The sequence below is a fragment of the Pseudomonas sp. GM18 genome (assembly GCF_000282195.1).
Classification (GTDB): domain Bacteria; phylum Pseudomonadota; class Gammaproteobacteria; order Pseudomonadales; family Pseudomonadaceae; genus Aquipseudomonas.
In genome coordinates this window covers 1-57,671 of record NZ_AKJT01000039.1, presented here as the reverse complement: position 1 = coordinate 57,671, position 57,671 = coordinate 1, and the positions used below count along the sequence as shown (strand labels likewise).

At 60.3% G+C, this 57,671-nt stretch carries 52 protein-coding genes and 2 pseudogenes; 24 read left to right on the top strand and 30 right to left on the bottom strand.

The window, feature by feature from the left end; genetic code table 11:
* Positions 1-11: 11 nt before the first annotated feature.
* From PMI21_RS16325 to PMI21_RS16350, 6 genes are all read left to right on the top strand, one after another.
* Positions 12-2,129 (top strand): TonB-dependent receptor plug domain-containing protein, encoded by a 2,118-nt coding sequence (locus tag PMI21_RS16325; protein ID WP_007937590.1) that lies wholly within the window; start codon positions 12-14, stop codon positions 2,127-2,129.
* 1 nt (position 2,130) lies between these two features.
* The gene (locus tag PMI21_RS16330; protein WP_007937581.1) at positions 2,131-3,063 is read left to right on the top strand and encodes an ABC transporter substrate-binding protein; all 933 of its coding nucleotides are present in this window, start codon (positions 2,131-2,133) and stop codon (positions 3,061-3,063) included.
* A complete protein-coding gene (locus PMI21_RS16335) occupies positions 3,060-4,961 on the top strand; it encodes an ATP-binding protein (RefSeq protein WP_007937572.1) in 1,902 nt (633 codons plus the stop codon). Before PMI21_RS16330 ends, PMI21_RS16335 begins: the two co-directional genes overlap by 4 nt.
* A 244-nt stretch (positions 4,962-5,205) precedes the next feature.
* Positions 5,206-5,721 (top strand): 3-hydroxyacyl-[acyl-carrier-protein] dehydratase FabA, encoded by a 516-nt coding sequence (gene fabA, locus PMI21_RS16340; protein WP_007937570.1) that lies wholly within the window; start codon positions 5,206-5,208, stop codon positions 5,719-5,721.
* Between the two features lie 11 nt (positions 5,722-5,732).
* A complete protein-coding gene (fabB, locus tag PMI21_RS16345) occupies positions 5,733-6,953 on the top strand; it encodes a beta-ketoacyl-ACP synthase I (RefSeq protein ID WP_007937568.1) in 1,221 nt (406 codons plus the stop codon).
* A 278-nt stretch (positions 6,954-7,231) separates the two neighbouring features.
* On the top strand, positions 7,232-7,420 hold the full coding sequence (locus tag PMI21_RS16350) for a hypothetical protein (protein WP_007937567.1): 189 nt from the start codon (positions 7,232-7,234) through the stop codon (positions 7,418-7,420).
* 66 nt (positions 7,421-7,486) lie between these two features.
* Here PMI21_RS16350 and PMI21_RS16355 read toward each other — a convergent pair whose 3' ends face one another.
* The 8 genes and pseudogenes from PMI21_RS16355 to PMI21_RS16385 form a co-directional block, all read right to left on the bottom strand.
* A complete protein-coding gene (locus tag PMI21_RS16355) occupies positions 7,487-8,029 on the bottom strand; it encodes a DUF2058 domain-containing protein (protein ID WP_007937566.1) in 543 nt (180 codons plus the stop codon).
* 25 nt (positions 8,030-8,054) lie between these two features.
* Positions 8,055-8,888, bottom strand: a complete 834-nt coding sequence (gene mazG / locus PMI21_RS16360; protein ID WP_007937565.1) for a nucleoside triphosphate pyrophosphohydrolase — start codon at positions 8,886-8,888, stop codon at positions 8,055-8,057.
* 82 nt (positions 8,889-8,970) lie between these two features.
* Entirely contained in the window at positions 8,971-11,214 is a 2,244-nt protein-coding gene (relA, locus tag PMI21_RS16365; protein WP_007937564.1) for a GTP diphosphokinase, read from the bottom strand.
* Between the two features lie 121 nt (positions 11,215-11,335).
* Positions 11,336-12,688 carry a 23S rRNA (uracil(1939)-C(5))-methyltransferase RlmD gene (gene rlmD / locus PMI21_RS16370; protein ID WP_007937563.1) on the bottom strand — a complete coding sequence of 451 codons (1,353 nt, stop codon included), beginning with the start codon at positions 12,686-12,688 and terminating at the stop codon, positions 11,336-11,338.
* A complete protein-coding gene (gene cysM / locus PMI21_RS16375; protein ID WP_007937561.1) occupies positions 12,688-13,590 on the bottom strand; it encodes a cysteine synthase CysM in 903 nt (300 codons plus the stop codon). Before cysM ends, rlmD begins: the two co-directional genes overlap by 1 nt.
* Before the next feature lie 133 nt (positions 13,591-13,723).
* Positions 13,724-13,858, bottom strand: a pseudogene (locus tag PMI21_RS28855) (DUF1016 N-terminal domain-containing protein); the annotation flags it as partial.
* 2 nt (positions 13,859-13,860) lie between these two features.
* Positions 13,861-14,577: pseudogene (locus PMI21_RS16380) on the bottom strand (sensor histidine kinase); the annotation flags it as partial.
* 13 nt (positions 14,578-14,590) lie between these two features.
* Positions 14,591-15,313 carry a response regulator transcription factor gene (locus PMI21_RS16385; RefSeq protein ID WP_007937557.1) on the bottom strand — a complete coding sequence of 241 codons (723 nt, stop codon included), beginning with the start codon at positions 15,311-15,313 and terminating at the stop codon, positions 14,591-14,593.
* A gap of 215 nt (positions 15,314-15,528) precedes the next feature.
* On the opposite strand from PMI21_RS16385, the gene PMI21_RS16390 reads away from it, so the two are divergent.
* Both PMI21_RS16390 and PMI21_RS16395 read left to right on the top strand, forming a co-directional pair.
* On the top strand, positions 15,529-18,279 hold the full coding sequence (locus tag PMI21_RS16390; RefSeq protein ID WP_007937555.1) for a response regulator: 2,751 nt from the start codon (positions 15,529-15,531) through the stop codon (positions 18,277-18,279).
* A 204-nt stretch (positions 18,280-18,483) separates the two neighbouring features.
* Positions 18,484-19,473, top strand: a complete 990-nt coding sequence (locus PMI21_RS16395) for a 2-hydroxyacid dehydrogenase (protein WP_007937552.1) — start codon at positions 18,484-18,486, stop codon at positions 19,471-19,473.
* A 5-nt stretch (positions 19,474-19,478) separates the two neighbouring features.
* Here the strand turns inward: PMI21_RS16395 and PMI21_RS16400 are convergent, their stop codons facing one another.
* Entirely contained in the window at positions 19,479-19,874 is a 396-nt protein-coding gene (locus PMI21_RS16400; RefSeq protein WP_007937549.1) for a hypothetical protein, read from the bottom strand.
* Between the two features lie 135 nt (positions 19,875-20,009).
* Here PMI21_RS16400 and PMI21_RS16405 point away from each other — a divergent pair, with 135 nt between their 5' ends.
* Positions 20,010-20,444: a hypothetical protein gene (locus PMI21_RS16405; RefSeq protein WP_007937548.1), complete on the top strand. Its 435-nt coding sequence runs from the start codon at positions 20,010-20,012 to the stop codon at positions 20,442-20,444.
* The gene (locus PMI21_RS16410; protein WP_007937547.1) at positions 20,444-20,848 is read left to right on the top strand and encodes an META domain-containing protein; all 405 of its coding nucleotides are present in this window, start codon (positions 20,444-20,446) and stop codon (positions 20,846-20,848) included. The genes PMI21_RS16405 and PMI21_RS16410 overlap by 1 nt, the downstream gene beginning before the upstream one ends.
* Before the next feature lie 126 nt (positions 20,849-20,974).
* Here PMI21_RS16410 and PMI21_RS16415 read toward each other — a convergent pair whose 3' ends face one another.
* A complete protein-coding gene (locus PMI21_RS16415; protein WP_007937546.1) occupies positions 20,975-21,442 on the bottom strand; it encodes a TlpA family protein disulfide reductase in 468 nt (155 codons plus the stop codon).
* 114 nt (positions 21,443-21,556) lie between these two features.
* On the opposite strand from PMI21_RS16415, the gene arsC reads away from it, so the two are divergent.
* From arsC to PMI21_RS16430, 3 genes are read left to right on the top strand one after another with little or no spacing between them, the layout of a single operon-like run.
* Positions 21,557-21,910 (top strand): arsenate reductase (glutaredoxin), encoded by a 354-nt coding sequence (arsC, locus tag PMI21_RS16420; protein ID WP_007937545.1) that lies wholly within the window; start codon positions 21,557-21,559, stop codon positions 21,908-21,910.
* Positions 21,907-22,503: an NAD(P)H:quinone oxidoreductase gene (gene wrbA, locus PMI21_RS16425; RefSeq protein WP_007937544.1), complete on the top strand. Its 597-nt coding sequence runs from the start codon at positions 21,907-21,909 to the stop codon at positions 22,501-22,503. Before arsC ends, wrbA begins: the two co-directional genes overlap by 4 nt.
* Positions 22,504-22,505: 2 nt before the next feature.
* Positions 22,506-22,931, top strand: a complete 426-nt coding sequence (locus PMI21_RS16430) for a DUF2069 domain-containing protein (RefSeq protein WP_007937542.1) — start codon at positions 22,506-22,508, stop codon at positions 22,929-22,931.
* A 44-nt stretch (positions 22,932-22,975) separates the two neighbouring features.
* Here PMI21_RS16430 and PMI21_RS16435 read toward each other — a convergent pair whose 3' ends face one another.
* Together PMI21_RS16435 and ttcA are read right to left on the bottom strand one after the other, a co-directional pair.
* Positions 22,976-23,650 (bottom strand): DNA-3-methyladenine glycosylase I, encoded by a 675-nt coding sequence (locus PMI21_RS16435; RefSeq protein ID WP_007937540.1) that lies wholly within the window; start codon positions 23,648-23,650, stop codon positions 22,976-22,978.
* Positions 23,651-23,717: 67 nt separating this feature from the next.
* Positions 23,718-24,542, bottom strand: a complete 825-nt coding sequence (gene ttcA, locus PMI21_RS16440; RefSeq protein WP_007937538.1) for a tRNA 2-thiocytidine(32) synthetase TtcA — start codon at positions 24,540-24,542, stop codon at positions 23,718-23,720.
* Between the two features lie 447 nt (positions 24,543-24,989).
* Here ttcA and PMI21_RS16445 point away from each other — a divergent pair, with 447 nt between their 5' ends.
* The gene (locus PMI21_RS16445) at positions 24,990-25,592 is read left to right on the top strand and encodes a Yip1 family protein (RefSeq protein ID WP_007937536.1); all 603 of its coding nucleotides are present in this window, start codon (positions 24,990-24,992) and stop codon (positions 25,590-25,592) included.
* Between the two features lie 148 nt (positions 25,593-25,740).
* The gene (locus PMI21_RS16450; protein ID WP_007937535.1) at positions 25,741-26,235 is read left to right on the top strand and encodes a SprT family zinc-dependent metalloprotease; all 495 of its coding nucleotides are present in this window, start codon (positions 25,741-25,743) and stop codon (positions 26,233-26,235) included.
* A gap of 32 nt (positions 26,236-26,267) precedes the next feature.
* Here PMI21_RS16450 and PMI21_RS16455 read toward each other — a convergent pair whose 3' ends face one another.
* On the bottom strand, positions 26,268-27,449 hold the full coding sequence (locus PMI21_RS16455; protein ID WP_007937533.1) for a CaiB/BaiF CoA transferase family protein: 1,182 nt from the start codon (positions 27,447-27,449) through the stop codon (positions 26,268-26,270).
* 143 nt (positions 27,450-27,592) lie between these two features.
* A complete protein-coding gene (locus tag PMI21_RS16460; protein ID WP_007937531.1) occupies positions 27,593-28,927 on the bottom strand; it encodes a dicarboxylate/amino acid:cation symporter in 1,335 nt (444 codons plus the stop codon).
* A 337-nt stretch (positions 28,928-29,264) separates the two neighbouring features.
* On the opposite strand from PMI21_RS16460, the gene PMI21_RS16465 reads away from it, so the two are divergent.
* On the top strand, positions 29,265-30,263 hold the full coding sequence (locus tag PMI21_RS16465; protein ID WP_007937529.1) for an AraC family transcriptional regulator: 999 nt from the start codon (positions 29,265-29,267) through the stop codon (positions 30,261-30,263).
* Positions 30,264-30,386: 123 nt separating this feature from the next.
* Here the strand turns inward: PMI21_RS16465 and PMI21_RS16470 are convergent, their stop codons facing one another.
* The 4 genes from PMI21_RS16470 to PMI21_RS16485 form a co-directional block, all read right to left on the bottom strand.
* On the bottom strand, positions 30,387-30,746 hold the full coding sequence (locus tag PMI21_RS16470) for a DUF6124 family protein (RefSeq protein WP_007937528.1): 360 nt from the start codon (positions 30,744-30,746) through the stop codon (positions 30,387-30,389).
* Between the two features lie 460 nt (positions 30,747-31,206).
* A complete protein-coding gene (locus tag PMI21_RS16475; RefSeq protein ID WP_007937526.1) occupies positions 31,207-32,553 on the bottom strand; it encodes an ATP-binding protein in 1,347 nt (448 codons plus the stop codon).
* Positions 32,550-33,227 (bottom strand): response regulator, encoded by a 678-nt coding sequence (locus PMI21_RS16480; protein ID WP_007937523.1) that lies wholly within the window; start codon positions 33,225-33,227, stop codon positions 32,550-32,552. The genes PMI21_RS16475 and PMI21_RS16480 overlap by 4 nt, the downstream gene beginning before the upstream one ends.
* A gap of 90 nt (positions 33,228-33,317) precedes the next feature.
* Entirely contained in the window at positions 33,318-33,920 is a 603-nt protein-coding gene (locus PMI21_RS16485) for a membrane protein (RefSeq protein ID WP_007937521.1), read from the bottom strand.
* Positions 33,921-34,067: 147 nt separating this feature from the next.
* Between PMI21_RS16485 and PMI21_RS16490 the strand changes: the two genes are divergently transcribed.
* Both PMI21_RS16490 and PMI21_RS16495 read left to right on the top strand, forming a co-directional pair.
* Positions 34,068-34,859, top strand: coding sequence for a dienelactone hydrolase family protein (locus PMI21_RS16490; RefSeq protein ID WP_007937519.1), 792 nt, complete (start codon positions 34,068-34,070; stop codon positions 34,857-34,859).
* An 82-nt stretch (positions 34,860-34,941) separates the two neighbouring features.
* Positions 34,942-35,667, top strand: coding sequence for a 4'-phosphopantetheinyl transferase family protein (locus PMI21_RS16495; protein ID WP_202948786.1), 726 nt, complete (start codon positions 34,942-34,944; stop codon positions 35,665-35,667).
* Positions 35,668-35,823: 156 nt separating this feature from the next.
* Here the strand turns inward: PMI21_RS16495 and PMI21_RS16500 are convergent, their stop codons facing one another.
* The gene (locus PMI21_RS16500; RefSeq protein WP_007937514.1) at positions 35,824-37,434 is read right to left on the bottom strand and encodes an ATP-binding protein; all 1,611 of its coding nucleotides are present in this window, start codon (positions 37,432-37,434) and stop codon (positions 35,824-35,826) included.
* Entirely contained in the window at positions 37,431-38,144 is a 714-nt protein-coding gene (locus PMI21_RS16505; RefSeq protein ID WP_007937512.1) for a response regulator, read from the bottom strand. The genes PMI21_RS16500 and PMI21_RS16505 overlap by 4 nt, the downstream gene beginning before the upstream one ends.
* 740 nt (positions 38,145-38,884) lie before the next feature.
* Here PMI21_RS16505 and PMI21_RS16510 point away from each other — a divergent pair.
* Positions 38,885-41,779: a ribonucleoside-diphosphate reductase subunit alpha gene (locus PMI21_RS16510; RefSeq protein ID WP_007937510.1), complete on the top strand. Its 2,895-nt coding sequence runs from the start codon at positions 38,885-38,887 to the stop codon at positions 41,777-41,779.
* Between the two features lie 160 nt (positions 41,780-41,939).
* Here PMI21_RS16510 and flgE read toward each other — a convergent pair whose 3' ends face one another.
* The 6 genes from flgE to PMI21_RS16540 form a co-directional block, all read right to left on the bottom strand.
* The gene (gene flgE / locus PMI21_RS16515; RefSeq protein ID WP_007937509.1) at positions 41,940-43,253 is read right to left on the bottom strand and encodes a flagellar hook protein FlgE; all 1,314 of its coding nucleotides are present in this window, start codon (positions 43,251-43,253) and stop codon (positions 41,940-41,942) included.
* A gap of 31 nt (positions 43,254-43,284) precedes the next feature.
* Positions 43,285-44,007, bottom strand: a complete 723-nt coding sequence (gene flgD / locus PMI21_RS16520; RefSeq protein WP_007937508.1) for a flagellar hook assembly protein FlgD — start codon at positions 44,005-44,007, stop codon at positions 43,285-43,287.
* A gap of 16 nt (positions 44,008-44,023) precedes the next feature.
* Positions 44,024-44,467: a flagellar basal body rod protein FlgC gene (gene flgC, locus PMI21_RS16525; protein WP_007937507.1), complete on the bottom strand. Its 444-nt coding sequence runs from the start codon at positions 44,465-44,467 to the stop codon at positions 44,024-44,026.
* A gap of 3 nt (positions 44,468-44,470) precedes the next feature.
* On the bottom strand, positions 44,471-44,878 hold the full coding sequence (flgB, locus tag PMI21_RS16530; RefSeq protein WP_007937506.1) for a flagellar basal body rod protein FlgB: 408 nt from the start codon (positions 44,876-44,878) through the stop codon (positions 44,471-44,473).
* Positions 44,879-45,148: 270 nt separating this feature from the next.
* Complete coding sequence (gene cheR / locus PMI21_RS16535; protein ID WP_007937505.1) at positions 45,149-45,976, bottom strand: protein-glutamate O-methyltransferase CheR; 828 nt, start codon at positions 45,974-45,976, stop codon at positions 45,149-45,151.
* A gap of 46 nt (positions 45,977-46,022) precedes the next feature.
* Complete coding sequence (locus PMI21_RS16540) at positions 46,023-46,955, bottom strand: chemotaxis protein CheV (protein ID WP_007937503.1); 933 nt, start codon at positions 46,953-46,955, stop codon at positions 46,023-46,025.
* 82 nt (positions 46,956-47,037) lie between these two features.
* On the opposite strand from PMI21_RS16540, the gene flgA reads away from it, so the two are divergent.
* The 4 genes from flgA (at position 47,038) to PMI21_RS16560 (ending at position 49,644) form a co-directional block, all read left to right on the top strand.
* Complete coding sequence (gene flgA / locus PMI21_RS16545; RefSeq protein WP_033063966.1) at positions 47,038-47,799, top strand: flagellar basal body P-ring formation chaperone FlgA; 762 nt, start codon at positions 47,038-47,040, stop codon at positions 47,797-47,799.
* Between the two features lie 167 nt (positions 47,800-47,966).
* Positions 47,967-48,293 (top strand): flagellar biosynthesis anti-sigma factor FlgM, encoded by a 327-nt coding sequence (gene flgM, locus PMI21_RS16550; protein ID WP_007937499.1) that lies wholly within the window; start codon positions 47,967-47,969, stop codon positions 48,291-48,293.
* 48 nt (positions 48,294-48,341) lie between these two features.
* Entirely contained in the window at positions 48,342-48,809 is a 468-nt protein-coding gene (locus PMI21_RS16555; RefSeq protein WP_007937492.1) for a flagella synthesis protein FlgN, read from the top strand.
* 88 nt (positions 48,810-48,897) lie between these two features.
* A complete protein-coding gene (locus tag PMI21_RS16560) occupies positions 48,898-49,644 on the top strand; it encodes a flagellar brake protein (RefSeq protein WP_007937491.1) in 747 nt (248 codons plus the stop codon).
* 63 nt (positions 49,645-49,707) lie between these two features.
* Here the strand turns inward: PMI21_RS16560 and PMI21_RS16565 are convergent, their stop codons facing one another.
* The 4 genes from PMI21_RS16565 to PMI21_RS16580 all read right to left on the bottom strand — a co-directional run bounded on the left by PMI21_RS16565 (position 49,708) and on the right by PMI21_RS16580 (position 54,906).
* Entirely contained in the window at positions 49,708-51,078 is a 1,371-nt protein-coding gene (locus PMI21_RS16565) for an MFS transporter (protein WP_007937489.1), read from the bottom strand.
* A 70-nt stretch (positions 51,079-51,148) separates the two neighbouring features.
* Positions 51,149-52,390, bottom strand: coding sequence for a glutamine synthetase family protein (locus PMI21_RS16570; RefSeq protein WP_177318285.1), 1,242 nt, complete (start codon positions 52,388-52,390; stop codon positions 51,149-51,151).
* A 222-nt stretch (positions 52,391-52,612) separates the two neighbouring features.
* Entirely contained in the window at positions 52,613-53,305 is a 693-nt protein-coding gene (locus PMI21_RS16575; protein WP_007937485.1) for a sensor histidine kinase, read from the bottom strand.
* On the bottom strand, positions 53,302-54,906 hold the full coding sequence (locus PMI21_RS16580; protein ID WP_007937482.1) for a tetratricopeptide repeat-containing response regulator: 1,605 nt from the start codon (positions 54,904-54,906) through the stop codon (positions 53,302-53,304). Before PMI21_RS16580 ends, PMI21_RS16575 begins: the two co-directional genes overlap by 4 nt.
* 939 nt (positions 54,907-55,845) lie before the next feature.
* On the opposite strand from PMI21_RS16580, the gene PMI21_RS16585 reads away from it, so the two are divergent.
* On the top strand, positions 55,846-57,671 hold a 1,826-nt coding region (locus PMI21_RS16585; RefSeq protein ID WP_007937479.1), incomplete at its 3' end, for a VCBS domain-containing protein.

Below are 57,671 nucleotides of genomic sequence, written 5' to 3'. Positions count from 1 at the left end.
AAGGCCGTGCCGTGTCTTTTGGCTCTCCCTATCCTCGCTCGCCACTGGTGCTGGCGCTGATTTTCAGCTCGCCATTGCTGGCCGACGACTTGTTCCTGGACAACGATCCGTTGCCGCAAGTGCTCACCGCGACGCGCCTGAAGCAGTCGCCCGCGGCCGTGCCGGGCAGCATGACGGTGATCGACAGCGAACTGATCAACGCCAGCGGCGCGCGGGACATCAGTGAGTTGCTGCGCCTGGTGCCGGGGATGATGGTCGGCAATATCAGCGGCAATCAGGCAGCGGTGAATTACCACGGCACCAACGCCAGCGAAGCGCGGCGCATGCAAGTGCTGATCGACGGCCGCTCGGTGTACCGCGCAGGCCTGGCCACGGTGGACTGGAGTGATATTCCGGTAGCCATGGAAGACATCGAGCGCATCGAGGTTTTCCGTGGCCCGAACACCGTCAGCTACGGCGCCAACGCGCTGATGGCGGTGGTCAATATCATCACCCGCAAACCGGCCGACAGCCACGGCACACGGCTGAAAATCACCCGTGGCCAACGCGGCATCAACGATTTCTACGCCAGCCAGGGCATGGGTTGGGACAGCGGCGACTTGCGTCTGTCGCTGTCCGGCCAACAAGACGATGGGTTCGACTCGGACCGCACCGGCGCCGATTACCGCGACAACCGTCGCTTGAATCGCTTCAGCCTCGCCGTCAGCCAGACGCTCAATGAAAACCAGAGCATCGATTGGCAACTGAACGCCAAGGACGGGACCAACCAGCGGCCCTATACCTACCGCCCGGTGTTCTCAGGGATTACCGCCGCAGGGAACAATTCCGACGTCATCGCCAAGGACTACGCCGGCTCGCTGCGCTGGAACCTGGACGTCAACCCCGATCACAGCCTTTATATTCAAGGCTCGGCGCAACACTGGGATCGTCAGCAGACCTGGCGTGCCTGCGATGCCGAGATCTCGTTCAGCCCGGAGCTGACCCAACTTTGGCAGCTCAATCCCAATTACACCGAACGTCTGGCGCGCAACATCGCACGTTTCACCGGCGCGCCCCCCGGCACGGCGGCAGAACAAGACCTGGCCAATCAGGTTCTGGCGCAATGGCGAAACGGCGCGAACAAAACGCTGTGCGGTGACATCGACCAGAGTGCCCGGGAATCGCGGTACGATCTCGAACTGCAAGACACCCTCAGCCTGTCCGACACGCTGCGACTGGTCAGCGGCATGAACTATCGTTACGACCGGGCAGATTCCGAGACCTACTTCAATGGCACGCTCGACGACACCACCTGGCGGGCGTTCGGCCAACTCGAGTGGCGCGCCACCGAGCACTGGTTGCTGCAGGGCGGGGCGATGTTCGAAGACACGCAATTGACTGGCAGTTCGCTGACCCCACGGGTGGCGGTCAACTACCTGATCAACCCGCGCCACGGTTTGCGCGCGGTGTATTCGGAAGCCGTCCGCTCGCCGGACATGTTCGAGAACAGCGTTAACTGGAGCTACCAGGTGACCAACCTGCAACCCAGTGCCTACGGCCAGACCAGCGCCCGCTATTTCGTCAGGACCCGTGGCCCGGGAGACCTCGAACAGGAACGCATGCGCTCCCGGGAATTGGGCTACAACGGCTACTTCACAGAGTGGGGGCTGACAGTCGATGTAAAGCTGTTCTATGACGAAATCAACGGCATGATCAGTGAACCGCTGCGCAACAATCAGTACATTGCCAGCAACTCGAACAGCTCACGATTCTCAGGGACTGAAACCCAGCTGGACTGGCGCGTCAGCAGCGCCGATCGTCTGCGCCTGACCTATGCCTATGTCGATGCCGAGGCGAGCAACCCGCTGGATGCACAACAAACGGCGCGCAACAGCGGCTCCGCCGGTTGGCTGCGCAACTGGGGCCAGGGCTGGAACAGCGCGCTCTTCTACTATGGCGCCGACGCCCTCAACGGTTACCGCTTCGAACGGGTCGACACCCGCATCGCCAAACGCATCGGCCTGGGCAAGGCCAATCTGGAGCTGGCCGGGATCCTCCAGCAACGCCTCGACAATCAGCCCACCACTTTCGTCGACAACAACTACGACGAGCGCCGGGTGCTCTACTTCAGTGCGGAGCTGGAGTTTTAAGATGCAATATTGCCTGTCACGGAAGACGCCAACCCTTGGCCGCCTGCTGGCCGGGTTGTGCCTGGTGTTTGCCGGGCTGCTGTGTAATCTGCCGGCCCGGGCCGCCGACATTCTGCTGACCGGCGCCGAAGACAGCCCAGGCGTGCAGTCTTTCGTCCAGGCCCTGAGCGAGTTGCACCCCACCGACAGCGTGCGTTTCCAGCCGGTCGCCAGCTTGCCGGCGCCCGGCCAACTGCCCGCGGGCACCCGCCTGATTCTGCTCGACCTGCAAAGCCTCGACTGGCGCCTGCAAGACGCCCAGGGCCCGGCAACGCTGGTGCTGCGCATCAGCCGTCTGCAAGCCCACCAACGCTTTGGCGATGTTTCGCCACCGCACCTGAGCCTGCTCTGGAGCGATCCGCCGCTGGATCGACAATTGCGCCTGACCCGACTCGTCCTGCCCGAGGCCCGACGGGTCGGCGTGCTTTTCGACAGCCACAGCGAATTCCTGTTGAAGGAACTGCATCAGGCCGCCCTGCCCCTGGGCCTTGAAGTGGTCACCGAGCGTTGGGACAACACCAATGACAGCCGCCCGTTGCAGGCCCTGCTGAAAAACAGTGATGTGCTGCTGGGCCTGGATGATCCTGATCTGTACAACCCCAAAACCGTGAAAAACCTGCTGCTCAGCAGCTACGCACGGCAACTGCCGCTGATCGGTCCCAATGCCGCCTTCGTCAGGGCAGGCAGCCTCGCGAGCACCTACAGCGACCAGAGCGATTGGCTGAAGATTCTCGACGAACTGCTCGACCGCCCCTCCAGCACCTGGCCGCGCACTCTTTATCCGCAGCACTTCAAGGCCTTGAGCAACCCGCAAGTAGCTCGTTCATTAAGCATTGAGCCAATGGATGAAGCCTCTGTCGCAACACAGCTGGCCGAAGGAGAACACCGCCCATGACCTTCCGTAGCGGTTGGGACATCAATACCCGTACCCAGATCATCAGCCTCGGCCCGGCGCTGCTGCTGACGTTGCTGCTGATCAGTTTCTTCACCTTCGTGCGAATCCAGGACCTGCGCCAGGAACTCAATCACACCGGTCAACTGATCGCCAACCAACTGGCGCCGGCCACCGAATACGGGGTGATCTCGGGTAATAACGAGGTGCTCGAAAGTTTGCTCAAAGCCACCCTGGCCACGCCCAATGTGCGTTTTCTGGAAGTTCAGGACAGCACCAACCGGATTCTGGTGTACGTCGAACAACCGTCGGAAACCCACCACCGCTCGCACCAGGTCGAAGTGTTCCAGGCACCGGTGCGGCTGCAACGTATCGCGCTCAACAATGACTTCTTCCAGAACAGCCGCACCGCCCCCACGAAGCCGGGCGAGGATTACCTGGGCCGGGTGATCGTCGGTCTGTCCAATGACGCCTTCAACCAGCGCCAGCAGGAAATCCTGTTCAAGGCCGGGATCCTGGCCCTGTTCGCCCTGCTGTTTACCTTTCTGCTGGCTCGGCGCCTGGCCAGCAGCCTGTCGCAACCGATCCACGACATCGGCAATGCGGTCAAGGCAATCCAGAAAGGCGACTACAAAACGCCCCTGCCGATTGTCGACGACACCGAACTGGGCGCCCTGTCGCAACACATCAACAACCTTGCCCTGGGCCTTGAACAAGCCAGCCGCGAACAGCATCAGGCCATGGCGCAATTGATCCAGACCCGCGAGGAAGCGGAAAAGGCCAACAACGCCAAATCCGATTTCCTGGCCATGATGAGCCATGAACTGCGCACGCCGATGAATGGCGTGCTGGGCATGTTGCAACTGCTGGAAACCACCGCGATGACCGAGGAACAGATCGAGTACGCCGCGCTGGCTTCTGAATCGACTGAACACCTGCTCAAAGTGATCAACGACATTCTCGATTTCTCGCGCATCGAGCGTTCGGAACTGGAGCTGGAGCACATTGCGTTCAACCTCGCGGACCTGATCACCAGTTGCGCCCAGTCGTTCCAGCACAGCGCAGTGCAACGCGGGCTTGACCTGCAACTGCAGATCCCCGAGGACATGCGCGCCCTGCAGGTTCAGGGCGACCCGACGCGGATCAGGCAGATACTGGTCAACCTGGTCGGCAATGCGCTGAAGTTCACCGAACGGGGTCGCGTCACGATCGAACCGCAGTGGCAGTCGCTGGATCACGAATTGCTGTGGTTCACCTGCACCGTGCGCGACAGCGGGATTGGCATCCCGGCTGAAAGCCTGGAATTGATGTTCAACGCGTTCCAGCAGGCCGACAGTTCTATTTCAAGACGTTACGGCGGCACCGGGCTGGGGCTGCCGATTGCCCGCACCCTGGCAGAACGAATGGGCGGCACCTTGCGTGCTCAGAGCGAAGAAGGCGTTGGCTCGGTGTTCACCCTGGAAATTCCTTTGGCGCTGTATAAGCAGTCGTTACCGGTGCTGACGCCGCGAGTACATACCGGCAATGGCCACGGCGAAGGTCGCAATGTGTTGCTGGTGGAAGACAACCCGGTCAACCGCACCGTCGTCGAAGCAATGTTGCGCAGCCTGGGCTTTACTGTCAGCGTCGTCACCGATGGTGCACAAGCGGTGCGCAGCGCCGAGAGCCTGATTTTCGAAGCGATTCTGATGGATTGCCGACTGCCGGTCATTGACGGCTACGAGGCCACCCGACAGATTCGCCAACTGCCCGGCTGCGCTGACGTGCCGATCATTGCCCTGACGGCCAATGCCTTGCAGGGCGACCGCGAAGCCTGTTTGTCCGCGGGGATGAACGATTACCTGGCCAAGCCCTTTAAACGCACTGATCTGCAGCAAATTCTGCAGCGTTGGGTGCAGTAGTGCAGGCCTTTCGGCTATCTGCGACTGGCGTGAAAGACGAAAGTGCGGCAGTCTTAGGCACCCGAACAGGCCCTAAAAGGGGCTTGAATAATAATTTCAGTGCACAAGTGTACATTCATGTCCTTGGTGCTGTGACTTTCACTACAACGCAATAGTCTATGAGTAGGCTGCTGACTCGAGGCATGAACGCTTCGATCGGCCGGGAAGTTCGCCCCCCTGCCGCATGGACTATTGAGGAGCTCGCATGACCAAACAAAACGCCTTTACCCGGGAAGACCTGCTGCGCTGCAGTCGTGGTGAGCTGTTCGGCCCAGGTAACGCGCAACTGCCCGCCCCGAACATGCTGATGGTCGATCGCATCACCCTGATCACCGAAGAGGGTGGCAAGTACGGCAAAGGTGAATTGGTCGCCGAGCTGGATATCACTCCTGACCTGTGGTTCTTCGGTTGCCACTTCGAAGGGGATCCGGTGATGCCGGGCTGCCTGGGCCTTGACGCCATGTGGCAACTGGTCGGTTTCTTCCTCGGCTGGCAAGGTCTGCCGGGCCGCGGTCGCGCCCTGGGTTCGGGCGAAGTGAAATTCTTCGGTCAGGTACTGCCGACCGCCAAGAAAGTCACCTATAACATTCATATCAAGCGCGTCCTCAAAGGCAAGCTGAACCTGGCCATCGCCGACGGTTCCGTGACCGTCGACGGCCGCGAAATTTATACCGCCGAAGGCCTTCGGGTCGGCGTTTTCACCTCCACTGACAACTTCTAAGGGTTATCCGCATGCGCCGCGTCGTTATCACTGGTCTGGGCATCGTTTCGTGCCTGGGCAATGACAAAGAGACCGTCTCCGCTAACCTGCGTGCAAGCCGCCCTGGCATCCGGTTCAATCCGGAATATGCCGAAATGGGTCTGCGTAGCCAGGTTTCCGGCTCCATCGACCTTCCCCTCGAAGAGCTGATCGATCGCAAGATCTATCGCTTCGTCGGCCACGCGGCGGCTTACGCCTACCTGGCCATGAAAGATGCCATCGCAGACTCCGGTCTGACCGAAGAGCAAGTCTCCAACCCGCGTACTGGCCTGATCGCCGGTTCCGGTGGTGCCTCCACACTGAACCAGATGGAAGCGCTGGACATCCTGCGCGAGAAAGGCGTCAAGCGCGTCGGCCCATACCGCGTAACGCGGACCATGAGCAGCACTGTTTCCGCTTGCCTGGCCACCCCGTTCAAGATCAAGGGCCTGAACTACTCCATCGCTTCTGCCTGCGCCACCAGTGCTCACTGCATCGGTACCGCCATGGAACAGATCCAGATGGGCAAGCAGGACATCGTGTTCGCCGGCGGCGGTGAAGAAGAGCACTGGAGCCAGTCGTTCCTGTTCGACGCCATGGGCGCGCTGTCCAGCCAATACAACGAAACCCCGGAAAAAGCTTCCCGTGCCTACGACGCCAAGCGTGACGGTTTCGTCATCGCCGGCGGTGGCGGCATGGTCGTGGTCGAAGAGCTGGAACACGCTCTGGCCCGCGGCGCGAAGATCTACGCGGAAATCGTTGGCTATGGCGCGACCTCCGATGGCTACGACATGGTCGCCCCAAGCGGCGAAGGCGCCATCCGCTGCATGCAGATGGCCATGTCCACCGTTGACGCACCGATCGACTACCTGAACACCCACGGCACCTCGACTCCGGTCGGCGACGTGATGGAAATGAAAGGTGTGCGTGAAGTGTTCGGCGACAACGCTCCGGCCATCAGCTCCACCAAGAGCCTGTCGGGTCACTCCCTGGGCGCCGCCGGCGTTCACGAAGCGATCTACTGCATGCTGATGATGGAAGGCAACTTCATGGCGGGTTCCGCCAACATCGACGAGCTGGACCCGGAAGTGGCAGACATGCCAATCCTGACCAAGACTCGCGAAGACGCCACCATCAACACCGTGATGAGCAACAGCTTCGGTTTCGGTGGCACCAACGCCACGCTGGTACTGAAGCGCTGGCAGGGTAAGTAATACCCCGCCTACGCCACACATGAAAACGCCCCGACTGGTTCGGGGCGTTTTTTTTTGGCCAGGTTTTATGTGCGGCCGGACGGCCCTGAAACATGAAACATCTGTCATGAAACTCAACAGCCTGCGACTGAATGTCGCGTATTTCGCGGGCTGCAGCACTTTCTTCGATTTTGCAAAAGTCCGTTGCCGATTTCAGTCATTTACTTAGCCAGCTAACAAAACTTATAACAAAGGCCTGCACACGCCTTGCTGCAGATAACAGAGATTGGAGCTAGCAGATGACTGTAAAAGTAACTGAACGCGACGATTCACATATGTCCCATGAAGGCATCGCCGCCGGTATCCGCATCTGGGACGTACATCAACAAAACCTGCTGGTCGGGATGTTCCACTCCGAGACCGAAGCCCACCAATACAAGGCCGAACTGGAAACACTGGAGCAGCAACGCGAAGCGCGTTCTGCATAACCGCCGCATTGAAAACGACAAACCCCGCCATGAGCGGGGTTTGTCGTTGTTGCAGCTGCTAACGGCTTACCACATCAGATCGTCAGGAATCTGATAGGCCGCGTATGGATCGTCCTCGGCGCTGACTTCTTCTGTCTTCACACTCAGCTGCACGATGCGCTGTGGATCGCGCTCCTGGATCTTCAGGGCCGCTTCACGAGGGATCACTTCGTAACCGCCAGCGTGATGCACGATCGCCAGGGAACCGCTGCTGAGCTTGTTGCGCATCAGGGTGTTGACGGAGATGCGCTTGACCTTCTTGTCGTCGACGAAGTTGTAGTAGTCCTCGGTGTTCAGCTTGGGCAGGCGCGAGACTTCGATCAATTGCTTGACCTGGGCGGCGCGGGCCTTCTGCTCGGCCTTCTCCTGCTGCTGACGGTTGAGCTCCTGGTCGCGCTTGACCTTCTCGGCCATGGCTTCCTGAGCCGCACGTTGCTGGGAGTCATCGAGTTCGATCTGGCCTTTGTGGGCCAGACGCTGTTGTTTCTGTTTTTCTTTGCCGACCTGTTTGGCCTGCTTTTGGTTGACCAGCCCTGCTTTGAGCAACTGGTCGCGAAGGGAAAGGCTCATGGTGCTTACTCACTTAGGCAACAGCTCAGCCGCAGCTGGGCAAATTCTTTTCCTGACGTTTGGCTTCGCCCCACAAGGCGTCCAACTCTTCGAGGGTGCAATCTTCTATGGGACGGTGGGTGTCGCGCAATGCCTGTTCGATAAATCGGAAGCGTCTTTCAAACTTTGTGTTCGCGCCACGCAGTGCGGTTTCCGGATCGACCTTGAGGTGTCGCGCCAGATTGACCACGGAAAACAGCAGGTCGCCGACTTCATCGGCAATCGCCGCCGAGTCATTGTCGGCCATGGCTTCGAGCACTTCATCGAGCTCTTCGCGAACCTTGTCGAGCACCGGCAAGGCGTCCGGCCAGTCGAAACCGACCTGCCCCGCGCGCTTCTGCAGTTTTGCCGAACGGGACAACGCCGGAAGTGCCGCAGGTACGTCATCGAGCAAGGACAACTGCTCCGGCGCCGAAGACTTCTCGGCACGTTCTTCAGCCTTGATCTCTTCCCAGCGCTGTTTGACCTGCTCTTCATTCAAACGAGGGACGTCCAGCGGCGCGTACAGATCACCGGTGGGGAATACGTGAGGATGACGGCGGATCAACTTGCGCGTGATGCTGTCGACCACGCCAACGAATTCAAAGCGCCCTTCTTCCCGAGCCAGTTGGCTGTAATAAACCACCTGGAACAACAAGTCGCCCAACTCACCCTGCAAGTGATCGAAATCGCCGCGTTCGATGGCGTCGGCGACTTCGTAGGCTTCTTCCAGAGTGTGCGGGACGATGGTGGCGTAGGTTTGCTTGATGTCCCACGGGCAGCCGTACTGCGGGTCGCGCAGACGGTTCATCAGGTGCAGCAGGTCTTCAAGGCTGTACATCAATCACTCTCATTCAATCGCCGACCACTGTAGGAGCGGCCCGAGCCTTCGGCAGCTCCTACACAGGGAGACCGTTCACCGCTTATGGTGTGCGGTTACGGCGGGTTTCGATGATGTTCGGCAACTGGGAAATCCGCCCCAGCAACCGCCCCAGTGCATCCAGCCCCGGAATCTCGATGGTCAGGGACATCAGCGCGGTGTTGTCCTCTTTGTTCGAGCGGGTGTTGACCGCCAGCACGTTGATCCGCTCGTTGAGCAGCACCTGCGATACGTCACGCAGCAGACCGGAACGGTCGTAGGCGCGAATGATGATGTCCACCGGATAGGTGAGCACCGGCACCGGCCCCCAGCTGACCTGGATGATCCGCTCCGGCTCGCGCCCGGCCAGTTGCAGCACCGAGGCGCAGTCCTGACGGTGGATGCTCACGCCCCGGCCCTGGGTGATGTAACCGACGATGGCGTCCCCCGGCAACGGCTGGCAGCAGCCGGCCATCTGGGTCATCAGGTTGCCGACGCCCTGGATCTGGATATCACCGCGCTTGCCCGGTTTGTAGCCGGTGGCTTTGCGCGGGATCAGTTCCAGCTGTTCGTTGCCGCGTTCCGGCTCGACCAGTTGCTGCGCCAGGTTCACCAGTTGCGCCAGGCGCAAATCGCCTGCGCCCAACGCGGCGAACATGTCCTCGGCGGTCTTCATGTTGGCCTTATCGGCCAGCTTGTCGAAATCCACCTGCGGCAGGCCGAGGCGATTGAGTTCGCGCTCGATCAAGGTTTTACCGGCAGCGACGTTCTGATCGCGGGCCTGCAACTTGAACCAGTGAACGATCTTCGCCCGGGCCCGCGACGTGGTGATGTAACCCAGGTTCGGGTTCAGCCAGTCGCGGCTCGGGGTGCCGTGCTTGCTGGTGATGATCTCGACCTGTTCACCGGTTTGCAGGCTGTAGTTGAGCGGCACGATGCGCCCGTTGATCTTGGCGCCGCGGCAGTTGTGACCGATTTCGGTGTGCACGCGGTAAGCGAAGTCCAGCGGTGTCGCGCCCTTCGGCAAGTCGATGGCATGACCGTCGGGAGTGAAGATATAAACCCGGTCCGGCTCGATATCGACCCGCAGCTGTTCGGCAAGGCCGCCGATATCGCCCAACTCTTCGTGCCACTCGAGGACCTGACGCAGCCAGGAGATTTTCTCTTCGTAGTGGTTCGAGCCGGACTTGACGTCGGTGCCCTTGTAACGCCAGTGCGCGCAAACACCCAGCTCGGCTTCTTCGTGCATGGCGTGGGTGCGGATCTGCACTTCCAGCACCTTGCCTTCAGGGCCGATCACCGCGGTGTGCAGCGAGCGGTAGCCGTTCTCTTTCGGGTTGGCGATGTAGTCGTCGAACTCTTTCGGGATGTGCCGCCACAGGGTGTGGACGATGCCGAGCGCGGTGTAGCAGTCGCGCATTTCCGGCACCAGCACGCGAACGGCGCGCACGTCGTAGATCTGGCTGAACTCCAGACCCTTGCGCTGCATTTTGCGCCAGATCGAATAGATGTGTTTGGCCCGGCCGCTGATGTCGGCATCGACGCCGGTGGCGTGCAATTCGTTTTTGAGCTGGGTCATCACATCGCTGATGAAACGCTCGCGATCCAGCCGTCGCTCGTGGAGCAACTTGGCGATCTGCTTGTACTGGTCGGGCTCGAGGTAACGGAAGGACAAGTCCTCCAGCTCCCACTTGATATGACCGATACCGAGGCGGTGAGCCAACGGCGCATAGATGTCGAAGACTTCACGGGCGACGCGGTTACGCTTCTCGTCGTCGGCGGTTTTCACCGCGCGGATCGCGCAGGTGCGTTCGGCCAGTTTGATCAGCGCGACGCGCACGTCGTCGACCATGGCCACGAGCATCTTGCGCAGGTTTTCCACCTGGCCCTGGGTGCCCATCACCATGGATTTACGCGGACTCAGGCTGTCGCTGATTGCCGCCATGCGTTGCACGCCGTCAATCAGTTTGGCGACCAGCGGGCCGAAGCGCTGGCTGACCGCCGGCAACTGGATCTGGCCTTCGCGCACGCCGCGGTACAAGACTGCCGCGACCAGCGAATCCTGATCGAGTTTGAGGTCGGCGAGAATCTCGGCGATCTCAAGGCCGGTGCGGAAACTCGAGGTCCCTTCGGACCACAGGTTTTTCGCCGCATTGGCTTGTTGTTCGGCCTCGCGAGCGAACTCGCAGGCTTCTTTCAAGGCTTCGCGATCCAGTGCCGTATCGATACTGACCGCGTGATCGAGCCAAGCCTCGAGATTGATACTGCCGTCAGTGTTGATCGGCTGGTGTGCTCTCACCTGTACCATCTTGCTTTACCTTCCCTACGACGCAGATTCAATGCGTCAAATCGCTGACCTTCATTGTCCGGGCGCCCCGCCGGGCTGATGCGTGGCGGCACGGACGGTCAGTCGGACCAGACGAGCCATCCTAGCTCGCTTCAAATAACGCCATGGCCTCGACATGCGCCGTTTGAGGAAACATATCGAGAATCCCGGCACGTTTTAACCGGTAGCCCTGCTTGATCAATTCGACCGTGTCGCGCGCCAGAGTTGCAGGGTTGCACGACACATAAACCAATCGTTCGGCCCCCAGGGACGCAAGCTTGCGCACCACCTCGAAAGCACCGTCGCGAGGTGGGTCCAAGAGTACCGCACAAAAGCCTTCGCTGGCCCATTCGGCATCAGCCAAAGGCTGGGATAAATCGGCCTGAAAAAACTTCGCATTATTCAGATTGTTGCTAGCGGCATTCGCGGCGGCCCGCTCGACCATGGCCTGCACGCCTTCCACCGCCACCACTTCGCGAACGGTCTTGGCCAGCGGCAAGGCAAAATTGCCCAGCCCGCAGAACAGATCCAGAACCCGCTCATCGGGTTTGGGCGCCAACCACTCCAGCGCCTGGGCGACCATCGCTTCGTTGACCCCGGCGTTGACCTGGATGAAATCTCCCGGCCGATACGCCAGGTTCAAATCCCACTGTTCTAGGCGATAGCCCAGGGACTGATCGGCCTCGACCGGTTGCGGCTCGCCGTCGCCATGCAGCCACAACTGGGCCTCATGGAACGCGCAGAATTCCTTGAGGATCGTCATGTCGGCTTCGGACAACGGCGCCATGTGCCGCAGCAATACCGCCAATGACGACCCGCTGAACAATTCCACATGCCCCAGTGCCTGAGGTTTGCTCAAGCGCCGCAGCATGTCCGGCAAGCGGGTCATGATCGGTTGCAAAGGCTGTACCAGCACCAGGCATTCGTTGATGGCGACGATGTCCTGGCTGCCGGCGGCGCGGAAACCGACTTCGAGTTTTTTCGCCTTCATGTCCCAACGCACCGCCACCCGGGCACGACGCCGATAGCCGAATTCCGGACCACTCAATGGTGCGGCCCACTCTTCGGGTTCGACGCCGGCGACCCGTGACAACTGCTCGGCGAGCATGCGCTGTTTCAGGGCGAGCTGTTCGTTGTGGGGCAGATGCTGCACGCTGCAACCACCGCAGCGACCGGCATGGGCGCACGGTGCCGGGCGACGCAATTGGCTGGCCTGGAACACCCGTTCGGTACGCGCCTCGACCACTTTACCGTGGGCACCCAAGACCCGCGCCTCGACTTCTTCACCGGCCAATGCGCCGATGACGAACCAGGTGCGACCTTCAAAAAACGCGATACCGCGACCGTCATTGGCCAGGCGCTCGATGGTCAAGCGCTGCTTTTTGCCGGTCGGGACTTGCGGGGCCTTGCTGCCGCCCGTGGGCTGGAAGCGCAGGCCTCTCTCTTGCTTGGCCATCAGTTGGGCGCGTCGAAAATGCCGGTCGACAAGTAACGGTCGCCACGGTCACAGATGATCGCGACGATCACCGCGTTTTCAACTTCTTTGGACAAGCGCAGCATCGCCGCCACGGCACCGCCCGAGGACACGCCGCAGAAAATGCCTTCTTCGCGCGCCAGACGACGAGTCACGTCCTCGGCTTCGCTTTGCGCCATGTCGACGATCCGGTCCACACGATCGACCTGGTAGATCTTCGGCAGGTATTCCTGCGGCCAGCGGCGGATGCCCGGAATTGCAGAGCCTTCCATCGGTTGCAGACCGATGATCTGCACGTTCTCGTTCTGTTCCTTGAGGTAGCGCGAGACGCCCATAATGGTGCCGGTGGTGCCCATCGAGCTGACGAAATGGGTGATGGTGCCCTGGGTCTGACGCCAGATTTCCGGACCGGTGGTGGTGTAGTGCGCCTCGGGATTGTCGAAGTTGGCAAACTGGTCCAGCACCTTGCCACGGCCTTCGGCTTCCATTCGCTGGGCGAGGTCGCGCGCGCCTTCCATGCCTTCTTCCTGGCTGACCAGAATCAGCTCGGCGCCATAGGCCGTCATCGCGGCTTTACGCTCGGCGCTGGAGTTGTCCGGCATGATCAGGATCATCTTGTAACCCTTGATCGCGGCGGCCATGGCCAGGGCGATCCCGGTATTGCCCGAGGTCGCTTCGATCAGCGTATCGCCAACGTGGATCTGCCCGCGCAATTCGGCGCGGGTGATCATCGACAGCGCCGGACGATCCTTGACCGAACCCGCCGGGTTGTTCCCTTCGAGCTTGAGCAAAAGAGTGTTGCTGGTGACGCCAGGCAGGCGCTGCAAACGGACCAGCGGAGTGTTGCCGACGCAATCGGCGATGGTTGGGTACTGCAAGGTCATGGCGTATTCGCAATCCGGACTGCGGGGGCGCCTATCATACCGGCAAACGTGCGCAGGCCATATCACGCAAAGTAAGGGGCTTATGGCTTATGGGAATAAGGGGCTGGATCAGTACTCTTCACCTTGCGCGACATTCACTCTGGCTGAAAATGATCAGGTTGTGCGACCAGGACAATTGTCGCACCAGTGGTGCGACTTTCTCTTCAGCGTGATAAGTCTCATAGAACTGGTGCATGCGAAACAAGTTCGACCGGGTAAACCCGCACAGCCTCAAGGCAACACACATCCCGTAGGAGCAAGGCTTGCCCGCGATGGCGACGACACGGTTAAAACGTCATGTGCGAACAACCGCATATTCAACCGCAACCCAGTCTCAGTGTTCTCAGCCCACAAACTCCCGCCCTGCCGCTGCACCGCATTCCTCGCGATGCTCAACCCCAACCCGAACCCACCCTCCCCGGGCAGCGAACCCTCGAGCCGGATGAAGGGAGAGAAGATCCGTTCAAGATCCGCATCAGCTACCCCGCCGCCCTCGTCTTCCAGCCACAGATGCCAGAAGTCGCCATCGCGCCTGCCATCGAGCGTCACGACACCGCCCTTCGGTGAATGACGAATGGCATTGCGCAGGATGTTTTCCAGCGCTTGAGCCAACGTATTGAGATTGCCGCGCACCCAGCAGGACGAATCCACCGCACAGTGCAACTGACTCGCCGGCCAGCCACTTTCATAGCAGGCGTTTTCCGTGAGCATTTCCCACAAGGCCTGGACCTGGATCGCTTCATCGGGCAACGGCGTGCGCTCAGTGTCGAGCCAGGCCAGTTGCAGCGCATCCTCGACCAGGCGCTGCATGCCGTCTACTTCCCGGCTAATGCGTTCGCGCAATTGCTCCAGGTCCTGCTCGCTTTCGCAGGCCACCCGTAACCGGCTGAGCGGCGTGCGCAACTCGTGGGACAGATCGCGCAGCAGTTGCTGTTGCAGGGCCACCGTGGGGCCCGACACGTCAGACCACTTCATCGGCCGCACTCAATACATACCCCTTGCCCCAGACCGTACGTACTTCGCGCTCGGTGTAACCGATGGCCTTGAGCTTGCGACGGATCTGGCTGATGTGCATGTCGAGGCTGCGGTCATGGGGCGCATAACCGCGCTGCAATACCTGCTGATAAAGGAACGGCTTGCTCAACACTTCATCGCCGTTGCGGTTCAGCGTGTCCAGCAACCGGTACTCACTGCGGGTCAGGCCGGCCGCGTAGTCGCCCCAAAAGACCTCGCCCAGTTCATCGTCAAAACGCAGGCAGTCCATCGCCGGGGCAATCGGTGCCGGCACCGGTCGACGGTCGAGCGCCACCCGCCGCAGGATCGCTTCGATGCGCACCCGCAATTCGGCCATGCTGAAGGGTTTGGGCAGGTAATCGTCGGCCCCGAGGCGAAAGCCACTGATGCGATCCGCCTCGGCGCCCAGCGCCGACATCAGTACCACCGGCGTGGAATGGCTCTGGCGCAATTGGGTCAGCACCGCCAGACCATCGAGCCCCGGCAACAGAATATCCATCAACACCACATCGAAGGCCTGCTGGCGCGCAATCGCCAGGCCTTCCTGCCCGTTCTGGCACCAGGTCACCTGAAAACCGCAGCGCCCCAGATGCTCATGAACATAAGCACCGAGCACCGGATCGTCTTCGATAGAGAGGATGCGAGGATGGCCAACAGCGATGGGAGTCATGAGTATCTGCAAATAATTCTCAATTGCTGATTATTCAAGATTGCCTCTCCAGGGGCAACCCAAGGTTTGTCTTCCTGGACCAAAGCATTGAACTGACCGACGAATGACGACATCAATTTTACGAAGATTGCCCGCATGCAAATCGCTACACTGCGCAGGTGGCGCGTGCCGGACGCATGTGCAGGTCAATAAACAGCTGGATGCAGGAGAGATGCGTGCTCAAGAAACTGGGAATTAAAGGCCGCGTGCTGTTACTGACCCTGTTGCCGACCACCCTGATGGCGTTGGTCCTGGGCGGCTATTTCACCTGGATGCAGCAATCGGACCTGCAAGCCCAACTCATGCAACGCGGCGAAATGATCGCCGAACAGCTGGCACCGTTGGTGGCCCCGGCCATGAGTCACAAAGACAACGAGCTTCTGGAGCGCATCGCCACCCAGTCCCTGGAGCAGACCGACGTGCGCGCGGTGACCTTCCTCGCCCCCGATCGCACGCCGCTGGCCCATGCCGGCCCGACCATGCTCAATCAGGCGCCCCTGGGCAACGGCTCACAGTTGCTGCGCCGCAGTGGCAATGACGCCACGCGTTACTTGCTGCCAGTGTTCGGCAAGCACCGCAACCTGGCTGGCGACCTGATCCCCGATGAAGCCGACCGCCTGCTGGGCTGGGTCGAACTCGAACTGTCCCACAACGGCATGCTGCTGCGCGGTTACCGCAGCCTGTTCGCCAGCCTGCTGCTGATCGGCGGGGGCCTGGCCGGTGCGGCGCTGCTGGCGTTGCGCATGGGCCGGACCATCAACCGGCCATTGAGCCAGATCAAACAAGCCGTGGCGCAACTCAAGGACGGTCATCTGGAAACCCGCCTGCCGCCCCTCGGCAGCCAGGAACTGGATGAACTGGCATCCGGCATCAACCGCATGGCAGGGACCCTGCAGAACGCTCAGGAAGAATTGCAAAACAGCGTCGACCAGGCCACCGAAGACGTGCGTCAGAATCTGGAGACCATCGAAATCCAGAACATCGAGCTGGACCTGGCACGCAAGGAAGCCCTGGAGGCGAGCCGGATCAAATCCGAATTCCTGGCCAACATGAGCCATGAAATCCGCACGCCGCTCAACGGCATTCTCGGCTTCACGCATCTGCTGCAAAAAAGCGAACTGACGCCGCGCCAGCTCGATTACCTGGGCACCATTGAAAAGTCCGCCGACAGCCTGTTGGGGATCATCAACGAAATTCTCGACTTCTCGAAAATCGAGGCCGGCAAACTGGTGCTCGACCATATTCCATTCAACCTGCGCGACCTGCTGCAAGACACCTTGAACATCCTCGCCCCGGCCGCCCACGCCAAAGAGCTTGAGCTGGTGAGCCTGGTTTATCGCGATACGCCACTGTCTCTGGTGGGCGATCCGCTGCGACTCAAGCAGATCCTCACCAACCTTGTGAGCAATGCAATCAAGTTCACCCGCGAAGGCACCATCGTCGCCCGGGCGATGCTCGAAGAAGAGCATGAAGACAGCGTGCAACTGCGCATCAGCATTCAGGACACCGGCATCGGTTTGTCGAACCAGGACGTGCGCGCCTTGTTCCAGGCCTTCAGCCAGGCCGATAATTCCTTGTCCCGACAGCCCGGTGGCACCGGCCTCGGGCTGGTGATTTCCAAACGGTTGATCGAACAAATGGGCGGCGAGATCGGCGTCGACAGCACACCGGGCGAAGGCTCGGAATTCTGGATCAGCCTGAGCCTGCCCAAAACCCGCGACGACGCCGAAGACCTGCCCGGCCCACCGTTGCTCGGGCAGCGGGTGGCTGTCCTGGAGAACCATGAACTGGCCCGTCAGGCATTGCAGCATCAACTGGAAGACTGCGGCCTGAGCGTCACGCCGTTCAATACCCTGGAAAGCCTGGCCAATGGCGTGACCGGCGCCCACCAGACCGATCAGGCAATCGGCCTGGCGGTGCTCGGCATCACCAGCAACGACATGCCGCCGGAGCGCCTCAACCAGCACATCTGGGACCTTGAACACCTGGGCTGCAGAGTGTTGGTGCTGTGCCCGACCACCGAACTGACGCTGTTCCATCTCTCAGTGCCCAACCCCCACAGCCAGCTCCAGTCCAAACCCGCTTGCACCCGCAAGCTGCGTCGGGCCCTGTCTGATCTGGTCAACCCGCGCCAGCAGCGCAGCGACCCCGCCGAGCCGGTTTCCAGCCGCGCGCCGAAGGTCCTTTGCGTGGACGACAACCCGGCCAACCTGCTGCTGGTGCAAACCCTGCTCGAAGACATGGGCGCCAAGGTGCTCGCGGTAGAAAGCGGTTACGCCGCGGTCAAGGCCGTACAGAACGAGACTTTCGACCTGGTGTTGATGGACGTGCAAATGCCCGGCATGGATGGGCGCCAAAGCACCGAAGCCATTCGCCAATGGGAAAGCGAGCGGCATTGCACGCCACTGCCGGTCGTGGCCCTCACCGCCCATGCGATGGCCAATGAAAAACGCGCATTGCTGCAAAGCGGCATGGACGACTACCTGACCAAACCCATCAGCGAACGGCAACTGGCGCAAGTGGTGTTGAAATGGACGGGCCTGGCGCTGCGCAATCAGGGTCCGGAGCGTAATAGCGACAGCAACAGCGGTCATGAATTGCAGGTGCTCGACCACGAAGAAGGCCTGCGCCTGGCGGCCGGCAAGGCCGATCTGGCGGCGGACATGCTGGCCATGCTGCTGGCCTCCCTGGAAGCCGACCGCGAGGCCATCCGCGTGGCCCGTGAAGCCAACGACCAGAACGCCCTGATCGAGCGGGTCCATCGCCTGCACGGGGCAACCCGTTATTGCGGCGTCCCGCAACTGCGCGCCGCCTGCCAGCGCAGCGAAACCCTGCTCAAGCAACAGGACCCGAAAGCCCCCGTCGCGCTGGAAGAACTCGAACGCGCCATCAATCGCCTGGCAGCCCATGCGCGCATCAATGCCTGATGCAGCGCAATAACACCGGGCGCCCTGAAGGCTAAGCTCAAATCCTGTAGCAGCTGCCGAAGGCTGCGTCCGGCGGCGAAGCCGTCGTGAAATCAGGCACTGCGGTCTTTCAGGTAAACCGCGGATGCAGGTTTTACGACGGCTGCGCCGCCGAACGCAGCCTTCGGCAGCTGCTACGGGGTTTGAGACTTCCAGGAGGACAGCATGCGCACGATTCTTTTCAGCAGCCAGACCTACGACCGCGACAGTTTTCTCGTCGCCGACCTGCCCGCCGGCATCGAACTGCATTTCCAGCCGGCGCGACTGAGCCTCGACACGGCGGCGCTGGCCGAGCATCACGAGGTGGTCTGCGCCTTCATCAACGATGACCTCAGCGCCCCGGTGCTTGAACGCCTGACTGCTGGCGGCACACGCCTGATCGCCCTGCGCTCGGCCGGTTACAACCATGTCGACCTTGCGGCGGCGAAGCGCCTGGGACTGACGGTTGTGCGGGTCCCGGCCTACTCGCCCCACGCCGTGGCCGAACACGCGGTGGCGTTGATCCTGGCGCTCAACCGCCGTCTGCACCGCGCCTACAACCGTACCCGCGAGGGCGATTTCAGCCTGCACGGGTTGACCGGTTTCGACCTGGTGAACAAGACCGTCGGCGTGGTCGGCACCGGGCAGATCGGTGCGACCTTCGCGAAAATCATGCACGGCTTCGGCTGCCAATTGCTGGCCTATGACCCCTATCCGAACCCACAGGTCGAAGCCCTCGGCGCACGCTACCTGAGCTTGCCGCAACTGCTGGCCGAGTCGCAGATCATCAGCCTGCATTGCCCGCTCAACGAGCAGAGCAAACATTTGATCAACCGCGAGTCACTGGCGCACATGCAGCCCGGCGCGATGCTAATCAACACCGGGCGTGGCGGTCTGGTGGACACACCGGCGCTGATCGATGCGTTGAAAGACGGTCAATTGGGGTATCTGGGGCTGGATGTCTATGAAGAGGAGGCGCAGTTGTTCTTCGAGGATCGCTCCGACCTGCCACTGCAAGACGATGTGCTGGCGCGCCTGCTGACCTTTCCGAACGTGATCATCACCGCACACCAGGCCTTCCTGACCCGCGAAGCCCTGGGCGCGATTGCCGTGACCACGTTGCAGAACATCGCGGCCTGGGCGGCCGGTTCGCCACAGAATCGGGTCGAGGGCTGACCTGATCAGGTCTTGGACAAAAGGATCATCAGCGCCAGCCAGCCGAAGCCCAGCAAGCGCTGCCCCAGCGAATGTCCGCGACGCAGCAGGAACCAGACAAAAAACGGCGGCAGAAAGAAAATCATCAGTTTCAGCCAGAGTTCCACCGGACGCGGCCCATTGAGCACCGGTGCCGGGACCTCAGCCTGAACTTCGGTTTTTCGTCTACGCCCGAATGCGGCCGGGGTCACCCGAGGCACGCTCTCATTGCTCGGCAAACGCCCGAAAGAAAGCGGGGCTTCCACAGGCGCTGCCGTCGAAGTGGCCGCTGGCACCGTTGCCGCAGGTGCACCGCAATGAATGCAAGCAGGCGCGATGGAGCTGATGCGTTGCTTGCACTCATAACACTCGATTAACGCCATGTCCGTTCCCTTGGAAATACAAAGGCGGCAGTGTGCCATGAGTCGGCAGGTCATTTGAACCAGATCGAAGGTCACATGCCCGCGCCATGCTGCGTTGAAGCCCGTGCTAGCATATCGCGCATATTTGGAGGACCCATGGTCGAACACGATTTCCGCTACAGCCTGATGAACCCGCAACACACCCTCACCGAATGCCGCGCCCTGGTGCCGGGGCGTTATCAAGTCACCGGCAACGGCGGCTCGATTCGTAATAACGACGTGCTGGTAGTGACCCTCAAAGGCAGCAAGGACTTGTCCATGCGCCTGACCGTCGAAACGGTTCGCCACTTGATCAACCCGCCCGGCCAATGGGTCGCGGTGGCCAGTGGTCCGGTGTTCGGCGAACTGGCGATCCACACCTGGAACGTCAACTGCGACAGCTGCGCCAAAGAGCTGAGCTTCGAGTTCGCGGTCGATGCCAAGTTGGGCAACAAGGCTGAAAAGCCGGCCGCCACCGCACGGATTGCCGAGCTGGGCTGGACCGCCGCCGGCGAGAAACACCTGTGCCCGAAATGCCGGGAGCCTGCGTGATGAAACGCCTTGCTCTGACCACGATGGTCGGTGCCAGCCTGCTGGGCTGCGCCGCCGAGCCGGTAAAGTTGCAACAGAACCGCAGTTACATTCTGGAGTGGATCGGCGAACGTCCGTTGATGGACTACAGCCACCTGACCATCACCCTCGGTGACGACGGTCGGGCCTACGGTAACGGCGGCTGCAACCACTGGTTCGCGCCGTATTCCCTGGAAGGTGAAAAGCTCAGCTTCGGCAAGATCGGCAGCACCCGCAAACTCTGCGCGCCGGCGTTGATGGAGCAGGAAAAACGCTTCCTGCAGGCGCTGGAAAACGTCCAGCGCTGGGACGTCTCACCGATTGACCAGATGCGCTTCTGGCCGGCCGAAGGCAAGCCATTGCGTTGGTGGCTTGAAGAGGGTTGATACCCCTCAGTTGACCGATCATTCCCACGCGCAGCAAAGGAATGCATCAAGTGACGCTCTGCGTCACAGGGACGCGGAGCATCCCGGGCGGCGTTCCCACGCAGAGCGTGGGAACGATCAAACAGGTCAGTTGGTCGCCTGCAACGCCTCAAGCTTCGCCATCACCCCCGCCGCCGTCTGCTCGCCCATCAACTGTTCCCGCACCTTGCCCTTGTTATCGATGATGTAAGTCACCGGCAGCGCTTCACTGCGCGGCAATTCGAAAAGGTCGGCCGGGTCCTGGGCCAATACAGTGAACTTGATCCCCAGTTTCTCGCTGGCGCTTTTCAGCTCTTCGCCCTGCACATTGTCGAAGTTGACCCCGAACACACCGATCTTCTTGCCCTTGAGCTGCTCGGCCAGGGCATTCAATTGCGGGATCTCGGTACGGCACGGGCCGCACCATTCGGCCCAGTAATTGAGCACCAGCCATTGTTTGTCCAGACGTTCGGCGGCGACCTTGTGACCATTCTGGTCGATGCCATAATCGTTGCCACAGCCCCCCAGCAATAACGCCCCCATGATCGCCAATGCCGCTGCCAGTCGCCTTGTCATTTCTCAATCCTTGTCAAAAATAGAATGCACCTGCGACCCATCGCCTCCCAAGGTTCTGGATTACGCGCCGCACAGTTAGAATAGCCGCCACTTTACGCAAGAAGCGACCCGCATATGACCGATCTGACGCTTTATCACAACCCGCGCTGCTCGAAATCCCGCGGTGCGCTCGAACTCATCGAAGCCCGTGGCCTGACGCCAACGGTCGTCCGCTACCTGGAAACGCCGCTGGACGCCGCGCAAATCCAGAGCCTGCTGAGCAAACTCGGCATCAGCGCCCGGCGATTGCTGCGCGCCGGCGAGGACGAGTACAAAACCCTCAACCTGGCTGACAGCGGTTTGAGCGAAGCGCAATTGATCGCCGCCATCGCCGCGCACCCGAAACTCATGGAGCGGCCGATTCTCGAAGTCGGCGACAAAGCCATTATCGGTCGTCCGCCGGAGAATGTGCTGGAGTTGTTGCCGTGAGCGCGCCATACATTCTGGTGCTGTATTACAGCCGCAGCGGCTCGACCAATGAAATGGCCCGGCAGATTGCCCGTGGCGTCGAGCAGGCCGGCCTTGAAGCCCGGTTGCGCACGGTGCCGGCGATCTCCACTGAATGCGAAGCCGTGGCGCCGGACATTCCCGATGAAGGCGCGCTGTACGCCAGCCTCGACGATTTGAAGAACTGCGCCGGCCTGGCCCTGGGCAGCCCGACCCGCTTCGGCAACATGGCCGCACCGTTGAAATACTTCCTCGACGGCACCAGCAACCTGTGGCTGACCGGCGCCCTGGTGGGCAAACCGGCCGGGGTTTTCACCTCGACCGCCAGCTTGCACGGCGGCCAGGAAACCACCCTGCTGTCGATGATGCTGCCGTTGTTGCACCACGGCATGCTCATCACCGGCCTGCCTTACAGCGAGTCGGCGCTGCTGGAAACCCAGGGCGGCGGCACGCCTTATGGCGCCAGCCATCACGCAGGGGCCGATGGCAAAAGTGGCCTGGACGGGCACGAAGTGGCGCTGTGCCGCGCACTGGGTATGCGTCTGGCCAAGACTGCACAGAAACTGGAGGGCTGAGGGTGGCCAAGAAGCCGAAAATCCTGCCTCCCATCGAATGGCTCGAACCGCGCGTACGGGCGATGCGCGTCATCAGCCTGCTGTGCTTTTTCGGCCTGGCGGGGCTGCTTTGCGCCTACTACCTGGTGTTCGCCGACCTGCATGGTGCGCGGCCGTGGGTGATTCTGCTGATCGAACTGGTGCCGCTGCTGTTGCTGGCACCGGGGATGATCGTCGGCAGCGCCCGTGGGCATTCGTGGATGTGTTTTGTGGTGAATCTGTATTTCATCAAGGGCGCATTGGCCGCCTATGACCCGAACCGGCAGTTGTTCGGTTTACTGGAGATGGGCGCGAGCCTGGCGCTGTTCTGCTCGGCGTTGCTGTATGTGCGGTGGCGGTATCAGTTGAACCGCAAGTTGGCGGGTGAAGGCGAGATCTCCGTCGCCTGATCTGACGCCATCGCGGGCTTGCCCGCGATGGCCGCGACGCGGTCTCAATGGTTGACGGTGTACGCGAGCATCATCGATATCTGGCTCATAGGCCGTCCACCGCTCTCTTCGTGCCACTGGTTGAACGCATTCTGCACCGTGGCCAGGTCGCGCAAACTGCTCGGCACCTTGTCGATGATCTGCTGTGCATTCAGCGCCGCCACCACGTCGTAGCTCGGCACGAAGGTGTCCTTGCCGACCATCCGCAAGAATCGCGGTGCCGATAACCCGCCCAACTGATGGCCGTGTTTTTTCAGGTAGGTCCACAAGCCGACGATATCGGTCACCGGCCAGTCGGCGATCAACGCGCCAAAGCTGCCCTTCTCATGGGCCACGTCCAGAATGAACTGCGCATTGCGCGGCACGCTCTTGAGCTTGCCCAGGTGGCGGATGATTCGCGCGTCCTGCATCAAGCGCTCCAGATGTTCGGCGCTCATCAGCACGACTTTTTCCGGGTCGAACTTGAAGAACACTTCTTCGAACGCCGGCCACTTGGCATCCACCAGACTGTGCTTGAGCCCGGCACGGAATACCCGTAACGCCATGGTCGAGAGGTAGCGGTCGTCGCTGATCTTGCGCAATTGCGCCGGGGTCTTGGGAACCGGCAGATGGGCTTCCAGTTCAGCCGCCGAACCGAAGCGGTTCAGACAGTATTCGTGCAGCCACTTGTAATCGCGCATGCCCTCTCCTATGGGATGAAATGAAAACGGCGCCCGCGAGCGCCGTGTGTCTGAGTGACTTGAACCGTCAGAGGTTCACTACGTTGACGAAGCGCGAAGCCGCGCTTTCGTCGATACGCAAGTTGGTGAAATCGAACAGGTTGCGGTCCGCCAGTTGCGACGGGATCACGTTCTGCAGGCTGCGGAAAATGCTCTCGGTACGGCCCGGGGTCTTGCGTTCCCACTCCTGCAGCATCTCTTTAACCACCTGGCGTTGCAGGTTTTCCTGGGAACCGCAGAGGTTGCACGGGATGATCGGGAATTGCTTGAGGTCCGAGTAGGCCTGGATGTCTTTTTCGTTGCAGTAGGCCAACGGGCGAATCACCACGTTGCGCCCGTCGTCGGCGCGCAGCTTTGGCGGCATGGCCTTGAGCGAACCGTTGAAGAACATGTTCAGGAAGAACGTCTCGACGATGTCGTCACGATGGTGACCGAGGGCCATTTTGGTCGCGCCGATTTCGTCGGCAAAGGTGTACAGCGTGCCGCGACGCAGGCGCGAGCACAGCGAGCAAGTGGTCTTGCCTTCCGGGATCAGCTCCTTGACCACCGAGTAGGTGTCTTTCTCGACGATGTGGTACTCGATGCCCAGTTCTTTGAGGTAAGCCGGCAGCACGTGCTCGGGGAAGCCCGGCTGCTTCTGGTCCATGTTCACGGCGACGATCTCGAACTTGATCGGGGCGACTTTCTGCAAATGCATCAGCACATCGAGCATGGTGTAGCTGTCCTTGCCACCGGACAGGCAGACCATGACCTTGTCGCCGTCTTCAATCATGTTGAAATCGGCAACAGCCTCACCGGCCTGGCGGCGAAGGCGCTTTTGCAGTTTGTTCTGGTTGACCGTAAGAGTGCCCATGACGCGAAATCCGTGAGGTGTGACGAAAGGCCGGCATTTTACGCAAAAACCCTGGCGGGGCGAAGCCTGCACTTATATGACTTGAGCATACCCCTGTGGCGAGGGAGCTTGCTCCCGCTGGGCCGGGCTGGCGCTCCAGCGCGAAGCGGCCCTTAAACCATCCGACGCGGTGCGTCAGGCAATCCCTGCCGGCTGATTAGCGACTGCTGCGCAGCCGAGCGGGAGCAAGCTCCCTCGCCACAGGGGGTCAACAGGCACAGACCCGGCGGCGATTAACAGGTTTGTTTACAGCGCGATTTGCTCTAAAGCCCTCGCACTATTGCAAGTAACTCCTTTCTATACTGCGACATAAGGTCGCACACGTATTCAGACCTGTTCTTACCTGGCCACTTTGGCCCGTAAGCGCTCCGCTGGGGGGCGATGGCAACAACAAGAGGAGTGACTGGCATGATCCATCACGTAGTGGGGCTCTTCACCCACCCTGACCAGGAATGGAAAGAAATCCGTGGCGACGAGGAAGAAAGCATCAGCCACATGTACCTGACGCACACCCTGATTCTGGCGGCGATCCCTGCCGTATCGGCGTTTATCGGCACCACGCAAGTCGGCTGGGTCATCGGTAATCGAGCGCCGGTGATGCTGACCATGGAAAGCGCGCTATGGATGACCATCATGTCGTACCTGGCGATGCTCGGCGGTGTCGCGGTGATGGGCGCCTTCATTCACTGGATGGCCCGCACCTATGACGCCAGCCCGAGCCTGGCGCGCTGTATCGCGTTCGCCACGTACACCGCGACCCCACTGTTCATCGGCGGCCTGGCGGCGCTGTACCCGCACTTGTGGCTGGGGATGATCGTCGGCACCGCGGCTGTCTGTTACACGGTGTACCTGCTGTATGTAGGCCTGCCGACCTTCATGAACATTCCATCGGACGAGGGCTTCCTGTTTTCGAGCTCGGTGCTCGCCGTAGGACTGGTGGTGCTGGTGGCCATCATGGCGTTTACCGTGATTGTCTGGGGCCTGGGCGTGGGACCCGTCTATACCAACTGACAACCGGGCGCCCACATAAAAACACGTTCCGCCACTACAGGCCGCCGCAAGGCGGCCTTCTACTGCGAGCAACGACCATTCGGCACCTGAGCGATTCGCAAGCCCTCGGGGTTGCGGCATACTCGACATCCTTGGAGATCCATCAAGCATGCCCGAGCAACTCAATACCCGCGTCGAAGACTGTTTCCTGCAAGCCGAATCCTTTTTCAAACGACCTTTCAAACGCCCCGTGGTGAGCCTCAAGCTGCGCGGGCAAAAAGCCGGTGTCGCGCATTTGCACGAGAACCTGCTGCGTTTCAACCCGCAGCTGTACCGGGAAAACACCGAAGATTTCCTCAAGCAGACCGTGGCGCATGAAGTCGCGCACCTGATCGCCCATCAACTGTTCGGCGATCGCATCCAGCCCCACGGCGAAGAGTGGCAACTGATCATGCGCGGCGTCTACGAACTGCCGCCCAACCGCTGCCACACCTATGACGTCAAACGCCGCAGCGTGACCCGCTACATCTACAAATGCCCCTGCGCCGACAGCGATTTCCCGTTTTCCGCCCAGCGCCATAGCCTGGTGCGCCAGGGGCGGCGGTATTTGTGCCGGCGTTGTCGCAGTACGTTGGTGTTCAGTGGGGAGATGCGGGTCGAATGACCCCATGATCGTTCCCCGGAGCATGGGAACGATCAACTCACTACTTTCGCCATACGCAATTCCTCGATCCGCTGTGCACTAAACCCCAGCTCCCTCAACACCTGATCCGTATGCTGCCCCAGCCGGGCGCCAATGTGCCGCGGCTCAGGCAACCCCGCTGAAAACTTCAACGGGCAGGCCATTTGCGCCTGGGTCGAGCCATCGCCCCGCGGCACCTCTGTCACCAATTCCCGCGCCTTCAACTGCGGGTGCCCGACCGCTTCGCCCAGGCTCAACACCGGCTCGACACACGCATCGACCCCGGCAAACAGCTCACACAACCAGGCAAAGTCGTGTTTTTCGAATTCAATGTTCAGCGCATCCTTGAGCGCCTGTTGCCGGGCTGGGTCAGGCGACAGTCCCTCGGCCGCCAGTTCCGGACGGCCCAACGTCGTGCACAGTTGCTGCATGAACCCCGGCTCCAGACTGCCCACCGACAACCAGCGGCCATCGCGCGACCGGTAGTAGTCGTAGAAACTGCCGCCGTTAAGCATCTGGTCTTCCCTGCCCGGCTCAACGCCACAGGCCAGGTACCCGGCGCCGGCCATGGCGTTCAGGCTGAAGGCGCAGTCGGTCATGCTCACATCCAGATGCTGCCCCTGCCCGGTCTGTTGCCGCGCGATCACCGCGGCCAGCAGCCCGATCACCCCATGCAACGAACCGCCCGCGACATCCGCCACCTGCATGCCCAACGGCAACGGGCCGCTGTCGGCGCGACCGGTGTAGCTCGAAAGCCCCGCCAGCGCCAGGTAGTTGATGTCGTGGCCGGCGCGGTCCTTGTAGGGGCCGGTCTGGCCGTAGCCGGTGATCGACACATAAATCAGCCGCGGGTTGACCGCCTTCAAGGCTTCATACCCCAGGCCCAACCGCTCCATCACGCCGGGGCGAAACTGCTCCAGCACAATGTCGTAGTCCGCAAGCAATTGCTTGATCACCTCCAGCGCCTCGGGCTGCTTGAGGTCCAGTGCCAGGCTGCGCTTGTTGCGATTGAGGTAGGCGTGGCTGGCCGACACGCCTTGATCATGGGGCGGCAACACCCGCAGCAAATCCATGCGGGTCGGCGATTCGATGCGCAGCACCTCGGCGCCCATGTCCGCCAACAGCAACGAGGCGAACGGCCCCGGCAACAATGTCGAGAAATCCAGAACCTTGAGTGATGCCAGTGGACCGAGCATGAGCGTTCTCCAGTGCGATCCCCAAAGCCTAGGCAGCCCCGGACATTGCAGCAATCACCTTATGCGCCAGTTACGCTGACCGTTGCGCTCAAACCGCAGGCAACAAAAAACCCGCCGAAGCGGGTTTTTCATTACAACAAGGCTTACTTGGCGTTCGTCGGGGTTGCACCTTCGACGTGGCCCAAAACATCGTCTTTAGGCTCGTCGGCAATGCCGCGACCGCCCGAGGCCAGCTCGGATTGCAGCACGTCGGTGTCCAGCTCCTTGACCCACTTGGCCACAACAATGGTGGCAACCGCGTTACCGATCAGGTTGGTCAGCGCACGGGCTTCGGACATGAAGCGGTCGATACCGAGGATCAGCGCCAGGCCGGCAACCGGCAGGTGGCCAACAGCGGACAAGGTCGCGGCCAGTACGATGAAGCCACTACCGGTCACGCCAGCAGCGCCTTTGGAGGACAGCAGCAACACCACCAGCAGAGTGATCTGGTGAGTGATGTCCATGTGGGTGTCGGTTGCCTGAGCAATGAACACCGCTGCCATGGTCAGGTAGATCGCGGTACCGTCGAGGTTGAACGAGTAACCGGTCGGGATCACCAGACCTACCACGGATTTCTGCGCGCCCAGACGCTCCATTTTGATCAGCATGCGTGGCAGTACCGACTCCGAAGAGGAAGTACCCAGCACGATCAGCAGCTCTTCACGGATGTAACGAATCACTTTCAGCACGCTGAAGCCGTGAGCGCGAGCAATACCGCCCAGCACGACCAGAATGAACAGCAGGCAGGTGATGTAGAAGCAGGCCATCAGTTGACCCAGCTGCACCAGCGAGCCAACACCATAAGCACCGATGGTGAACGCCATGGCACCGAAGGCACCGAGCGGCGCGAGCTTCATGATCATGTTGATGATGTTGAACATCACGTGGGCGAAGCGATCGATGAAGTCCAGGATCGGCTTGCCGTAGGCACCCAGGCGATGCAGGGCGAAACCGAAGATCACCGAGAACATCAGCACTTGCAGGATATCGCCCGTGGCGAACGCACCAAAGATGGTGGTCGGGATGACGTTCAGCAAGAAGCCAACGACGCTTTGATCCGCACCGGCAGCCACGTAGGTAGCGATTTTGGAGGCATCCAGCGTGGTGACGTCGATGTGCATGCCGTTACCCGGCTGAACGATGTTCACCACTACCAGACCGACCAGCAAGGCGATGGTCGAAACGATTTCGAAATACAGCAGCGCGTAACCGCCGGTCTTGCCGACCGACTTCATGTTCTGCATGCCCGCGATACCGCTGACCACGGTGCAGAAAATGATGGGAGCGATGATCATTTTGATCAGTTTGATGAACCCGTCACCCAACGGCTTGAGGGCTACACCGGTCTGCGGGTAGAAGTGACCGAGCAGGATGCCGATGGCGATGGCAACGATCACCTGGAAATACAGGGATTTGTACAGTGGCTGACGAGTCGTCATTGCAAAGTTCCTCAAGAGTGCCGGTGACAACATCCATCTGTTGCCCAAGACACTTCAATTGCGAACCCTCCTGCACTGGAGGGATTTGTTTTGTCGAGCTGCGCAACGGCAGGCATCTGCTCGTTGTATCGCAAGGCCCGTGCCACATTCGCCAAAAAGCCTGCGAGCCTTTTGACATCAAGGGTTACAGGTTTCTTTTGGTCACCAACCGGTTACAACCATGTGGCGGATATCCGCCAACCCGCCTGACCTCGTCCTGCAATTTGGCGGATATCCGCCTTGTTCATCGTCGACGGGCACCGCTACCATCCATTGCTCAGTGGACGGACCTGCCCTCATGCGTGAACGCACCATCGCCAGCCATTTCGCCCGTGCCGCCCTCGGTGGCGCGCGCCGACGTGGCTACGACTATTCGAACCTGCTGCAGCAACTGGGGATCAGCCCCGAGTTGCTTGAAGAACCGCGCGCGCGAATCGCGCCTGAACAGTTCACCCGGTTGATCCAGGGATTGTGGCTGGCCCTGGACGACGAATACCTGGGCTTCGGGCAGGCCCCGAGCAAACCCGGCAGCTTCGCGATGATGTGCCACGCGGTGATCCACTGCCGCACGCTGGAGAAAGCGCTCAATCGCGGCCTGTTGTTTTACAGCCTGTTTCCCGGGGCGCCGCGCCTGACGCTGAACCGCGAAGGCGAGATGATTCGCCTGAGCCTCGACGATTCGCCGCTGTGGGACCCGGACCACTTCCTCAGCGAAAGCCTGCTGGTGATCTGGCATCGGTTCGGCAGCTGGCTGATCGGCCAGCGCATTCGTCTGGAACACGCCACATTCAGCTACCCGAGGCCCGAGCACGGGGCCGAGTACGACTTGCTGTTTTCCTGCCCGCTGACGTTCGATACTACTCAGAGTAGCCTGCTGTTCCACAGTCGCTACCTGAACATGCCGCTGTTGCAGGACGAACGGACCCTCAAGCACTTTCTCGAGCGCTCCCCCGCCGACCTGCTGTCGCGCCCCGACGAAGGCGACAGCCTGAGCAGCCAGTTGCGGCGCTTGCTCAGCCGCGACAGCGCGCGCTGGCCGGACCTGGAAGCGGTGGCGGCGCACCTGCACATCAGCCCGCAAACCTTGCGTCGGCATTTGCGCGAGGAAGGCACGAGTTTTCAGGAATTGAAGGATCAGCTGCGCCGGGACATCGCGATTTATCACCTGGGGCGGGCGGATCTGTCGTTGCAACAGATTGCCGAGCAGCTCGGGTTTTCCGAGCCGTCGGCGTTTCATCGGGCGTTCAAGAAGTGGACCGGTCTTACACCGGGGGCGTACCGGGCTCAGGAGCTTTAAGAACTGATCGTTCCCACGCTCTGCGTGGGAATGCCTCAACGGACGCTCTGCGTTCGGCTCTGGAAGGGACGCGGAGCGTCCCGGGCTGCATTCCCACGCGGAGCGTGGGAACGATCATCTTCGCTAGCCTTGCGGATCGAGGTTATCCAGCACCCGATTGACCGCCAACTCCCCAAGCATGACCACCGATTGAATCCCCAACATCATGTTGCGATGTGGCATGTCCATCAACCCGGCGAACTCACTGAGCATCACGCTCGCTGACGCCAGGGATTCGCAGGCGTTGACCAGCAGGGTTTCGTTATCGACCTTCGCACCCACATGGTAAATGGTGCTGGGTTTGCGCTTGGTGTCTTTGGGGGTGGGTGGTTTGAGGTAGTGATCGAGGGCACGGTCGGCGGCTTCGTGGAGCTTTTTGGAATCAAGGGATTCGTAGGGGGATGTTGGATCGGTTTCCGGTGGGTTCGGTGTGATCTTGAACATATGACGCTCCTAGAGTAATGGAGCCGCTACATATCGCTGCTAAACGAAAAAGAGGTGGCGGCTGTACGCGGGTTAGCAGACCAGGACTCTAGAACCCGGCGCACCGAAGTGCCCCACGCAAAGCCGCCATAACATGAACGACTAACGTTGTACGCCTAGAGATGACCCGGGCTGCTAAACCCGATCGCTGATTGGTCAGCGACAGGGAAACGATATAGCCCGGGCCACAGGCGTACTAGCCGGCGGATTCTGGCGTAGTCGTAGGCAGCGGCGCAAGGATGTGTAGGTTGGGTGAGTTTCTGGAAGTGTCGGTTAAACATCACCGTTTAAAATCAAAAGATCGCAGCCTCGTTGCACTCGACAGCTCCTACAGGGATTACAGGGATTACAGGGATTTGCGTCCACCTGTAGGAGCTGTCGAGTGCAACGAGGCTGCGATCTTTTCGGCCAAGCCCCTACATCAAACCACCGGAAAATGAATCCGGAACGCCGCCCCGCCCATCGGCGAATCCCCCAGCGTCAGCTTGGCGCTGTAACTCTCGATGATGTCCTTGACCACCGCCAGGCCAATCCCCTGCCCCGGATGCTGGCGGTCCAGCCGCTCGCCGCGCTCGAGAATCCGCGCGCGCTGGTCCGGTGGTACGCCGGGGCCATCGTCTTCAATGCAAAGCTCAATCCCGCTGAGGGTTTCGCGCACGCTGATGCGCACTTCGCTCAAACACAGGCGATAGGCGTTTTCCAGCAGGTTGCCCATCATTTCCAGCAAGGCGCCCTGCTCGATCGGCACGTAACACTGATCCGGCAGATCGAAAGCGACCCGCACGCGCTTGTCGCGGTAGACCTTGTCCAGGGTGTCGCAGAGGCTTTGCAGCACCGGCCGCAGGCGCACCTGATGACGCACCAGGCCGCTTTTGCGCAGGCTGGCCCGTTGCAGTTGATAGCTGATCTGCTGGCTCATGCGTTCGATCTGGGTTTGCAGCACCCAGGCCTGTTCGCGCTCTTGCGGCTTTTGCGCCATGTCTTCGCTGACCCCTTGCAACACCGCCAGCGGGGTTTTCAGGCTGTGGGCCAGGTCATCGAGGGAGTCGCGATAGCGGCTGCGCTGTTCACGCTCGCTGTGCAGCAAACGGTTGAGCGAGCCGGTCAGGCGCAGCAGTTCGCGCGGGTGTTGTTCGCTGAGGCTTTCACGGGTGCCGCTTTCGATCTGGTCCAGCTCCTGGCTCAGCCGGCTCAACGCCTGCAAGCCCCAGGTCAGGCCAACCCAGAGCAAGACGAGCAACACCAGCAACGCGGCACCGAAGCCCAGGTAGAGGTTTTCCCGCAGGCCTTCGAGGGTGATTTCGTATTCGCGCACCGGTTGCAGCGCGACGATGCTGAACGCCGCGCTTTTGCCGCCGAGCAGCTTGACCTCGACGTCATAGACGAAAAACTCTTCACCATTGGCCTCGCGAATCCTCGCGAACTCGTTACCGCGCCCGTCGTAACGCGGCTTGTAGTTGATGTTCTCTTCCTGGGTGGCTTTCGAGCGCCATACCAGGTGACCTTCGCGGTCATAGATGTAGCCGAGCAAACGGCTGTCGGTGAGGTTGAAGCGCTCATCGGGCAACTGCGCCGGCATCTGCAAGCGATTGTTATCGACCCGGGCGGCGGAGATCAGGGTGGTGACGTCCGACGCCAGGCGCTGCTCGATGGAGTCCTGCAATGCCAGGCTGAACGCGCCCTGCATCGCCGGCAGCAACGCCAGCATGAACAACACCGCCAGGGTGGTGGCGGCGAGCATCAAGCGGACACGAAGGGAACGAATCAAGTGCAGCGCTCATTAAACAGGTAGCCAAGGCCACGCACGGTATCAATCGGCTTGAACCCGGCCGGGCCTTCGAGTTTGCGGCGCAAGCGGCCGACCAGCACTTCGATCACATTCGGATCGCGCTCGTCGTCATCCGGGTAGAGCTGCTCCATCAAGCGGTCCTTGGCCACCACTTGCTGGTGATGCCGCATCAGGTATTCGAGGATCCGGTATTCGTAGGCGGTCAGCGCCAGCGGTTGGTCATCGAGGGACGCCTGTTTGCGATTGAGGTCCAGCAGCAAGGGACCGGCGACGATGGTCGACTGGGTGAAACCGCTGGAACGGCGCAGCAAGGCATTGAGCCGGGCGTCCAGCTCTTCGAACTGGAACGGCTTGACCACGTAGTCATCGGCGCCGGCGGCGAGGCCTTCGACCTTGTCCTGCCAGTTGCCGCGTGCGGTGAGGATCAGGATAGGAAACGTCTTGCCCTGGGAGCGCAGGTGACGAATCAGGTCGAGCCCGCCCATGCCCGGCAGACCGAGGTCGATCACCGCCAGGTCATGGTTGAACTGCTCGGCCTGATGCAACGCATCGATGGCGTTGGCCACGGCCTCGACCACGTGGCCGCTGTCCGTCAAACGGGTTTGCAGGTGATGGCGCAGCAGCGCTTCATCTTCGACGACCAGCAATTTCATAAGGCTCTCCGGGGCAAATCAACATCTCCAAAGGTCAGTTAAGCGCCCCCCCTGTGGGAGCGGCTTAACTGACTGGCAACCAAACGCTGTTTAGAAAGCGTAGTTGGCGGACAGGTACGTCTGGGCGCTGCTGGTCAAGTCCAGCGAACCCTGTTTGCTGCCGCCGCGCTCGCTCATTTCGGTGCTGGCGTTGCTGCGCAGGTAACGGTAACCCAGCTCGACCGAGGTGTTCTGCGAAACTTGCTGCAATACACCGACCTGACCGCCAACGGCGTAACCGACGTCGCTGTCGCGGCTGAAGCCTGGCGATTCTTGGGTCATTTTGGTCAAACCGGCCGTGGCACCGCCGAACAGTTTGGTGCTGCCACCCACCGGGTAGAACAGATCGTAGCTGCCCAGCAGGTTTTCCTGACGCAGTTTAATGCCATTATGCGAGCCCGACACGTTGTCGTAAGTGGCGTAGTAGCGGCCCTGGCTGTCTTGCTGGCCCACACGCAACCCCCAAGTGTTGTCCTTGCCGATCACACCGTCGGCGTTCGGGTGGTTGAGGTTGTCGTTCAGGGCGTTGGATTTTTTAACCTTGTCGCTGGTCTGGCCAAATGTCAGGCCGGCGAAATTGGTGGTGTCGGCGTGGGCGGCAACACTGGCGCCCATCACGGTGAAAGCCAGCAGCAGTTTTTTCAAAGTAGTCATTGGGGAATTTCCTCATGCGCTATGTGCTTTTTGGGTACGGGGCAAGGTTACTGACCTCACCCTGTACGCCCCCTGAACGCACTCTGAACCTGAGCTGAATCAAATCGACTACGCTGTCTTGGCGTTTTTTTATAAGGAGATTCAACCATGCGTGTGTTCCTCGCCCTTGTATTGCTGGCCGTGAGCGGGCTCAGCCAGGCCGCCATCAAGACCCAGGAAATTCCCTATCAAAGTGCCGATGGCACAAAACTGATCGGCTATTACGCCTACGACGACGCCATCAAAGGCCCGCGCCCGGGCGTGGTGGTGGTGCATGAATGGTGGGGGCTCAACGACTACGCCAAGCGGCGCGCCCGCGATCTGGCCGGTCTGGGCTACAGCGCGCTGGCGATCGACATGTATGGCGACGGCAAGAACACCGAACACCCCAAGGACGCCATGGCGTTCATGCAAGCAGCGTCGAAGGACAGCGCAGCAGCCAGCGCGCGGTTTCAGGCCGGGCTCGATTTGCTGAAGAAACAGCCACAGACCGATCCGGCCAAACTGGCGGGCATCGGTTATTGCTTCGGTGGCAAGGTGGTGCTGGATGCCGCGCGGCAGGGCTTGCCACTGGTGGGCGTGGTGAGTTTCCACGGTGCGCTGGCGACCAATACGCCGGCAACGCCCGGCAGCGTGAAAGCGAAAATCCTGGTGGAGCATGGCGCGCTGGACAGCATGGTGACGGCGGAAAACGTGACGGCGTTCAAGGCGGAAATGGACAAGGCCGGTGCCGACTATAAATTCGTCAGCCTCGAAGGCGCCAAGCATGGGTTCAGCAACCCTGATGCGGATCGTCTGAGCCATGGCGATCATGGCGGGCCGGACATTGGTTACAACAAGGCCGCCGATGAAAAATCGTGGGCGGACATGCAGGCGTTTTTCAAGAAGATCTTTGGCTGACACAGTGATCGTTCCCACGCTCGCATGGGAACGATCACCTTGGGACTACCCAGCCTCAAGGCAACCCGGCAAAATGCCCGTCATGAATCCCGTCCCCGCCCTACCCGCCTGCTGCACCCCGCTCGACGCCCATTGGCCGCTGCCGTTTGTGCTGCCCGATACGGTCCTGCTGGGCACCCACTTCGATACCAAGCAACTGGCCAGCGATGATTTCCAGCGCAGCGCCATCGAGCCGCCCGCGAGCATCCAGCGTTCGGTGGCCAAGCGTCAGGCCGAGTTTCTCGCCGGACGGGTCTGCGCTCGGGCCGCGTTGCAACAACTTGAAGGGCTGAGCTTCATTCCGGCCATCGGCGACGACCGCGCACCGGTGTGGCCCGCGCATATCACCGGTTCGATCACCCACAGCACCGGTCGGGCCGCGGCGATTGTCGCGAACAAGGCCCATTGGCGCGGTTTGGGGATGGACCTGGAAAACCTGCTCGACGCAGAACGGGCCGAACGCCTGGCCGGGGAAATTCTCACCGGGCCTGAGTTGCAGCGCATGGCCGCCGGGGCTCGCGATCAGTTGGCGATGGTGGTGACTCTGACGTTTTCGGTGAAGGAAAGCCTGTTCAAGGCGCTCTACCCGATCGTCCAAAAGCGCTTCTACTTCGAACACGCCGAAGTGCTGGAGTGGAGTGAAGGCGGTGAAGTGCGGTTGCGGTTGCTGACCGACCTGTCCACTGAATGGCGTAGCGGCACCGAGCTGGATGCGCAGTTTGTCGTGATGGATGGGCAGTTGTTGAGTCTGGTCAGTATCAAAGCCTGAAGCCCCCCGTAGCAGCTGGCGAAGCCTGCGTTCGGCTGCGAAGCAGTCGTCAAACCATACACTGCGGTGTTTCAGGCAAATCGCGTGCTCAGGATTTACGACTGCTTCGCAGCCGAACGCAGGCTTCGCCAGCTGCTACGGGTCATGTGCCCAATTTCAACGCCGCTCCTGATTCCTCGGCCAGCTCAAACTGAAACACGCCCCGCCCAGGCTTTTGCTCTTGCTGATCAACGCTCGCCCGTCGTGCCAATGGATGATCCGCCGCACGATCGACAATCCCAGCCCATGCCCACCCGAGGCACGGGTGCGGCTGTCGTCGAGGCGCAGGAACGGGGTGAAGATTTTCTCCCACGCGGTTTCCGGCACGCCCGGCCCGTCATCCTCCACATCCACCCGACAGCGCTGCTGCCCCACCTGATAGCTGACGGTCACCCGTGAATGGGCGTGGCGCATGGCGTTGCTCACCAGATTCTGCAACGCCCGGTGCAAGTAGCGCGGCTCTGCCTCGACCCAGGCGCCGTCACAATCGGCGGCCGACAGGCACAAGCCACGCTGTACCGTGACCTCGGCACGCAGAGGCGCCAGTTCCTCGATCACCTGATTGACCAACGCGTCCAGATCGATCCGCTGGAAATTCAGCGCCGGCGAGCCCTGCTCCAGCCGGGCATAGGTGAGCATCTCGTCGACTAGCCGATCGAGGTCCTCGATATCATGGTCCATACCCTCGCGGTATTTCTCCAGCGCTTGCGGCGTGGTGGCCGAGCCGATCATTTCCAAACCAAAACGCAAGCGCGCCACCGGTGTGCGCAATTCGTGGGACACGGCGCGCACCAGCTCTCGCTGAATCGCCAACAATTGTTGCAAGTGCTCGGCCATGCCATTGAACGCCGAGGCCAGCCGCCCCACCGAGTCGGCGCCGCGTGCCGGTACGCGGGTTTCCAGGCTGCCCTTGGCAATGCGCGTGGCGGCGGCTTCCAGCCCGCGCAAACGGCGCTCCAGTTGCCGCACCAACAGATAGACAATCAAACCAATCAGGCTCAAGCCAAGCGCCGCGATCAGCACCAGCCACTCGGGCGGGTAAGGATTCATCTGATACAGCGGGCCGATTTCCAGCACCCACGGCGTACCGACCATGCCGGCAAACACCCGGATCGAATCGCCGCCCTTGCCCAACGCCATCACTGTGTCGCCTTCGGATACGCGGCGGCTCTGGTCTTCGTCCATGTCGGCCTGATCGACCGTCACCAGCCGCAGATCGAAGCCAAAGCCCTTCTCTTCCTTTAACTGCGCCAGGCGCTTGGGCTGCTCGGCCACCGGGTAGCGCACCAGTTCATCGGCCAGCAGGTAAATAGTCGCTCGCGCCAGTTGCTCGCTGATCTGCTGGACTTCACCGGTGAGCACCAGTTGTTCCTTGTCGCTGACCAGGCGATAAACCTTCGCCGCGTGCGGGCCGGTCTGCTCCACCAGTGCCTGGCCGTGCAGCACGCGGGTGCGCTGGGTCAGGTCGAGGTCGGTCTGGGGGAACGTCTTCAGCGCCAGCGGAATCCCGAGCAAGCGCTCCCACAACAGCAAGGCTCGGTGGCGCTCGGTTTCGTTCATCGGTTGCAGGTTATCGGCCATCAGCGAGAACGTACCGTGGGCCAGGCGCTCGCGGTACTGTTCGCTGCGCACCTGGTTAAGCAGGTGCAAGGCCAGCACGCCGAGCACGGCCACCAGAATCAGCGCCGCGCACATGCCGCCATAAATACGCAGGAAGATCGAGTTCACAGCGTGCAGGCTTCCGGCACGAACAAATAGCCTTTGCTGCGGATGGTCTTGATTAGCCGCGGATGCTCCGGGTCATCGCCGATCTTGGGGCGGATGCGCGAGATGCGCACGTCGATGGAGCGGTCCTGGCCGTCATAACCGATACCGCGCAGCGCGGTGAAAATTTCTTCGCGGGAAAGAATACGCCCGGCATTGGCCACCAGCAGCCAGAGCAAATCGAACTCGGCACTGGTCAGCTCGATGCCGTTGTCATGCAACCAGGCTTCGCGCAGTGCGTTGTCCACCACCAACGGGCCGAACTGCAGGCGCCGGAGTTTTTCCGGGGCGGCTTCAGGCGCTTCGCTACGCCGCAGCAGGGCCTGAATACGCGCGAGCAATAAACGTGGGCGCACCGGTTTGCAAACGTAGTCGTCGGCGCCCAGGTCCAGGCCAAGAATCTGATCGGTGTCATCGGTGCGCGCGGTGAGCATCAGGATCGGCCCGTCATATTTGTCACGGACCTTGCGGCAAATGTTCAGGCCATCTTCGCCGGGGAGCATCAGGTCGAGAATCACCAGGTCCGGCTTCTCCTTGATGATGCGTGCCGCGGCCAGGGCGCCATTGCCCTCGATCGATACTCGCAGGCCGTTGGTTTCCAGGTAATCGCGGGTCAGTTCGGCCAGACGCTGGTCGTCTTCGACAATCAATACCTGCCAGGCTTCTTGCTCCACGATGACCTCTGCTTGCCAACACCACTGCTTAAGGAAGGATCCGCCCGTCTTTTTGTAATGATTGGGGAGGATAAGAATGCATCTGCATGGGCCGATTGTATAAACGCCACACGTCTGGAACACAAGCCGGTAAATGCGTTCGGACACAACGGTTTTTTGTGATAGGGTTCGCGCCCTTAAAAATCCGGATGACTGTTTTCTGTCGCTGAAAATCAGTGAAAAATGGTCGGCTCCAGCTAGGTCGCGGCCTACACGCCTGTTCCCTCTTTCACACACAATTTACGCACAGGTTTATCCACAGGCAGTACGTTGCAACACCCTCCAAAACGCATTATCTTGTACCTCGGCGCAAAAAAAACCCTACATGTAGGGTTTCATGCCAAAAACCAAACACAAACCGGACACCGATTTCAAGCGCTTTTATTGCCTCTTTCCGGTTGAACCAAACGTATTTTCGAAAGACCAAACCGCGCGTGCGGATGGCTACTGTTTTTAAGCCCGAAACGGCGATAACGGTACGGGTGTTGCAGTCATTTACTGCCGCCCAAAACGGAATTCGGTTTCAGGCCCCAAGGCGTGACACCAAAGACTTCGGCATGGAAGCGGCGCCCGATAGCCCCCTTCCTGATCTGTCCCGAAGTTGGTATGCCCGGCCCCCGCCGGTTGTAGTGCTTCAGGACAGAACGGTGGGCACCGTGATGGTGCCCAAACAAACATAGAGAATGTGGAGATACCCCCCCATGCAAACCGACACAACTCGCGAGAACCCGCAGGGCACCTTGCCGCAGGCCGCCGATTCGAATTCGGATCTGTCCGCCACCGCGCCTGGCCAACTGCGCGTGATCAAGCGTAACGGCACTGTCGTTCCTTACACCGATGACAAAATCACCGTCGCCATCACCAAAGCGTTTCTTGCAGTTGAGGGCGGCACCGCTGCCGCTTCGTCGCGAATCCACGACACCGTTGCCCGCCTGACCGAACAAGTCACCGCGACCTTCAAGCGTCGCATGCCTTCAGGCGGCACCATCCACATCGAAGAAATCCAGGACCAGGTCGAACTGGCCCTGATGCGTGCCGGCGAGCAGAAAGTAGCCCGCGACTACGTGATCTACCGTGACTCCCGCGCCAAAGAGCGCGCAGCGCACACCCCTGCCGAAGAAGCCGTCAACGCTCACCCATCGATCCGCATCACCCGCGCCGATGGCAGCCTCGCACCGCTGGACATGGGTCGCCTGAACACCATCGTCACCGAAGCATGCGAAGGCCTGGAAGAAGTCGACGGCGAGCTGATCCAGCGCGAAACCCTGAAAAACCTGTACGACGGCGTGGCCCTGACCGACGTCAACACCGCCCTGGTGATGACTGCCCGTACGCTGGTCGAGCGTGAGCCGAACTACTCGTTCGTGACCGCCCGCCTGCTGATGGACACCCTGCGTGCCGAAGGCCTGGGCTTCCTCGGTGTCGCCGACAGCGCGACCCACCACGAAATGGTCGACCTGTACGCCAAGGCACTGCCCGCGTACATCGCCAAAGGTATCGAATTCGAATTGCTGAACCCGGTTCTGGCGTCCTTCGACCTGGAAAAACTCGGCAAGGCGATCAACCACGAGCGCGATCAGCAGTTCACGTACCTGGGCCTGCAAACCCTGTACGACCGTTACTTCATCCACAAGGACGGTATCCGCTTCGAACTGCCACAGATTTTCTTCATGCGCGTGGCCATGGGCCTGGCAATCGAAGAGAAGCACAAAGAAGACCGTGCGATCGAGTTCTACAACCTGTTGTCGTCCTTCGACTACATGTCCTCGACCCCAACCCTGTTCAACGCCGGTACCCTGCGTCCACAGCTGTCGAGCTGCTACCTGACCACCGTGCCGGATGACCTGTCGGGCATCTACCACGCGATCCACGACAACGCCATGTTGTCGAAATTCGCAGGCGGCCTGGGCAACGACTGGACCCCGGTTCGTGCGCTGGGTTCGTACATCAAGGGCACCAACGGCAAATCCCAGGGCGTCGTGCCGTTCCTGAAAGTGGTGAACGACACCGCCGTCGCCGTTAACCAGGGTGGCAAGCGCAAAGGCGCTGTCTGTGCCTACCTGGAAACCTGGCACATGGACATCGAAGAGTTCATCGAGCTGCGCAAGAACACCGGTGATGACCGCCGTCGTACCCACGACATGAACACCGCCAACTGGATCCCTGACCTGTTCATGAAGCGTGTCTTCGATGACGGCAAGTGGACCCTGTTCTCGCCGTCCGAAGTACCGGACCTGCACGACCTGACCGGCAAGGCCTTCGAAGAGCGTTACGAGTACTACGAAGCCCTGACCGAGTACCCGGGCAAGGTCAAGCTGTTCAAGACCATCCAGGCCAAAGACCTGTGGCGCAAAATGCTGTCCATGCTGTTTGAAACCGGCCACCCATGGCTGACCTTCAAAGACCCGTGCAACCTGCGCAGCCCGCAGCAGCACGTAGGCGTGGTTCACAGCTCGAACCTGTGCACCGAGATCACCTTGAACACCAACAAGGACGAGATCGCCGTTTGCAACCTGGGCTCGATCAACCTGCCGAACCACATCGTCGACGGCAAGCTGGACACCGCCAAGCTGCAACGCACCGTGAACACCGCCGTGCGCATGCTCGATAACGTGATCGACATCAACTACTACTCGGTGCCGCAAGCGAAGAACTCCAACTTCAAGCACCGTCCGGTCGGCCTGGGCATCATGGGCTTCCAGGACGCTTTGTACCTGCAGCACATCCCTTACGGTTCCGACGCTGCCGTCGAGTTCGCCGACAAATCGATGGAAGCGGTCAGCTACTACGCGATCCAGGCGTCCTGCGACCTGGCTGACGAACGTGGCGCCTACGAGACGTTCCAGGGTTCGCTGTGGTCCAAAGGCATCCTGCCGCTGGATTCGCAACAGATCCTGATCGAGCAGCGTGGCCAGAAGTACATCGACGTTGACCTGAACGAAACCCTGGACTGGGCACCGGTTCGCGCCCGTGTACAGAAAGGCATTCGTAACTCCAACATCATGGCCATCGCACCGACCGCAACCATCGCCAACATCACCGGCGTGTCGCAGTCGATCGAACCGACCTACCAGAACCTCTATGTGAAATCGAACCTGTCGGGCGAATTCACCGTGATCAACCCGTACCTGGTTCGCGACCTGAAGGCTCGTGGCCTGTGGGACTCGGTCATGATCAACGACCTGAAGTACTACGACGGTTCGGTGCAGCAGATCGAGCGCATCCCGCAAGAACTCAAAGAGCTCTACGCGACTGCCTTCGAAGTGGACACCAAGTGGATCGTCGACGCCGCCAGCCGTCGCCAGAAGTGGATCGACCAGGCTCAGTCGCTGAACCTGTACATCGCCGGCGCTTCGGGCAAGAAGCTGGACGTGACCTACCGCATGGCCTGGTACCGTGGTCTGAAAACCACCTACTACCTCCGTGCCCTGGCCGCGACCAGCACCGAGAAGTCGACCATCAACACCGGTAAGCTGAACGCTGTTTCCAGCGGCGGCAACCACGGTGACGACTCGGTCCTGGCAGCCCCGGCCGGTCCTGCGCCAGTGCCGAAGGCCTGCGCCATCGACGAGCCGGATTGCGAAGCTTGCCAATAAGCTGAGCCGGTAGGCGCTCCAGGGCGCTTACCTGAAACCCCCGATGAGCCTTTGGCTTGCCGGGGGTTTTCTTTTGCCTGCCTTTAAGGTCGAAATCTTGATTCTGCAAGGCAAAAAAAACCCCTCTTGCGAGGGGTTTCTTATGCAGCACTATCAAGCATCAAGTCATCTGAATGATGGTCTGCATGATGGTGCTCTGGGTGGAGATGGTCTTGGCGTTCGCCTGGTAGTTGCTCTGCGCCTTGATCAAGTCAACCAGTTCGTTGGTCAGGTTGACGTTGGACTCTTCCAGGGAGTTGGACACGATTGAACCCAAGGTACCGGTCTTCGGCGCATCGACACCGGCCACACCGGAGGCGAAGGTTTCTTTCCAGCGGGTACCGCCCACTGGCTGCAAACCTTGCTCGTTGGCGAAGCTGGCCACCGCCACCTGGCCGATAGCCTTGGTTTGCTGGTTGCTGAAGTTGGCGGTCATGACGCCGCTGGCGTCGATGGTCAGGCTGGAGATCTGGCCGGTGGCGTAGCCGTCCTGGTATTGGGCGGTACGGGCGGTCGCCGAGTTGTAAGAAGTGGTCAGCGCCATGTTGAACGCGATACCGCCAGTGGCAGCGACAGAACCGTTCGGGCCCCAGGTCACAGGAATCGTTGCGGCGTTGGTCACAGCACCTGGAACCCAGTTACTCATGGTCAAAGTTTTACCACTTACGGTCCAGCCGGAAACTGCGGCCAGCGTGTTAATACTGCCGTCAGAGTTGAAGCTGATATCCGCCACCGCCGGAGTCAGGGTGTTGTTGGCCGGGTCCGATGGGGTACGGCCGTCCATATACGTGTAGATACGCCACGCGTTGGTACCCGTTTTCACGTAGTACTGATCCATGGTGTGCTCGTTACCCTGGCTGTCGTAGACCTTGGTGGAGATGGTCTTGTTATAGCTGTTGGTATCGGTCGGGCTGAACGGGGCCACGGTCGGCGTAGTTTCCGCCGAGTTCAGGTTCATCGTCTGATCAACCTTGGTCGTCGGATTCGGCTTCAGGCTCGACGTATCGATCTTCAAGTCAGTTAACACGCCGTTGATGATCTTGCCGTTGGCATCGACACCATAACCCTGCAGACGGTTGCCGTTGTTATCGACTACATAGTTTTGAGCATCGGTCTTGAACGCACCGGCACGGGTGTAGCTCAGGGAACCGTTGTCGCTGAGGATGAAGAAGCCGTTGCCCTGAATGCCCATGTCCAGCACGTTGCCGGTGTTGTTCACGTCACCCTGGCTGAACTGCTGGGAAACGTTGGCCAGGCGCACGCCGTTACCGATGGTCTTGCTGCCGGTACCCAGGCGAGTGGCCGAGTACACGTCTTCGAATTCTGCACGGGACGATTTGAAACCGGTGGTCGCGACGTTGGCGATGTTGTTGCCGGTCACGTCCAGTTGTTTGTTGGCTGCATAGAGACCGCTAAGGCCGATATTGAAAGACATATTCCACTCCTTTGTGCCGTGTTAGTCGGCTCTATAGACCAATGGTTTGCACTTTGGACAGGGCAACGCTGCCCAGGCCTGCCAGGTTCAGCATCAACTCACCGCCGGTCTGGCTGATGGTCACGCTGTTGACCGTTGCCGGCAGGTAAGTAATCAGTGAGGTGTTCGTGCCGTCGATGGTGGTCGTTGCGCCGAAGGTGTAAGTACCCGCCGGTGCCACCGCACCCGAACTGTCCTTGCCGTCCCAAATGAAGCTGGCATTGCCGGCGCTTTGACTGCCCAGGTCGAGGGTGCGGATGACCGTGCCTGCCGAGTTGGTGATCTTGACGGTGGCCGCGGAAACCGATGTCGGCACCACGACGGTACCGTTGAGGCTCTTGGAGGTGTCGACCACGGCTTTGTCGGTCTGCGCGATGACCGAACGGCCCACCAGCGAAGAAGCCTGCAAGGCTTGCGACGAGTTGTAGTTGCCGGCAATGCCGCTGACGGTGTCGTTCAGCGTGGTGATGCCTTCCAGACTACTGAACTGCGCCAACTGGGCTACGAACGCGCTGTTGTCCTGAGGATCGAGCGGGTTCTGGTTTTTCAGCTGGGTGACCAGCAGTTGCAGGAACGCATCCTTGCCCAACGCCTTGTTGCCGGTGGCACTGCTGGTCGCCGCGGAAAGACCATCACTGGTGGTCGTGGTCTTGACCGAAGAGTTGGCCAGGACATCCTTGATGCTTACGCCGCTGGTGGTATCGGTAACACTCATCGAAAGTCGCCCCTTATCACTGACCCAGGGTCAGGACCTTCTGCATCATGGTTTTGGCGGTGTTCATCATTTCGGCGTTGGTCTGGAACGAACGGCTCGCGGAAATCATGTCGGCCATTTCTTCGACGACGTTGACGTTCGGGTAGTAGACGTAGCCCTTGGCATCGGCGGCCGGATGGTTCGGCTCGTAGCGCGCTTCAAGGTTGCTCTGGTCTTCGACCACACCCAGCACTTGCACGCCTTGACCGGCCGCGTCCTGGTTCTGGAACAGCGAATCGCTGCCGCCGCTCTGACCGCCCTGGAACATGGTGGCGAACACCGGGTGACGGGCGCGGTAGGTCTGGTCGATGCTCGACGAAACGGTCTCGGCGTTGGCGATGTTACTGGCGACGGTGTTCAAGCGAGTGGTCTGGGCACTCATGCCGCTACCGGCAATGTTGAAAACACTGGACAGGGACATGAATTACTCTCCGCGCAGGGCTGACACCAGCCCTTTGAATTTACTGTTGAGCAGGGTGAAGCTGGCCTGGAAGTTGACCGCGTTTTCCGCGTAGTTCGACTGTTCCAGCTGGGCGTCCACGGTGTTCTGGTCGATCGACGGTTGCATCGGCGTGCGATACATCAGCGACTCGTCGCCATTGCCCAGGCCTTCAGCTTCGATGTGACGGCTGTTGGTCATGCTCAAGGCGAACTTGCCGTTTTTGGTTTTCTCGTTCTGCTCGGCGAGCACTTTCGAGAAGTCCAGATCCCGAGCCTTGTAGTTCGGGGTGTCGGCGTTGGCGATGTTGTTGGCCAGGACTTCGGCACGCTGAGCGCGGAAGCCCAGGGCTTGTTCGTGGATACCGAGCGCTTTATCGAAGCTGATGCTCATGTCGGGAAACCTTCGGGTGACCTGATTTTTCGTAACGTGAACAAAGCAAGCGGCGTGCCAATTAAAGAAAGCCCGTAAACCGGGGCTTTGCCGGCAGTGGCAAGGCGGCAATGCCAGAAAAGCGGCAACCGATTTCCGCCGCCTGCCGCTTTTCTGCCGCTTATCACGATCGAAAGAACAACACTTACCCTGTGGTGTTGACGGAAAATCAGCAGGCATAAAAAAACGGGAGCCTCTGTGGACTCCCGTTTTTTTTATGCCGTCAACGAATCACTTCGCCTGGTAAATGATCCCCGGGCTGCACTGGACCATCTGGTAATGATCCGGCAAACCGTTCAGCGCTTCGGACGCGCCAAGGAACAGATAACCGCCCGGCTTGAGCGTGCTGTGAATGCGCAACAGGATGTCTTTCTTCACCTCGGCGGAGAAGTAGATCAGCACGTTGCGGCAGAACACGATGTCGAACTTGCCCAGGCTCGCGTAGCTGTCCAGCAAGTTGAACGAGCGAAACTCCACCCGACTCTTGATCGGTGCCTTGACGGCCCAGCGCCCCGGCCCCTTGGGGTCGAAGTAACGCTGAAGGCGTTCGGGCGACAGACCGCGACCGATGGCCAGGCTGTCGTACTCGCCGGTCTTGCAATTGGTCAGCATGGTGCCGGACAGGTCGGTGGCAACGATCTGCACGCCCATCTTCAACTGGCCCATGTTGACCCGTTCGAACTCATCGATGGACATCGACAGCGAATACGGTTCCTGACCCGACGAACACGCCGCCGACCAGATCCGCAGGCGCTGACCGGGGCTGGCCTTGATCGCTTCAGGCAATACCTTGTTCTTCAAGACTTCAAACGGATAGGTGTCACGAAACCACAGGGTTTCGTTGGTGGTCATGGCATCCACCACCATCTCGCGCAAACCGCTGCGCGGCTGGGTCTGGATGCGCTGGACCAGCTCACCCAGCGATTTGATGCCCTGCTGTTCCATCAGTTTGTTGAGACGGCTCGAGACCAGATATTGCTTGTTTTCACCGAGCAAAATGCCACAGGCTTTTTCCAGGAATACCCGGAACTGTTCGAAATCCAAATTACCCGTAGACAAAGATGCCGCCTCTTAAATCGTGTTGACCGCCAGGAGCAGAAGGCCCCTAGCTGTTATCTGCTGCTTTGATCCGGTCGACTACCCGGGATGCCAGGTCATCAGGACGGAACTTGGCCAGGAAGTCATCGGCACCGACCTTCTTGACCATCGCCTGATTGAACACACCCGACAACGAAGTATGCAGGATGATATGGAGCTTTTGCATGCGCGGGTCGGCGCGGATCTCGGCCGTCAGGGTGTACCCGTCCATCTCCGGCATCTCGATATCGGAGATCATCATCAGGAACTCCTCTTCCGGCTTCTTGCCCTCGTCGACCAGCTTGCGCAGGTAATCCAGTGCTTGCCGACCGTCGTTCAACGCCACCACTTCGACACCGATCGTCTGCAGGCAACGGGTCACCTGTTTGCGCGCCACCGACGAGTCATCGACCGTCAATACGCGCAACGAGAGCGCCTTGTGCTGGGTTTCAACATCGACCACGCCGACCGAAATCGCTTCCGGTGTCGGCGCCACTTCCGCCAGCACCTTCTCGACGTCGATGATTTCGACTAACTGATTGTCGACCCGAGTCACAGCCGTCAGGTAGTGATCGCGCCCCGTGCCCTTGGGTGGCGGATGAATCTCCTCCCAGTTCATGTTGACGATGCGCTCCACCGACCGAACCAGGAAACCCTGGGTCTTGGTGTTGTACTCCGTGATGATCACGAAGGGATTGCTCTGGTCCAGCAACCGACCGGCCCCGGTCGCCATCGCCAGATCCAGGATCGGAATGGTTGCCCCACGAATATTCGCCACACCGCACACGACAGGACTGGACTTGGGCATCAGGGTCAGCTTGGGGCATTGCAGCACCTCGCGAACCTTGAACACGTTGATCCCATACAGCTGCTGGCCGTCGAGACGGAACAACAACAGCTCAAGGCGATTCTGCCCTACCAGTTGCGTGCGCTGGTTCACCGAATCCATTACACCAGCCATGCCCAGACTCCTACACCAACGCTAAGTGTGTTGCGACGCACATTCATCACGAAACGGCACGGCGCTTGCTTTTTTAACTCTTATGAACACAGAACCGACATTTTTCCGACACCTGAAATCAACCTGCCGCAGATTGCTCTGTGCGATGTCGGCCGCCTGCCTGTTCAACGCTGGCAGCCCTGCCCTTGCTGATACGGTTACCTTGCCTGACATGCTTATCGGCGTCACCCAGGGCTTTCTTGAATTCACCGTAGAGGACTATCTGGCCACCAGTCAAACGCAAGGTCGCTACGAAATCCAGGTCAACCAGCTCGATCCGCGCCTGCGCATGCCTATGTGCGACAAGGAATTGACAGCCACCCTCGAGAGCCCGGCAAGGCCTCTGGGACGGGTCACGGTCAAGGTTCGCTGCGATGGCGCCTCGCCCTGGACGGTCTTCGTGCCCGCTCAGGTGAAGCTGTTTCGCGACATCGTGACGACCACTCGTCCGCTCAAGCGCACAGGGATTATCGAACCTCAGGACGTCACCCTGCGCGAGCGTGATATCAGCCTGATAAATCAGGGGTTTCTGACTTCCGTCGATCAGGCGATCGGGCAAAAACTTACCCGACCAATGGTCGCCGATCAGATCATCACGCTGGTGCATCTCGAACAGGCGGAAGTGGTTCGCAAGGGTGACCAAGTGGTGATTACCGCTCGCAGTGGTACGCTCAGTGTGCGCATGCCGGGTGAAGCGCTGTCCAACGGTGGCCTGAGCGAACAGATTCGCGTCAAAAACCTTAACTCCCAGCGGGTCATCAAGGCGCAAGTCACAGCGCCCGGCCAGGTGGAAGTGGCCATGTAGAGGCTCTGTGTTTGTGAAGTGATGGCGCGCCGCCTGGCGGTTGCCTAAACTGTGCCGCATGCAGGGCATGCGCTGGCGCATGCAAGCTCATTGATAAATGGGCCTAAAGTTTTTCGGGGAATCGCCGAAAACATGGCAAGCGTCCAAATATCCAGAGGTTTTTTGTCATGGTCATCGATTTCAGTCGTTTAAACAGCTCCTCGTCACTTACGGGCAGTACGCGTACCAGCACCGCGAAGGAAACCGCCGAAGCCGGCCAATCCGCGCCGCTGAATACCCCGGCCGAACAGGCCAGTACCACCAAAAGCGGGGAATCGGTACACCTCAGCAATGAGGCTCAACAGTTGCAGAAGGTCACTGACAAGCTGCGCGATCAGCCTGCCGTCGACAACGCCCGCGTGGCCGAGTTGAAAGCAGCGATTGCCGATGGCAGCTATAAAGTCGACAGCAACCGTGTAGCCAGCAAACTGCTCAACTTCGAAGCCCAGCGCTAGGCCACGGCCCGCGCCAGGCTTTTGGACGCTTAAAACCCAAGGCCAGCCATGCACGACACTCATTTACTGCAACTGATCATCGACGACTTTGCCCCGGCGCAACAATTGCTGGAGCTACTGCAAACCGAGTCCCTCGCCTTGCACGGTCGCGACATGCCACTGCTCGAAGAAATTCTGGCGCATAAGCAGGCATTGATCATTCTGCTCGAACAGCATGGCCGCAAGCGCAGTGAAATCCTCGCCAGCCTCAACCTGCCAACCAACCGCCAGGGCCTGGAGCAACTCGCCAGCCAGTCGAGCATTGGCGAACGGTTGCTGGAACAGAGCGACGTGCTGACCGACCTCCTGGCCCAGTGCCAGGCCGCCAATGTCAACAATGGCCAGTCGATTCTGGTGCAGCAGGCCGCCACGGCCAACCAGCTGAAAATCCTCACCGGCGGCGAGCCGCCAGCGCTCTACGATGCCCGCGGATCAACCTCCAAGCTCGCCAAGCCACGCCCGCTCAGTCAGGCTTGAGCCTTTCAATGAGCACGCCCTATCAAGACGCGCAACATGCTGGCAGAATGCCGGCTAGTAGTCATATTTGTCTGGAGATTGATACCCCGTGTTCAATGCCTTAAGCGCGGAAGATGCTCCGCAGCCACCCAAGGTGCTCACCACGCCCCTGGAAATCTCCGGCAACCTGCGTCAGCTGCAAGACAGCCATGACCCGCTGATCATCACGTTCCACGAGCGCAGCCAGCGCTTCCAGAGTTATCTGGTGGACGTCGACCGTGACAGCAACATGATCGCCCTGGACGAAATGATCCCCCGCGACGGCGAACGCTTTCTGCTGGCCGGCGAACCGTTCAAGGTCGAAGGCTTCCACGACGGCGTGCGCATCGCCTGGGAAAGCAATGGCACGCTGACCATCGACGAGTCCGGCGATGGCCGCTGCTACCGTGGCACGCTGCCCGATGAGGTGGTTTACCACCAGCGCCGCAATGCTTTCCGCGCTGCGTTGAAGCTGGCACAACTGGTCAATGTCGAGCTGGGGGGTGAGAAACTCAAGTCGCCCATCGGCGGCAAACTGTTGGACATCTCCGCCACCGGCTGCAAATTGCGCTTCGAAGGCGACATCACCGCCAAGCTGCAATTGGGCCAGGTCTACGACCGCTTCATCGCCGCCCTGCCCTTCGGCAGCATGACGGCACCGGTCGAGCTGCGTTACCTGCACTTTGAAGAAAAGATCAACACCACCTTCGCCGGCGTGCGTTTTCACAACATGAGCGGCCTGGTGCAACGGCAGGTCGAGCGGTTCGTCTATCAGCTTCAGCGTGAAGCGCGGCGCTTCGATAAAGACGACTTCTGATACCCTCCGCCAATAAAAAACGGGCAGTCCCTTGCGGTGACTGCCCGTTTTTTTATGCCTTGATCAAGGCCGCGCTTCGGTAAAGCCTTGCTCGCGCGCCGTATCGGGGTCTTCTGACTCCGTTACTGATTCAGGCTCGGTATCCGGCTCCAGATCGGGCTCCGGGTTGACCGGATTCTGCATCTGATCCTGCACCACCTGCTCATCGACGCGCGGGTCAAGGCAAGCCACCAGTGGCGAACTCGTCATGCTGTCCGGCATGGCCACGTGATGCAGCGGAGCATCGTCCACCTGATGCAGATTGGTGACCGCTTTCGGGCGGATTCGCCATACCAGCACCAACGCAAAAAAACTGAAAAAAGCATAGAGCATCTGGCTGCCGAACAACTTCATCAATACCCCTGCCACCAAGGGGCCAACACTCGCGCCGACACCGTAAGTCACCAGCAGCATCGCCGTCAGCGACACCCGGCGATCCCCCTCGACGTGGTCGTTGGAGAACGCCACCGCCAACGGATACAGACAGAACTGCACCAACGAACAGAGGAACCCGGCGATGAACAGCACCTCCAGTGACACCTGCGGCATGATCGCCAGCGGTAGCGCAGCCAGTGCCAGGCTAAACGCAAAACTGCGGATCAATACCGCCCGGTCATAGCGATCCGACAGCCAACCCAACGGCCACTGCACCACCAGGCCTGCAAAAATGCAGCAGCCCATGAACAGACCGACCTGCTCGGTGGATAATCCTTGCTGGGAAGCATACAGAGGTGCCAGGCCGTAGAACGAACCGACGATCAATCCCGCCCCCAACACCGTGCTCAGTGACTGCGGCACGCGTTTGATGAAGAAGCGCGGTTCCATCGGCGCCGGGTGCAATGGCGCCGGGTGAATCCGCCGGGTCAGGGCTACCGGCACCAGACACAGGGCGAAGCACAACGCGACCAGCATCAGCAGTTCCAGGCCCAGGCCCGGGTGCATGACCAGAATCAGCTGCCCCAGCACCAGCCCCAGGTACGAGGCGATCATGTAGCCGCTGAACACCACGCCACGCTGCTTGGCTTCTGCCTGCTCATTGAGCCAGCTTTCGATCACCATGTACTGGCACATCATGCCCAGGCCGACGATCACCCGCAGGAACAGCCACGCGGGCAGCCAGTCGACCAGGCCATGGCCCAGCACCGCCGCACCGACGATCCCGGCGCAGGCTGAATAAGCTCGAATATGCCCGACCCGGGCAATCAGCCGATGGCCGATCTTGCCGCCCAGCACCAGGCCGAAATAGTTGGCCGCCATCAATGCGCCGACCCACAGGCTGTCGACCTTATCGGCCGCCAGGCGCAGGGCAAGGTAAGTACTCAACAGGCCCGAGCCGATCAACATCATCAGCGAGGCGAAATAAAGTCCTCGAAAGGATTTCAGGATTTGGCGCATCGGCGTTCCGAGCGGCTCCTTGCAGTGAGTATCGGGCTATCGACAACGATAGCCCGATGGCGACGGGTCGTCAGGCCTGGGCTGCTAGAACACGCCGTTCCCAGGGAGTAATTTCATCGAGGAAGCTGGTCAACTCCAGGGTCTTCGAAGCGATGTAGCCTTCGATGAACTCCTTGCCGAACAGTTCCTTCGCCAAATGGCTACGTTTCAGACGTTCGAGAGCGGCATGCAAGGTACACGGCAACGCAAGATTATCCGGCACCACGAATTCGCCCTGGGCCGCTGCGCTCGGTTCCAGTTTGTTTTCGATGCCATACAGCCCAGACGCCAGGCTCGCGGCGATCGCCAGATACGGGTTGGCATCGGCCCCCGGCAAGCGGTTTTCGACCCGACGAGCGACCGGTGAACTGGCTGGAATGCGCAGGCCGGCCGCGCGGTTGTCATGGGACCAGCAGGCATTATTCGGCGACGCAAAAGGATGGCACAGGCGCTGATAGGAGTTCACGTTCGGCGCAAACAACGCGGTGAAATCCGCCAGGCCGGCCTGCTGGCCACCGATGAAATGACGGAAGGTCGCGGTCGGCTCGCCGGCCTTGTCGCTGAACACATTACGCCCGGTGTCGATCTCGACGATGCTCTGGTGAATATGCATCGAACTGCCCGGCGTGTGGGCCAATGGCTTGGCCATGCAGACCACGGTCAGGCCATGCTTGAGCGCCACCTCCTTGAGCAGATGCTTGAACAGCAAGGTCTGGTCGGCCAGCAGCAGCGGATCACCGTGCAGCAGATTGATCTCGAACTGGCTGACGCCCATCTCGTGCATGAAGGTATCGCGGGGCAAGCCCAGCGCCGCCATGCCTGCGTAGACTTCAGTGAAGAACGGCCGCAAGCCGTTATTGGAGCTGATGCTGAATGCCGAATGACCGTCCTCGCGACGACCGTCCAGGCCCACTGGCGGCTGGAAGGGTTGCGTCGGGTCAGGGTTGGGCGCGAACACAAAGAATTCCAGCTCGGTCGCCACGACCGGTGCCAGACCGAGGGCAGCGTAGCGAGCGATCACCGCCTTGAGTTGGCCGCGAGTCGACAGGTGCGAACTCTCGCCAGTCAGCTCCTGCGCATCGCATATGGCCAGTGCCCGAGGGTGCGAACTCCAGGGCAAGCGGTGGATCTGCGCCGGATCAGGCACCAGCGCCAGGTCGCCATCATCGCTGCCGTAAAAGTGCGCGGGCGGATAGCCGCCCATGATGCATTGCAGCAGCACTCCCCGCGCCATCTGCAAACGCCGCCCCTCAAGAAATCCTTCGGCGGTCATTACCTTGCCGCGTGGTACGCCGTTCAGGTCCGGCGTGACACATTCAATCTCATCAATGCCCGTCAATCGCTGCGCGAGTGAACGATGGCCATCGGTTGTCATGACGCAATCCTTGTTGTTGTACGAGCCGCGAACGGCGACCCGTACAAAATAGGCTCCGGCCGTTCGGAATATCAAGCAGCGTCAAACAAAAAGGCACAATCCCCGTTGAGACCGTATTGCTCAGGGGAGATAGAGGCTGAACACACCACCGCCCAACGGGCCGCCATTACTGATTTCGGTGCGTCCGCCCACACCATTGCGCTGATGCAAGGCGGCAATCCGCCCGGCAAAGTACAAGCCCAGGCCGGTACTGCCGCTGCTGTGGTTGATGCCCTGCACATAGTCGGCCTGACGCTCGATCATCTCGGCCGGATAACCCTCGCCATCGTCGTTGATGGTCAGCACCAATTGCCCGGCCTCATCGCTGACGCTGATCAACAAGGCATGCCGGGCATAACGGATGGCGTTGTTGATGCTGTTGCCGAGCACCGAGGCAATCAGTTCCCGATCGAAGAAACCCAGCGGGCTCAACGGGTCCACTTCATAGGTCGCGATAATGCCGCGGCTGGCGAACACTTCTTGATGAGCCGCCAGTTGCGCCTCAATGAAGTCATCCAGCTCATGGTAGGCCGGCTGCAACGGCATCTGGTTGACGCCCAGTTTGTACAGCCCCAGCAACTGCACCAGCATGCCATTGAGGTGGGCGAACTCGAAGTCGATGACGCCCTGCTCCGGGGTGTGCTGCTCAGGTTCGGGTAAGCGTGCCAGCCATTGACTGTGCGCCTGCATCAGCATGGTCAGAGAGTTCTTCATGTCGTGCACGGTGGAGGCAATCACCGTGGAGAAGTCGAGTGACGGTTCGCTGTCGATCATTCGCCGAACGCCTTGATTTTCAGTTTCTGGTAGCGCGGATAACGCGCATCGGTATCGGGCATCAGGCCGACCGTTTTCAGGCAAGCCCGGCACTCTTCCAGCTCGGCCGACGGCACGCTGGTGTCGGTGCCATGCAGCAGCGACTGCGCCATGTTCAGGGCAATACTGATGTTCTTCGGTTGCAGCGCCAAAGCTTTGCGGAACACCTCCCGGGCTTCCACCAGGTTGCCGGTCTTGTACACGCGCACGCCCTGACGGTTGAGGTCGGCGGCGGCGTTGCCCGAGTTGAGGATGGTCGGGTCGTCGGTCAGCTTAGCGATGCCCTTCATCACGGTCGGATCGTCGCCGTAGATTTCCGCACAGTTTTTCAGCATCGAAGCACCGGCACTCGCCTGCCCCAGCATTTGCAACTGCTTGGCCACCAGCAGCGCCGCTTCGGCACTCATGAACTGTTCCATGCCATCGAGGCGCATCATCGCTTGCTCGGTGAGCTTCTCGGCGGTTTCGGCATCGTTGAGCAACAGGCTGGTGGCCTTCATCAGACGCGCACGAATCTGCAAGCCCGGATCGGAAGGATTTTCCTTCGCCACCGCACTCAGCGTCGTGTTGATTTCAAGGCGGGTCCGAGTGTCCAGGCCCTTTTCCGCGCCTTTGCTGATCAAGGCATGGGCCAGGCCGAGGTTGCTTTCCGCATCCTTGAAGCGTGACTGCGCCCCCTGATTCACGGCCTGGCGATAGGCTTTGGAGGCAGTGTCGAAATCTTCGTTGGCCATTGCCAGCTTGCCCAGCAACGCTTGCCGGCGTACCGCCAGCGGCGACAGGCGAATAGCCTCTTCCAACACTTTCTGGGCCGCTTTGTTGTCACCTTCGGCGACCAGCACGTCGGCCATGCCATCGTAGAGGGCCGGCATCATCGGGAAGACTTTCAAGGCTTTTTCGTAAATGCCCTTGGCCTGGCTGACCTGACCGCGCTTGAACAGCAACTGGCCCAACCCGGCAAACGCCCAGGGCAAAGGACGGTCCGCCAGAATGCTGTCGTACAGGCGCTCAAGCGCTTCGTTCTGGTTCAGGTCGCGCAACGCATCGGCGCGGTAACGCAGGCACAGCGGCGAATAACGAATGTCCTGTTTGCACAGGGCGATGCAGGCATTGAGCACTTCAACCGGTTTGCCCCGGTCAAGCGCTTGCAGGATCGGTTTGAGCAAGGTCTTGCGCTGTTCCAGTCGCTCCAGGCGCTGGGCCAGGCCGGAACGATTGAACGGTTTGGTCAGGTAAGCGTCGGGCTCATGCTCCAGTGCGCTGAGCACCATGGCCTGGCTGGTTTCGGCGGTGACCATGACAAACACACTTTCATGGCTGATCAGCTTCTCGATCATCAGGTCTTCGAGCACCTGCTGACCGTTCTTCTTGCCATCGCCCAGGTGGAAATCCTGCAGGATGAAGTCGTAGGACTTCTGCGAGCACATGCGCAGCGCCTGCTCACCGGTATCGGCGGTGTCGACGTCCTTGACGCCCAACTCCCGCAGCATGGACCTGACGGAGCTGCGGAAATCCGAGAAATCATCGACGATCAGAAAGCTTTTTTGGTGATACGACAGCATCGAAGATTTCCAGGCAAATTAAGAAGAACAATCCAAAGGCACGACACGAGCGAGCTCTGCTTCGCGGCCCTTTTGGCGCGCAGATGATAGCGGGAGGCCATCGGCTATCAAGCAATTTCGCACAAACCCGTGATGACGATTGCCAGCCGCCAGTGACGAAAATCACAACGACCGTTCGGGTTATCGGCCAGTAGTCGTGTTCCCTTGAAGCGGCGGGCGTGCAATCGCGTATTTGGCTGTCATGACAGGCTTTCAATGTAGGTCGTCGTGTGGTTCGAGCATGAAAAAACCGCCAGAGGAATGCCCTGGCGGACTTTTTTAACCGCTGACCTTGCAACTTGAGGCTGTCCCAGCACTTGAATTACGCAAGCAGCCCTTGCCGCACAAGGGTTCCAGCTCATTTTAGGCGCACCACTATTGAGTGCCTGCGGCCCCTTCGCCAAAAACAAATCGACATAATATTGACACCAAAACATCCACTTGTCGGAATATTGGCACATCGTACTGTTACCTTCGTTTAACACCTTTACAAAGCCTGACCCCACAACTAAACACCTATCAAACTGATATCAGGAAAGGCCGTATCCCTGAATCAGTGCCGTACCAAAACACGGCCTCACCTAGCCATCACTTCAGGAGTCCCTGCGATATGGGTGCTCTCAGATTACTGCGCGCCAAGCGCAGCGCAGCCCCAGGCTTGGGCCCACGTTCGCCCGACCGCTCCTGCGATTCGCTCCTCAAGTGCGGCGAACTTCTTCACCCCCGCGACACCAGCGTCCCTCTGTCGGCAGCGCCTATTGCGCCGGGGACGGACGGCCGACGATGTCCGGCGGCCGCCTCGCACCGCTCCTGAACACCCTGAGCGGTACAAGCACGGGACTTCGTCCTGTCAGCAGTTCCTGGCGATTCCAATAAAAAAAGCATTCTCGGGAGAAAGACATGGCTACCACCACCACAACCAGCGGCGGCACCGCTACTTCGTTTTCCAATACACCGCAGGCGCAGGACGACATTTTCACTACAGGTGTCATTGGCACGAGCAGCGGGACCATCACTGAAGACTTGCTGGGGGTCGTGTACCTGGACGTTATGTCCAATGACCTGGGCGGCAACGCAAAGACACTCTGGTCACTCGATAACGCGATCAGTAATTCTACTGCCACCAAGGTTTATGCGCCGGCCGATCTGCTGGTCCAGGACACGTGCAGAATTGAGGCGACGAGTACCGACACCAGCCTCAATGGGGCAAAGATCTGGATTACCTCGGATGGCAAAGTCGGCTACGACGCTACTATGTTATCGACTGAATTCAAGGCGCAACTTCAGGCGCTTGCTGCCGGAGCTTCGCTGACAGACAGCTTTACGTATGCGATTCGTCTCGGCAATGGCACGCTCAGCTGGGCCACTGCGCAGGTGCAATTCGCAGGTGTGAATGACAGCGTGACGATGAGCCTCGGCGCACAGGCCGGCACCGTAACCGAAGATGCGACCACGACGCTGAGCACGACTGACTCGCTGAGCACGACGGGGACGATTGCGTTTAGCGATGTCGATCTGAGCGACACGCATACCGCCTCATTCGTGGCGGCGGGAGGCAATACCACAGCGCTGGGCAACTTCGCCCTTGCCTCTGTCATTGAAGCGGCCAATGCGGCTAATGGCACCGTTAACTGGACTTACACCGTGAATAATGCGGCAGCCCAGTACCTGGCCCAGGGTCAGACGGCTACCGAAACTTATGTGGTCACCATCAATGATGGGCATGGTTCGTCGACAACGCAGAATGTGACCATCACCATCACCGGCACCAACGACCAGGTACAGATCACCAGCGGTGTGCAGACCGGCGATGCCAAGGAAGACAGTGGCGACTACGCTGCCAACGGCAGCATCACCTTCACCGACGCCGACCTGATCGACACTCACAGCGTCACCGTCACACCGGGCGCTTCCGGCTACCTGGGCAGCTTCACCACAGATCCACTGCACGACAGCACCGGCACCGGCAGCGGTTCGCTGGGCTGGCACTTCGCGGTAGACAACGCCGCCGTGCAGTTCCTGGGCGAAGGCCAGACCCTCACCCAGACCTATAACGTGGCGATCGGCGACGGCACGGTACAGACCGTGACCATTACCATCACCGGCACCAACGACCGGCCGACGCTGACGATTGCCGACACCACCGGCGCAATGAGCGAAGGCAACGGTGCGGCCACACTGAGCGACAGCGGCGCACTGAGCTTTGCCGATGTGGACAACATCGACGTGGTGACTGTGTCGCACACCTCCAACGGCAACATCGCCTGGAGCGGCGGCACGCTCAATGCGGGCGTGGCTTCGGCACTGGTGGCCGGTTTCTCGGTCGATCAGAACAGCTGGGACTACAGCACCAACCAGAACCTCGACTTCCTCGGCGCGGGTGAAACCATCACCTTCTCGTACAAGGTCGTCGCCACCGACAACAGCGGCGCAGCTAACGCTGCCTCGGCGACGCAGACTGTCACCATCACCATTACCGGCAGCAACGATGCGCCGGTGCTAAGTTTCGCCACGGGTAACGATGCCGGGGCTGTGAAGGAAGACACCACGCTCAGCATCAGCGGCCAGTTCAGCTCGACCGACATCGACCACGCGGCCACTGCCACCTGGAGCATCGCCGGGGCCAATACCGGCAGCTACGGCTCGATCGCTGTCGACAGCAGCACCGGTCAGTGGACCTACACCCTGGCCAACGGCAGCGATGGTGTTGCCAGTGCCGTGCAATC

Bases quoted from the DNA above. Each gene is read 5' to 3' on its own strand.
- PMI21_RS16330 (WP_007937581.1), top strand. From the start codon at position 2,131: ATGCAATATTGCCTGTCACGGAAGACGCCAACCCTTGGCCGCCTGCTG.
- PMI21_RS16335 (WP_007937572.1), top strand. From the start codon at position 3,060: ATGACCTTCCGTAGCGGTTGGGACATCAATACCCGTACCCAGATCATC.
- fabA (WP_007937570.1), top strand. From the start codon at position 5,206: ATGACCAAACAAAACGCCTTTACCCGGGAAGACCTGCTGCGCTGCAGT.
- fabB (WP_007937568.1), top strand. From the start codon at position 5,733: ATGCGCCGCGTCGTTATCACTGGTCTGGGCATCGTTTCGTGCCTGGGC.
- PMI21_RS16350 (WP_007937567.1), top strand. From the start codon at position 7,232: ATGACTGTAAAAGTAACTGAACGCGACGATTCACATATGTCCCATGAA.
- PMI21_RS16355 (WP_007937566.1), bottom strand. From the start codon at position 8,029: ATGAGCCTTTCCCTTCGCGACCAGTTGCTCAAAGCAGGGCTGGTCAAC.
- mazG (WP_007937565.1), bottom strand. From the start codon at position 8,888: ATGTACAGCCTTGAAGACCTGCTGCACCTGATGAACCGTCTGCGCGAC.
- relA (WP_007937564.1), bottom strand. From the start codon at position 11,214: ATGGTACAGGTGAGAGCACACCAGCCGATCAACACTGACGGCAGTATC.
- rlmD (WP_007937563.1), bottom strand. From the start codon at position 12,688: ATGGCCAAGCAAGAGAGAGGCCTGCGCTTCCAGCCCACGGGCGGCAGC.
- cysM (WP_007937561.1), bottom strand. From the start codon at position 13,590: ATGACCTTGCAGTACCCAACCATCGCCGATTGCGTCGGCAACACTCCG.
- PMI21_RS16385 (WP_007937557.1), bottom strand. From the start codon at position 15,313: ATGACTCCCATCGCTGTTGGCCATCCTCGCATCCTCTCTATCGAAGAC.
- PMI21_RS16395 (WP_007937552.1), top strand. From the start codon at position 18,484: ATGCGCACGATTCTTTTCAGCAGCCAGACCTACGACCGCGACAGTTTT.
- PMI21_RS16400 (WP_007937549.1), bottom strand. From the start codon at position 19,874: ATGGCGTTAATCGAGTGTTATGAGTGCAAGCAACGCATCAGCTCCATC.
- PMI21_RS16405 (WP_007937548.1), top strand. From the start codon at position 20,010: ATGGTCGAACACGATTTCCGCTACAGCCTGATGAACCCGCAACACACC.
- PMI21_RS16410 (WP_007937547.1), top strand. From the start codon at position 20,444: ATGAAACGCCTTGCTCTGACCACGATGGTCGGTGCCAGCCTGCTGGGC.
- PMI21_RS16415 (WP_007937546.1), bottom strand. From the start codon at position 21,442: ATGACAAGGCGACTGGCAGCGGCATTGGCGATCATGGGGGCGTTATTG.
- arsC (WP_007937545.1), top strand. From the start codon at position 21,557: ATGACCGATCTGACGCTTTATCACAACCCGCGCTGCTCGAAATCCCGC.
- PMI21_RS16435 (WP_007937540.1), bottom strand. From the start codon at position 23,650: ATGCGCGATTACAAGTGGCTGCACGAATACTGTCTGAACCGCTTCGGT.
- ttcA (WP_007937538.1), bottom strand. From the start codon at position 24,542: ATGGGCACTCTTACGGTCAACCAGAACAAACTGCAAAAGCGCCTTCGC.
- PMI21_RS16445 (WP_007937536.1), top strand. From the start codon at position 24,990: ATGATCCATCACGTAGTGGGGCTCTTCACCCACCCTGACCAGGAATGG.
- PMI21_RS16450 (WP_007937535.1), top strand. From the start codon at position 25,741: ATGCCCGAGCAACTCAATACCCGCGTCGAAGACTGTTTCCTGCAAGCC.
- PMI21_RS16455 (WP_007937533.1), bottom strand. From the start codon at position 27,449: ATGCTCGGTCCACTGGCATCACTCAAGGTTCTGGATTTCTCGACATTG.
- PMI21_RS16460 (WP_007937531.1), bottom strand. From the start codon at position 28,927: ATGACGACTCGTCAGCCACTGTACAAATCCCTGTATTTCCAGGTGATC.
- PMI21_RS16465 (WP_007937529.1), top strand. From the start codon at position 29,265: ATGCGTGAACGCACCATCGCCAGCCATTTCGCCCGTGCCGCCCTCGGT.
- PMI21_RS16470 (WP_007937528.1), bottom strand. From the start codon at position 30,746: ATGTTCAAGATCACACCGAACCCACCGGAAACCGATCCAACATCCCCC.
- PMI21_RS16480 (WP_007937523.1), bottom strand. From the start codon at position 33,227: ATGAAATTGCTGGTCGTCGAAGATGAAGCGCTGCTGCGCCATCACCTG.
- PMI21_RS16485 (WP_007937521.1), bottom strand. From the start codon at position 33,920: ATGACTACTTTGAAAAAACTGCTGCTGGCTTTCACCGTGATGGGCGCC.
- PMI21_RS16490 (WP_007937519.1), top strand. From the start codon at position 34,068: ATGCGTGTGTTCCTCGCCCTTGTATTGCTGGCCGTGAGCGGGCTCAGC.
- PMI21_RS16495 (WP_202948786.1), top strand. From the start codon at position 34,942: ATGAATCCCGTCCCCGCCCTACCCGCCTGCTGCACCCCGCTCGACGCC.
- PMI21_RS16510 (WP_007937510.1), top strand. From the start codon at position 38,885: ATGCAAACCGACACAACTCGCGAGAACCCGCAGGGCACCTTGCCGCAG.
- flgE (WP_007937509.1), bottom strand. From the start codon at position 43,253: ATGTCTTTCAATATCGGCCTTAGCGGTCTCTATGCAGCCAACAAACAA.
- flgD (WP_007937508.1), bottom strand. From the start codon at position 44,007: ATGAGTGTTACCGATACCACCAGCGGCGTAAGCATCAAGGATGTCCTG.
- flgC (WP_007937507.1), bottom strand. From the start codon at position 44,467: ATGTCCCTGTCCAGTGTTTTCAACATTGCCGGTAGCGGCATGAGTGCC.
- flgB (WP_007937506.1), bottom strand. From the start codon at position 44,878: ATGAGCATCAGCTTCGATAAAGCGCTCGGTATCCACGAACAAGCCCTG.
- PMI21_RS16540 (WP_007937503.1), bottom strand. From the start codon at position 46,955: ATGGCTGGTGTAATGGATTCGGTGAACCAGCGCACGCAACTGGTAGGG.
- flgA (WP_033063966.1), top strand. From the start codon at position 47,038: ATGAACACAGAACCGACATTTTTCCGACACCTGAAATCAACCTGCCGC.
- flgM (WP_007937499.1), top strand. From the start codon at position 47,967: ATGGTCATCGATTTCAGTCGTTTAAACAGCTCCTCGTCACTTACGGGC.
- PMI21_RS16555 (WP_007937492.1), top strand. From the start codon at position 48,342: ATGCACGACACTCATTTACTGCAACTGATCATCGACGACTTTGCCCCG.
- PMI21_RS16565 (WP_007937489.1), bottom strand. From the start codon at position 51,078: ATGCGCCAAATCCTGAAATCCTTTCGAGGACTTTATTTCGCCTCGCTG.
- PMI21_RS16570 (WP_177318285.1), bottom strand. From the start codon at position 52,390: ATGACCGCCGAAGGATTTCTTGAGGGGCGGCGTTTGCAGATGGCGCGG.
- PMI21_RS16575 (WP_007937485.1), bottom strand. From the start codon at position 53,305: ATGATCGACAGCGAACCGTCACTCGACTTCTCCACGGTGATTGCCTCC.
- PMI21_RS16580 (WP_007937482.1), bottom strand. From the start codon at position 54,906: ATGCTGTCGTATCACCAAAAAAGCTTTCTGATCGTCGATGATTTCTCG.